The organism is Bacillus sp. NPDC094106, assembly GCF_044764345.1.
GTDB lineage: Bacteria > Bacillota > Bacilli > Bacillales > Bacillaceae_G > Bacillus_A.
The window spans coordinates 226,390-267,993 of sequence record NZ_JBIWHY010000005.1; the positions used below are offsets into that span (position 1 = coordinate 226,390).

A 41,604-nucleotide genomic window follows, 5' to 3' on the forward strand; every position below is an offset into this window, starting at 1 on the left:
ATTTGCTGTGAAAAAGGGGATAATCGTTCTTTCTCCTCGACCTCAATCACTTCTAATGACGATTGCATAATCGACAGTGGCGTCCGCAGTTCATGAGATGCATCACTGACAAATTCTTTCTGACGTTGAAAGGAATGCAAAATTGGAATCATCGCTTTTCCAGCCATGAAGTAACCAAGCCATAAGGATAAGATAAGGAACAAGATGGAAAGACAAGACAATACTAAGAGAAATTGATCCAAGACTTGTTGTTGAGCTGTTACATTCGTTCCTGCAATGATGGTTCCAAAATGCTTACCTTGCTCTTCAACAGAAAGACCAGCAAATAAAATGTCTTTTTTAGTACCAGTTTGGTCTACTATCATCTCCTTGCGCACTTCCACATGACGAGGCTTCCACTCTTTCATTTCATCACCTAAAGCAGCTGTTACGTACGGTAAACTGTTATCGGCATCCATGATTTGTCCATCTTTCGAAAGAATATAATAAAATGTTTGCATATCTGTATAAGGGTGTTTGTCTCTTTCATTGTCGTTATCTATATAATTTTGCTGATTTAGTAAATCGTTCTTATGTTCTGCCCATTCTTCCTTGACGAGCTGTATCACTGCCTCCCGCTGATATTTAATGATGGAAGATGATACAAGCATATATGCAATGAAAATAAAAGAAAGCAGAAAAATCATCATTAACCCCGTAAATAAAATGGTTAAACGCCGCCTTGTTTTAAAAAACATGATGCTTTACCAGTCTGTAGCCTACTCCGCGGATATTATGAATGAGACGCCCTCCTTCAGGATCCTCCACCTTTTTTCTCAATAACCGAACGAGTGCATCGAGATTATTATCTGACACATCAGTCTCAATTCCCCATATTTTATCCAATAATACATCCCGCGGTAATATTTGTTCAGGATTCGACATTAAAATGTTGAGCAGTTGATATTCTTTTGGTGATAATTGAATTTCCTGCTCTTTGCGGCAAACTTTATGATTCACACGGTCTAGTGTGAGTTCACCAACTTTCAATACATTATCTATAAAGGGGATGTTCCCTCTTCGTTCTAAGGCTCGAACTCTCGCAAATAACTCTTCAAACTGAAATGGCTTCACAATATAATCATCCGCCCCTGCATCTAGTCCTTCTACTCGGTCTACTACATCATCTTTTGCTGTTAGCATTAAAATCAGTCCCTGAAAATGATTATTCCGTAGTTGTTTGCATACATCGATTCCGCTGACCTTTGGCATCATCCAATCAAGAAGTACCAAGTCATATAGAGTAGAAGATATATAATCAAGCGCACTAGCCCCATCTGTTACCCACTCGACAGTATGCTTTTCCTTACCCAACATATGAACAATTAAACGACCAAGCTTTTTGTCATCTTCTGCTAATAAAATATACATAATTCCAACATCTTCCTTTTTACTTTTATTTTACACACAAGTAGGTAGAAAAAAGAAAGAGATTTATTATATTTCATTGAATATTCTAATTATGAATAGCGCAACTACCACTACGAAAGTAGCTGAATAAAAAATTACCATCCATAATGCACCTGTATCCGTTCCAATCATGACTCCATGAATGAAAGCGAGTAAATATCCAGGAATAGTAAGATAATGAATCGCTCGCCACCACTTCCTTCCTATTTTTTTCATGACATCTGAGGAGATAAAAAGAAACAACAGTATATACAACGCAATCGTTCCTGCTCCAGATGCGATTGTTTTGTAATTGGACGTAAATGGAATAACAATTTCACTTAGAGTATATGAAACATACTGATCAAACAACAGCATGAGCGCATGAAAAAGAGCGAAAAGTAAGCTGAACCAGCCAGCCGTTTGATGAATGATTAATAGCATCGGTCGCCCCGTTTTCGTAGCTATTTTTCCTTTATACATTAATCCAGCTACATTTGAGATGAACAATAGCAAATAGGCTGTGATCCCTGTTGACCGTATCCACTCCCACGTCGAATATAAGGTTCCCATTAAAACATCATCTTCTTCGTATACCGTTTAATCGTAGCACTAACTTTCACTTTTCCGTTTTCATCAATAATGACGGCTGCAGCGTGAGGAAAGTGCTCCAGCATCCATGGAATTCCTTCATGAAAGGAAAGAATGCATAATACTTTAGCAATCACTTCTGATTCAGCTGTACTTTTTGCAAAGACTGTTGCCTGTATAACATCACTTTCGGCCTGTAAACCGGTCTGCCCATCTAATAAATGATGACGGACGAAAGAACCTTGCTTCCATGATCGATGTTTTTTATTAGAAGTAGCCATGCACCCTTGCAAAAAATAAAATTGAGCAATATCTCTCTCTTCTTTTTCTGGATCGGCAATCCCTACGACTTTCTCCTGATTCCCCCAAACGGTGAGATCGCCTCCTGCATTGAGAATTCCGTTTACAACCCCTTCCTGCCTCATCAATCTTGCACCTCTATCAACCACCCAGCCCTTTCCAATCCCTCCTAAGTCAATTTTTTCTGAAGTTTGTTTCACGATTGTACTTGCATGATGGTCAAACTGGAAGAAATTGAAATCTCCCTTTCCTATGTCATTGTCTACAGTGCTCTCAACATCTGTTATTTGATCAAAAGATCGGTCATATCCCATTCGTTCCATTCTTCTCGCCATTAAGGGATTGAAATAATAATCCGTCATTTCAGCATAACGAACGGCTTCTTTCAGAACATCAAAAAGAATGGGGCTCACTTTAATTTTTGCACCGATCGGAGCACGATTGACCATTGCTAACTCATTAAAATTGAGAAAACGCGAACAAATAGATTCACATGCCAAAAAGCATTCTTTTAATTTTCTGCTCCAACTGCTATTCCAAGGGGCATCTCCCTTAACCTGTACTTCGGTGTTCATAGCTCGAAAGGAAAATGAATATTCACCATCCATCGTTAAGACCTCCTTGTACGAGTTTCCGCCTGCTGTTTCCTATTATTTTTACCTTTTGGAGTCAATGTGGCCGCTGTATTAGAGGTATCTATTTCCCAATTTCCTTCTTCCCAATCTAAAGTAGAAAGCCATTGTTCTCTCTCGGTCTTTTCTGTTTCTTTTAATTCCTTAATATTGGATATGGAATAGTTGTCTCTTCTCGTATTTACTGAAGGATCTTCCTTTTGATTAGTCGAATTTTCCTCTTGTACAACATTTAAGAAAACCACAAGAGAACTGATACTACCAATCCCTACTACCCATTTCAACCATTTTTGTTTAGCCATTTTGATTCACCCTTGCCTTCAGCAAAATCGTCTGATTTTCATTCCATGTTATATCCCACCCTAAAGCATTCGCTATAACACTAACCGGTACGTATATTTGGCTATTGTATGTAATAGCAGCCGTTGGCATCGGCGTTTTATACATATCTTCATACACAGCCCGTGAGCCTTCTTTAAAAATCAAATGCTTTTTCTGCTGAATAACCTCAACTGCAGAGATTCGGCGGTATTCATAAACCTCGGCTCCTAAATAAGCAGCTACTTCTTGTACGGGGACAAGTATTTGTCCCTGATAGGGCAACACCTCTAACAAACATTCTTTTTCATTCTCTTTTTGCATCCTTATTTGTTGCTGAGTCGTTATAGGACTTTGTTCGTAAGCAATACTAAGAGCAGATAATTTTGACCATGTATGCCAAACTTCTTTCTGTGTATTTACTGTTTGTTTTTCATTCTTTTCATAGCCTTCCTCCGATTCATGACCTTCCTTTTTCTTGTATTTCTCATGTTTCTCGTGTTTTTCATGGTCCTTCCCATCATGCTTATCGTCATCCGCATAGCTTCCTTGTTGAGGTGTGAATATAAAAACAAAGAGCAACAAAAACGTTAGTAATTTATTGTTCCTTTTCATATTTCTCTCTCCTCTACCTTATCGATAACTTGAATATAAAAAATGAAACTGAAAATAAAATGAAAAGCCGTTCTTCCAAATGGAAAAACGGCTTTTCGTTTCTTTTATAAAGTGAAACTTTAATCAGTGGGGGTTTTCTTCATCCCCCACCTTACTTCTTTGCTTTCACCTAATTTTGAGGTGGGAGTATTACTGCCCGCGAATAGCGGGATACATTTGAATTTGGAGACAGCTTTTTACACTAACGTTTCACTTTATACTTCTTTTAGATTCATTGTTATACAATACTGCGGTCATAATCGAAATCATTACCACAACTACAAAAGTAAACACCCTATAGTTTGATATCACAGCAGTACCTACTAGCAAAGCAGGAATACCGGCCATAATCATACCTCCAAACATGCCAAGAACAGCTCCCACACTTTGTTTCACCACTTGTGTTTCGGAAACCCAGTCGTAATAAGCAAATCGATTATTAATAAAAATACCCCATACTGCTGAAAAAAATGAATATGTGATGGGAGTTATTATGATTAAAATGGAAGTCCAAATATCCGGCTTTAAACCTATTATCATCAGTATAGCGCTAATAATTGATGCCGGAATGCTTAGTGAAAGATTCATTAAAATTTTACTATCATAAATCATTTTAGGGGTAAGGGGTAGTGACTTGATAATCCATACGTTTTTCCCCTCTAACGATAATGAAACACAAGTTGTACATGTCATGGAAATCATCGCTGAAATAGCAAACGGTGCAATTTTTTGGAGAATTGTTTCAATCCCTGGATATCCGATTAATTGGCTTGGTCCTACTACAACTACTGCAAGTGAGAAAATGACTGCTATGACAACTCCCATACCAATGTTTATCACATATACTGTAGAAGAAAAGAAACGCTTTAATTCTTTTTTATATAATGCAATCAATACTGTTTCTTTCTTCATACGATTGATCTTGTAATCCGAACGCATATGATACGTAGAAATGCCTGTGTTAATTTGCTTATATTTAAGAGCGAGTATTTTCACAAAAAGATAATACCAAATAACAGATATGCCAACAAAAAGGATGAAAGCCCCTATATTCGCATCGACAATTGCTTTTTGAAAAATGGTAGCTAACGGATACACTTTAGCTAATCCCTCTGAAACAGTTGCCCCAATCCCTTCTAAATCAGTAAAGCTATATTTCGTATTTCCTTGCTTGAACATAAAGTAGCCAAAAATGATGATTGCTATAAAGCTTAAAATGGTGGTGATTCTATTTGCATATCTAAATTTAGAGGCTATCGCTGTAATACATGCTCCAAAAACTGCCGCAATTGTTGTTGGAATTAAAGATACTGTAAACAGCGTTATAAACCACATCAAGTAGAAAGAAGCTGATGGCTTCTCATATATACAATAAACAACGCCCATCGGCAGCATGATGATCATTGAAAAGACCGTATTTAATACGTACAAATACAAAAATCTACTAGCAATAATCTTATCTACACGAATCGGTAAGGACATAACAAAATCATAATCCTTAAAAGCGAAAATCTCACCATTCGCCTTAAACATCGTGAAAACTAAAACTAATATGCTGCTAATCACAAATGCATAAACCGGAATGACTTCACCTATCCCAAGTTTGATCAATCCATATGCCGCGCTTCCACAATACAGTATCAACATAACAGCCACTACTGCAATTGAGACTGAAATTAAAATTTTGTTCTGCTTCTTTTTCTTATCTTTTTCATATTTAAAAGTATTGAGGCCAAGCTGCGTTATTAGACGAATTTTTAAAAGAGCTAGCGTATTACTTCTCATCGGCAAGCACCTTCATAAAGAGCTCTTCTAATGAGTTTTCCTTTATTAAAGACTTTACTTCCCCTGAGATTGCTAGTTTCCCTTTATGAATCATCGCTATCTTATTACATAACTTTTCTGCTACATCTAATACATGAGTAGAAAAGAAAATCGCACTGCCTGATTCGCAAAGTTCCTTCATAATCCCCTTAAGTACAATAGCCGCCTTTGGATCAAGTCCAACAAAAGGTTCATCTAAAACTAATAATTTCGGATAATGCAAAACTGCTGATATAATCGCCACTTTTTGTTTCATACCGTGTGAGTAGGAAGATATTAAATCTCCCAAATATGGCGTAATCTCAAAAGCATCCCCATATTTTTGTATCCGTTCCTCTCTGTCTTTTGCAGACACTCCAAAAACATCAGCAACAAAGTTCAAATATTGAATTCCTGTTAATTGCTCATATAAATCTGGATTATCAGGAATATATGCCATTACTTTCTTACACGTAATCGGGTCTTTTTTTACTGAATGTCCATCAATAAAAATTTCGCCCTCTTCGAAATCTATAACACCTACTAGCGACTTAATCGTTGTACTTTTCCCCGCACCGTTATGTCCGATAAATCCAAAAATATCTCCTGCTTGAACAGTAAGATTCAAATCATCTACCGCTTTTTTGCCACCTTTGTATGTCTTACTAAAATTTATGATTTCTAACATATTCTCTCCCCCCAAACGATTAAAAATCGTATCGAATCAACTGAATGTATTTTAGTTGCATAATCAGTCGTTCACATTGAAACATCACTTAGAAATGAATAGGCATATCGGAATAATGATTAACGATAATACAGGAATTGACCATTTTTTTAATACTTGCTCTGTTTTCGGTATATTTTTTTGAGAATAATTGATTGTAAAATGAACGATCACATTGGTAACAAGCATAAGCAGTGGCACTCCAAAAACTACTATATTTTTACTTGCATAATGATCAGCGGCACCTGTAGCACTCCAATGAATAGGCATTTGTTCTGGCAAATCACTATATAAAGCAATTGATAATATCATTGGCACTAAACAAACTAACGAGCTTATGATACACGTTACATCCATTTTCTTTTTCATCATCTTTTCTCCATTCCATCATTATTTTTGATACTTAATAAAAAAACATTAGGATTACACCACGATAATACAGAATATTCAGACTTATATTGTTGCATTTCACTCAGTGAGGTTTTTCCTTTTCCTCACTGAGCATTATTATTAAAATATATAACTAATAACTAACTATCCAGAATACGAATACTCGCTTATATCCCCATTTCTTTTTTATAAACAAAATAAGAATACAGCATCGTTAATGCTACCGCTCCTATAATAATTCCAAGCATCAAAAATGATTTCAAAGCTGCTGGCGCAAAAATGCTTATAATCATCATAAGCCCTACTACAACAAATACTTTTCCGCTAAAACGATGTGTTTTCCGCCATACTTCTTCATTACTCAATGTCCAAGCATTCCGAATCCCAATAAAGAAATTTGGTTTACATTGTGGTAAATAGTTGCCGATTACTAAAAATAAAATACCTACAATTATATTTGGTGCACTATTCATTGGAATTTTGTAGCCTAATGCCGTTGCAAGCACAAGGATATTCACCAAAAATAAAACAAATAATATACTGTAACTTATCATTGTAAAACTCTTAGAAAATTTATCATAATTCGTTTTCCTTGGATCCACCTTTGGAATAACGATTAGTAATCCATAACTAACAATCATAATACCTAGTGTCAAAAGCATTGCATTAAACTTTGTAGCAAATCCATTTGCTTCTTCACCGCTCCAGTGAATTGCCATTGTCTCTGGTAGATGTGGCCAAGAAACCGCCCATGCTACACATGTTATAAAAATTAGTATAATTGCAAAAAGATGTTTTTTCATTTCCCCTCTCCCCCTTTATTCGTAAACGTAAACACCCAAGTTAATAAATCTTGAAAAACAGTGGTGTTTAAGGAATACACAACAAATTGCCCTTTTTTTTCATCTTGAATGAGCTCAGCGTTTTTAAGCGCATTTAAATGATGCGAAATACTCGGTTTTGTCATATTGAACTGTTCGGCAATTTCACCAGCCGTTAAATCGCCCTCTTTTAATAAGTCTAAAATCTTTCGCCTTGTTGGGTCTGCTAATGCTTTAAATGCTTGATTCAATGTCTTTCTTCCTTTCACCAATTAGACATTTAGATATTTATCTAAATGTTAAAATAAAAACTACAAATTGTCAATTATATACACAGCCCTTTTTACTTTTTCACTTTTGACCTATACTGTTTACTAGCGCTCGCTGCAACATAATGAAAAGACAGAAAACACATGGTACACTATAACTACAATTGTTTTTAGGAGGAATACATATGTATAAAATTTTAATCGTTGAAGACGATCCAAATATCTCATCTTTACTACAATCTCATATTCAAAAGTACGGTTACGATGCAGTTGTTGCCGAAAACTTTGATGATATTATGGAATCATTTAACGCGGTGAAACCACATCTTGTATTACTTGATGTCAACTTACCGAAATTCGATGGTTTCTACTGGTGCCGTCAAATTCGTCATGAATCTACTTGTCCAATTGTTTTCATTTCTGCTCGCGCGGGTGATATGGAGCAAATTATGGCGATTGAGAGCGGCGCGGATGATTATATTACAAAACCATTCCATTATGATGTTGTCATGGCGAAAATTAAAGGCCAATTACGCCGCATTTATGGTGATTATGCACCAAATATTTCAGAGCGTATTGTTGAAGTGGAAGGTTTAAAATTATTCCCTGAACGACCAGAAATCCATTTTGGCACTGAGCAAGTTCTTCTAACAAAGAAAGAAGCAATCTTAGCTGAAATGCTTGTATCTAAATTCCCACGTACAGCGAGCCGTGAAGATTTATTAGCTGCACTTTGGGATGACGAAAGCTTCGTTGAAGAAAATACACTAAACGTAAACATTACACGCCTTCGTAAGAAATTTAATGAGCTTGGTATTGAAAATGCAATTGAAACTGTACGCGGATTAGGGTATCGTTTAAACGCAACTTGGAGTGAATAAGCATGAAGTTATTTTTACGTGATCATTTTGCGTTTTTTTTATTGTATGCATTAAACTTCGGTATCATTTTTATTCTATATGATGCGGTAGATGGATTCCAAAACAACAAATTCTACTTTATTGTATTAAGTTTATATTTATTTATTTGCTTCCTCGCTTATCGTTATGTTCGTAATCGTAGAATGTACCACAGATTAAGTGAGCCACCAGAGAAAATGGAGGATGCGTTTATTGAAAGAGCAACTGCCCCTATGCCGCACGGTGTAAATGAGCTTGTTCGTACGCAATACCGTCTATTCCAAAAAGAACTGCAATCATATGAAGTAAAACAACAAGAACACCAATTGTTTATTAATCACTGGGTACATCAAATGAAAACGCCAGTTTCTATTATGCAGCTGATGGTACTAGAAATGGAAGATGAGCATCTCATTCCAAAGTTTAAGAAAGAACTAGAAAGATTAAATCAAGGACTTGATATGGCGTTATATATGGCAAGATTAAATAACTTCCATGAAGACTTCCATGTCGAGACCATTTCACTAAAGGATACTGTAACGAAAAATATTAATGGCTTAAAAGAACTCTTTATTCGTAGTGGCGTCTTCCCCGTTCTAGAAGTTCATTCCGACCTTATGGTTGCTTCTGATGCGAAGTGGCTTAAATTCATCATTTATCAATTAATGACGAATGCCGTTCGTTATTCTGGTGAGCGTGGAAAGAAAGTCTTCTTAGCTGCTTATCGTAACGGCAGAGATATTATTCTAGAAGTTCGTGATGAAGGCGTTGGGATTCCACAGGAAGATATTCGCAGAGTATTTGAACCATTTTATACAGGGAAAAATGGCCGTACATTTGGAGAATCTACTGGTATGGGACTTTATATTGTGAGTAAAATTTGTTCTTATTTAGGTCATTCCGTAAAGCTAGACTCTGAAGTAGGCAAAGGAACTAGCATTAAAATCATCTTCCATAACGCTGCAAACAACGAAGCGGATAAAGTGAAACTTTAATCAGTGGGGGTTTTCTTCATCCCCCACTGATTATTAGTTGAACCAATCGGGCATTTACGGGCAGTTTATCTCCCAACTACCTTCTTTGCTTTCGTCGAATTTTGAGTTGGGAGTATTACTGCCCGTTAATGCGGGATAACCAAGAAAAGGTGATATATGAATGAAAATAGCATATTTCAGCAAAATGTATGAGAGCTCATTCTCATACATTTTTTACAACATAACTACATCTTTCTCTTCTAGTTGGAGGTATACAGCATGACTTTTTGGCAGTTTGCATTTAAAAACGTAACGCGAAATTCCCGTGCTTATTTTGCCTACTTTTTAAGCAGTGCGTTTTCCATTGCGATTTTCTTTTCATTTGCGGTGTATTTATTTCATCCTCGGCTAAAAACTTTTAGTACAGTTGAGGGAATTACAGGGTTAATGATATTTTCGGAAGTGGTCATTGTGTGCTTTTCCTTTTTCTTTCTGTTTTATTCCATCGGCACTTTCTTAAAAGTTCGTAAAAAACAATTTGGAGTTTTAACCGTTTTAGGAATATCGAGAAAGCAATTGAAACGTCTTGTTTTTATGGAAAATATGTTGATTGGGATATTGTCCATCTTTGTTGGCATTCAACTTGGACTCGTATTCTCACAATTTTTCTTATTAGTAACAGGAAAAATCACACACGTTCCAGGATTGTATTTATATTGGCCTTCAGAAGCCATCATTTTAACAACAACAATCTTTCTTGGACTCTTTATCGTTGTTTCTTCTTTTACTCCTATGCTCATTCGTACACGAAAAGCAGTACGTCTTTTAAAAGAAGGAAAAATAACGCAAAAAGAACGAAAACCATCTATACTTATTTCTTTATTTGGTGCTCTCTGTTTGCTATCGGGATATATACTAGCCGGAAATCCAATGTTCTTTCTATCGTTAGGTCCAGACATAGCATCAATTTACATGTTTTCTAGTATTTTCGTCATTCCGTCACTTGTAGCAATTGGAACATACTTTTTCTTTTCACAAATTTGCTTCCTGCTCATTCGGATTTTGAAAACAAGACGAAAATTTTACATGAAGCGAATTAATATGTTGTGGATTTCAGATTTGGCAAGCCGTATTCGAACAAATATTAATATGCTTTTTATTGTAGCTATGCTATCTACTCTCGCTTTTACAATGATTACATTCATATACGGATTTGGGAAGTTTATAAAATTGGATGTAGCAAAAAATAATCCATTCCCATTTACCTATCTTTCATACGATGCGAATCCCATGACCACTCAACATATAGACTGGTTAGAACAGCAACTAAGCAAAGAAGGTTTTACATATAAAACGGTTAAAACCGATTTATATGCAGGGTCATTGAAAGCAGATGACGCGACTCCCTATGAAAAAGAAGTGTATATATTAAGGCAAAGTGACTATAACAAGCTTGCTACTGCTTTAAATCTCAAACACCTTTCTATAAAGGCGAATGAAACATACATACTCCCTGGATATGGATATCTAAACCTACTGGGTCCTATAGAGGAGCAGTTCGAACAAAAAAACGTTACACTTTCTCAAAATTCCTTTCCCTTACATGTAAAGGGATATGAAAATTTTAGCGTCATCCCAACTGGAATGACGTCTCAATTACTTATTTTATCTGATGATACCGTACGCTCCTTATCGAATAACATGAAACATATGACGCTTTATAATTTTCAAGTAAAAGACTGGGAAAAGGCACATGAAATCGCTGCAGAGTATCTTGATAAATTAGAAAAAGAGCGAAAAAGCATCCCATCTGAAGAACCTTTATATAGGATGTGGGAAGCGAGTGATACGCTATACCAAATTAAATTAGGTGCCGCTTCATTCTTCTTTATTGGTACTTTCCTTGGTGTCATTTTCTTCATTGGTGCCGGAAGTGTCCTTTACTTCCGTATGTATACGGACTTAACAAATGAACAAGAAAAATATATTACAATTACAAAAATTGGGTTAACAGAATCTGAAATGAAGCGATCCGCTACCATTCAGCTCGCGATCTTATTCTTCGTTCCATACATTATGGCTTCCATTCATACGATGTTTGCTACAAAAATGCTACAAGAAGTCATAAATGTATCATTATTTGCTGAAGTTACAGTTGTCCTTACGATTTTCGGAACGGTTGAAATTATCTTTTTCTTGTTAATTCGTTCCTTATATATGCAAAAGCTATCTCGGCATATTAGTCTTTAAAAAAAATATATACATCAATTAAAAAACCGACATAAAACCCCTCTTTTTAGACGGGAGAAAGCATCTGTCCATGCATAGCAGGGATTTAGATGTCGAAAAATGAAAATGGATTTATATAGAAAGGTGATTCTTTATGGAAGAAGTTTTACACATTAAAAATGTCTCTAAAGTGTATGAGGGCAAAGTCCCTCATACCGCTTTAAAAAATATTAATTTACATGTAGATAAAGGAGAATTTGTCGCAATTATGGGGCCTTCAGGAAGCGGTAAATCCACTTTCTTAAATGTAATTTCGACCATTGATTCTCCCACTGCGGGCGAAGTTTTTATTAATGGGAAACAGCCGCACACATTCCGCAGGGAAAAACTAGCCGTTTTCCGTCGCCAAGAATTAGGATTTGTCTTTCAAAACTTTAATCTACTAGATACATTAACAATTGGGGAAAATATTGTACTTCCATTAACATTAGATAATGTTCCATTAAAAGAAATGGATAAGAGATTAGATATTATTTCAAAGAAACTTGGAATTGATCACATTTTAGATAGACGAATTTTTGAGGTTTCTGGCGGTCAAGCACAGCGTACAGCCGTTGCCCGCGCTGTTGTTCATAACCCGTCTCTCTTGCTCGCTGATGAACCGACAGGGAATTTAGATTCTAAGGCAGCAATCGATGTCATGGAGCTATTTACAAAACTAAATAAAGAAGAACAAGCAACCATCTTAATGGTAACGCATGATCCATTCGCTGCTAGCTATTGCAATCGTGTTATTTTTATTAAAGATGGTGAACTTTACAATGAACTACACCGCGGATTATATCGTGAAAAATTTTACCAAGAAATATTAGATGTATTAGCACTGCTAGGGGGAAGACGCAGATGACGTTTTGGCAGTTTGCATTTAAAAACGTAACGCGAAACTCAAGGGCTTATTTTGCCTATTTTGTAAGCAGTGCGTTTTCTATTGCCATTTTCTTTTCATTTGCAGTGTATTTATTTCATCCTAAATTAAAAAACACAGGCTTAAATCACGCTCTTGACATCTTAATGACAATTTCCGAAGTTGTAATTGTAATCTTTTCATTGTTCTTTTTACTATATTCTATCGGTACTTTTTTAAAAGTACGAAAAAAACAGTTTGGGATTTTAACAGTATTAGGAATATCTCAAAAACAATTAAAACGCCTCGTATTTATGGAAAATATGTTAATTGGTGTTCTATCTATTTTTGTAGGTATTCAATTTGGACTTGTGTTTTCACAATTCTTTTTATTAGTTACTGCGAAAATTACTCATGTACCAGGCCTATATTTATATTGGCCAACAGGGGCCATCATTTTAACAATAACCATCTTTCTTGGTCTCTTTATCTTTGTATCATCTTTTACGCCTATGCTCATTCGAACAAGAAAGGCTGTACGTCTTTTAAAAGAAGGAAATATCAAACAAAAAGAAAAAAAACCATCTATACTCATTTCCTTGTTTGGTGCTCTATGCTTGCTATCCGGATATACATTAGCAGGGAATCCGAAATTTTTTATATCACTTGGTGATATTGTAGCCGTTCTATACGTTCTTTTTAGTATTTTCTTGATCCCATCACTTGTAGCAGTCGGAACGTACTTTTTCTTTTCTCAAATTAGTTTTTTACTCATTCGTATCTTAAAAAAGCGACGGAAATTTTATATGAAACGAATTAATATGCTCTGGATTTCAGATTTAGCAAGCCGCATTCGGACAAACATTAATATGCTCTTTATTGTGGCGATGTTATCCACTCTTGCATTTACAATGATTACCTTTTTGTATGGATTTGGGAAATTTACAAAATTTGATGTTGCACAGGAAAACCCATTCCCATTTACCTATCTCTCACACGATGAGAACACATTAGCTGCTGATCATCTAGACTGGTTAGAGCAGCGGCTAACCGAGGAACAATTTACATATAAAAAGTTCAAAGTAGACTTATACGAAGTATCAGGAGCAGAACAAAATTCATCTCCGTATTATGTCATCAAACAAAGCGACTATAATACACTTGCTACTGCGTTACAACGAGAAAATCTCTTTGTAAATAAGAATGAAACCTATGTATTTCTAGGACATTTAAATCAAGGTATCTTTGGTTCAATTGATGAGAATTCAAAACAAAAAACGATTACACTTACGCAAAATTCACTACAATTGCAAGTAAAAGGTTTCAAAAATTATAGCGTTACCCCATTTAGTTTAGTACCACAATTAATTGTACTATCTGATCAGGACGTATCTGCATTCCCAGCTAACACGAAACATATGACGCTGCACAATTTTCAAGTTCAGAATTGGGAAAAGGCACATGTAATCGGGGCAAAGTTTATGGAAAAAATCAGCAATGAAAGTAAAGCGTTTCAATCCGAACACCCTGCATTTCATGCTGCTGAAGCAAGCGATTCGCTCTATCAAGCAAAACTAAGTGTTGCTTCATTCTTCTTAATTGGAACGTTCCTTGGTATCATTTTCTTTATCGGTGCTGGAAGTGTCCTTTACTTCCGTATGTATACGGACTTAACAAATGAACAAGAAAAATATATTACGATTACAAAAATCGGTTTAACGGAATCCGAAATGAAGCAATCCGCTACCATTCAGCTCGCAATCTTATTCTTTGTGCCGTACATTATGGCTTCCATTCATACGATGTTTGCCACAAAAATGTTACAGGACGTCCTAGGACTATCGTTATTTGCTGAAATTACAGTAGTTCTTACGATTTTTGGGACAGTTGAAATTCTCTTTTTCTTATTAATCCGTTCACTATATATGCAAAAGCTATCGCAGCATATTAAGCTTTAAGAAATAGAAAGATGATTTTTTATGGAAGAAGTATTACACATTAAAAAATTATCGCAACACATCAAACTATGAATAAAATAGCCTTATGCGTCGTGCACAAGGCTATTTCCAATAGTTTTTGTTAGCAGCAGCCGTAACCGCCAAAGCCGCCTCCATATCCACCATATCCATAACCGCCGCCGTAACCGCAACCACCGCCGAAGCAGGCAGCACCGATGATAATCAGTAGAATGAACAATACAATTAGAAGCGCAAAGCCGCCGCCGCCAAAGCCATGATGGTCATGTCTAATATCACAATTTTCACTCATTACCCTATTCCTCCTTTAGTATCATTCGTAACAAGATCTTAATCTTGCTCTAAATGAGGGGATTCAATTTATATTATGTTTTAATGGCAAATCGGCAGCTTGTTTTTCAAAAAAACAGGCTTGTTTCCTTTAGAAGGCCACAATATAGTGAAGAAAAGGGATAGACGATAGAAAAAAGAGGATGTGAATTCGCATCCTCTTTTTTCTATCCACTCATCTCCCACATACAATACGCTGCTTCGTTATTTTTCCTAATCTTTCGCGGTCTACTTTATACCCAAATCCAACTTCTTTCGGAACAATTACCTTTCCGCCTTGCAGCGTTACCTCTGGTGAAATAATATCTCGCTCCCAGTGCCTGCTAGAAGCTGAAATATCACCTGGAATCGTAAAATTTGGAAGCGATGCTAACGCAATATTTTGCGCGCGTGAAATTCCCATCTCAACCATACCGCCGCACCAAACAGGAATACCATGTTCCTTGCAATAATCATGAATTTGAATCGACTCGGTTAATCCCCCAACTCTTCCCGGTTTAATATTCACAATCCGGCAACTACCAAGTGTAATTGCTACCCTTGCATCCTCTAAGCTATGAATACTCTCGTCTAAGCAAATCGGTGTCTCTATTTGCTTTTGCAGCTGTGCATGATCAAGAAAATCATTGTCTGCTAAAGGCTGCTCAATCATCATTAACTGAAACTCATCTAACCTCTTTAATTGCTCAGTATCCGCTAACGTATACGCTGAGTTTGCATCGGCCATTAACGGAACCTTTGGAAAGGCATTTCGAATTTCCTTCAGCAGTTCATAATCAAGGTCTGGTTTTATTTTCACTTTAAAACGACCATATCCTTCTTTTGCATACATTTCAATTCGCTTCAACATATTAGGAATGGTATCTATTCCAATTACAACGCCGACTTCAATTTCTGGTTGTGTTCCCCCAAGTAAAGTCGCTAATGATTGATTTTCACGTTTCGCATACAAATCCCATACAGCGCCTTCTATTCCCGCCTTTGCCATTCGATTCCGTTTTATATGTTGAAAAAGATTAGGAATTTCACTCGGATGCGTAATTTCTGCTTTCAATAAATCTGGCAATAAAAAATCTTGAAGCATATGAAGTGCTGTTGTTACGGTTTCTTCCGTATACCATGGCTCTGAGAAAGCAACAACTTCTCCAAAACCGATATATCCGTCCATATCTTCTAGTTCAATGACGATACTCTCACGTGTTTCATATGTTCCGTAACTTGCTGCAAAAGGAGTCACAAGCGGCATTTCCGTTACATAAAGCGTTGCCTTTTTGATTTTCATCTACATTTCCTCCAGCAAGTGCCTTAGTTCCCGTCTTAACAATTTTTTCGAAGCGTTTCGTGGTAACTCAGGTAAAAAATGCACTTCCTTTGGTACTTTATACTTTGCTAATTTTTCTTCACAAAAATGAATGATTTCTTCCTCTGTTACATAGTCTGCTCGTACAATAAACGCGGCTGGCACTTGTCCCCACCGTTCATCTATTTTTCCAACAATACCAGCTTCCGCCACTTTAGGATGCGCAAGCAGTACTTCTTCAATTTGCGCTGGATAAATGTTTTCCCCTCCCGAGATAATTAAATCACTGCGCCGATCTAATACATATAGGAACCCTTCTTCATCCAAATATCCAAGGTCTCCAGTATGCAGCCAACCGTTCTGTATTGTTTCACGCGTTGCTTCTTCACGCTTAAAGTAACCATGTGTCACATTCGGACCTTTTACAACAATTTCCCCTTCAACATGAGGTGCTGCTACCATGCCATCCTTCTCAATTCGAAGCTGACATGGGAAAAGTGGTTTACCCGCTGAACCGACTTTCGTTAACATGTAATCAGCTGATAGCGTACAAATTTGAGAAGAAGTTTCTGTCATTCCGTATGTTTGGTACACAGGGATTCCTTTTCTCACACATACTTCTAATAGAGGCTTCGGTGCTGGTCCCCCGCCTAATAGCATGCAGCGTAAAGAGTTAGGATAAGTTCCCTCTCCAAGTCTCTCTAATAAGTCTGTTAACATCTTAGAAACGACCGATATGATTGTTACCCCTCGTGTTTTTATCGCCTCATGAATGAAATCAGGATCATATTTCGGAACGAGTAAAATGCGCATACCGTACATAATATTTTTCATTAACAGAGATAACCCGCCTACATGAAACATCGGCATGCATGCTAACCAACAATCATCATCACGAAGCCCTAAGTTCAGTGATGATCCAACTGCACTCGCCCAGTGATTACCGTATGTTAAGATAACACCTTTTGGCTTTCCTGTTGTTCCTGACGTATAAATAATTGTCATCGCTTCTTCTAAAGAGAACTCCTCTTGAACAACTGCAATTTGCTTCGGTCCGTTCACTACCTCTTCAAATGCATATACTGGTACTTGCTCCGTTTCAAATTGTTGGTCCGTTACTAAGCAAATAACTTCAGCATCTTCCATTTGCCAAAGTAGCTCTTCTCTTGAAAGACGTGTATTCAGAAGTACAGCTACCGCTCCTATATAAGATAAAGCGTGAATGACTGTGATCATCTGGATACCATTTTTCATCAGAACAGCCACTTTTTGACCTTTCTTCACCTGTAAGTGTGAAAGGTGTTCACAAACAGATACCACTTTTTCATGCAGCTCTAAAAAAGAAATTGTCTCCTCTTTCGTTTCAATCGCAGTGCGCTCTGGTGTTAAAAAAGCACGTTGCATTAACCAATTGGGCATCGTCTCCATTACACATTCTCCTTTCATGAAAGAAAGAGACTTGATGTAGAATCAAGTCTCTTGTTTTTTGCTTCCGCTTTTGATTTATCTAGCTACAGCGGCTAGAACAGTCGGTCGTTTCACACCTTCCTGCGAGGCAAAAAACGCCTCTTCGTCAGGAGTTCCAACGCCCTCTTGTTCTAAACGAGCCGCTTCCGCTTTTAATCCTATCTAGCTACGCCTCCTAGCCCTTTGCGTCTAAGAACCTTCCGCACGAGAAAGTAAAAATCACTTTCTGTGCGAAAGAACCTTAGCCGTCAAGGCTGAACAGTCGGCTCCGCTTTTAATCAAGGGAAACGAGGGAATTGTCCGAAGTCTGGACGACGTTTTTCTTTGAACGCGTCGCGACCTTCTTTTGCTTCATCAGTTGTGTAATACAATAACGTCGCGTCTCCCGCTAGTTGCTGGATACCAGCTAAACCGTCTGTATCTGCATTGAATGCAGCTTTTAAGAAACGAAGTGCCATTGGGCTGTTTGCTAAGATTTCTTCTGCCCATTGTACTGTTTCTGCTTCAAGCTCTTCTAATGGTACAACTGTGTTTACTAAGCCCATATCAAGTGCTTCTTGTGCACTGTATTGACGACATAGGTACCAAATTTCACGAGCTTTCTTATGACCTACCATACGAGCTAAATAGCCAGCTCCATATCCGCCGTCAAAGCTACCTACTTTAGGACCAGTTTGTCCGAATACAGCGTTGTCAGCCGCAATTGTTAAGTCACATACGATATGAAGTACGTGTCCTCCACCAATTGCATAACCTGCTACCATTGCGATAACTGGTTTAGGGATTGCACGAATTAAACGTTGTAAGTCTAGTACGTTTAAGCGTGGGATTTGGTCCTCACCTACATATCCGCCATGACCGCGAACTTTTTGGTCACCGCCAGAACAGAATGCACGTCCACCTTCACCAGTTAAAATGATAACGCCAACATTTGCATCATCACGTGCGTGTGCAAAAGCATCGATTAATTCCATTACCGTTTTAGGACGGAATGCATTATGTACTTCAGGGCGGTTAATCGAAATCTTTGCGATACCATTGTATGTAGAATAAATAATATCTTCGTAATTGCCTTCTTTTACCCATTCAATAGCCATTACTCTTACCTCCTTTTTATTGTGCTAATGTTTGCCCACTAGCCACTCTATAAGTTCTACTCTCTTCAAGTAAGAAAAAAGTATCACTGCATAGTTTTTAGAAATCCCTTTACTATTGTATCAAACTTTTGCGGTTGTTCCACATGAATTGCATGGCCAGCCCCATCAATTTTGACAAATTTCGCGTGAGGGATGCCTTTTTGTATGTTTTTTAAGATGTGAAAGAACTTTTGGTCGCTCTCTCCGTTTATTAACAAGACAGGCATTTTCAGCTCTTCAAGCCGATTCCACCATGATGGCTGCGCTCCTGTCCCCATGCCTCTGAGACTATTTGCGAGTCCTCTTGGGCTATTGGCAAGTCTCTCTTTTCGCACTGCTTCTTGTACTTCTCGTGGCAACTTTTTTTGCGTTGCAAATAGCGGGATATTTTCCCAACGGTTTACAAAGGATTCCATTCCTTCTAATTCAATTCGATCTGCAAGCTGTTCATCTTTTTCACGGCGTTCTTTCCGGTCCGCCTCTTGCTTCAGTCCGGCTGTACAATTTTCTAACAGCAAAGAACACACACGGTTTGGATACAAACATGCCATTGTAATCGCAAGCCTTCCGCCCATTGAGTATCCAAGTATATGCGCCTTTTCAATACGCAAATGATCAAGTAGCATCGTCATTTGGAGTGCTACATTTTGAATATTATAATGCGCAAGTTCCTTAGGACTTTCCGTCTTCCCATGTCCAACAAGGTCGACTGCAATCACTTGAAACTGTTTGCTCCATGAAGGAATAAACGTACGCCACGTCTCCATACTACCCGTAAAACCATGAAGAAGTAGAAGCGGCTCTCCGCTTCCGACCACTTCATATTCATACGTCACACCTTGCAGCGCTACTTTCATTCCACTTCACCTTGTACGAATGTTGTAACGGTGTTTGATGTCTTTGCCCATAATTCACGATGCAGCTGCAAGTTCTCTTCTCGATTTGTACAAATTTCCACAACGTGTAGGCCTTTTTCCGTTGTTCCTTTTTGTACTTCTTCACGAAATGCTTCCCAGCCATTTACACGGGCAAATGAACCTCCATACATTTTAACAACGTGTTCATAATCCAATCCAAGCGGTGTTCCGAATAATGATTCGAAATGTTCCTTTGATTCATATTGCGGTAAGAATGAGAAAATACCGCCACCGTCATTATTCACAACAACAATTGTTATGTTTAAATCATGTAATTTTGCTGCTAAGAGCCCATTTAAATCGTGATAAAATGATAAATCACCAATTACTAATACAAGTGGATCACAAACTGTACTTGCTCCTAATGCCGTTGAAATAATCCCGTCAATACCATTCACACCACGGTTCGCCATGATATGGACCTTTTTATCTGTTGTAAAGAAAAACGTATCTGTATCACGAATTGGCATACTGTTGCTAATAAATAACGTTGCGTCTTCTGGCAATACATGCATCATGTCTGTAATTACTTTTCCTTCAAATGCTGTTTCATATGTTTCAATTTCACGAAGATGTGCTTTCGTTTTATCATTTATATATTTCCACATCTTACACCAATCATTCTGTTCTCGCTTTTGCATATTCCCTATCAGTTCTTTACAAAAATCGATATCACTTGCACATACAACTTCAGTTGCTGCAAGAGCTGGATCTCTCCATTTTCCAGATTCATCTACAACGATATGAACAGCCGTCTTTTGTTTCTTTATATACTGCGTTAAAGCTTTTGATACAGGCATACCGCCGAAACGAATCATAACATCCGGCTTCCATGTATCCTTTAACAATTCATTTCGTAAAAATGTATCGTAACAATCAATTACCATTGTTTTATCATGTTGCCCAGAGCGAAGGTTTGAAAGTGGATCTGCTAAAATGGGATATCCTGTTTTCTCAGCAAACTGCGTAATCACTTCCGCAAGATCTTGATGACTATCATCTCCACAAACAATAAGCCCCTTTTCCATACTTGAAAGGCGCTCTATAAGAGAACTTCCGTATTCACTCGTCATTGTCATGTTTCCTTGATAGACTGCCCCTGTATATTCACCACGACCCTTTTCCCATAAATTCTCTAAAGAGAAATCAGGAATGAGCGGCTCCCGAAGCGGAAAGTTAATATGGATAGGACCCTTTGGCGCAAAACATGCACTTGCCACAGCACGCCCTGCTGTCATACGAGCATAATGATACATTGACTCTGAAGCCTCTGGAAGTGCCATCTCCATAAACTGTTTCACAAAAGAACCATATAAATTCAATTGATTCATCGCCTGCGGTGCGCCCACATCTCTTAGCTCATGCGGTCTATCCGCTGTTAATACAAGCATCGGCACTCGTGAATGAAATGCTTCACAAATGGCTGGATAATAGTTCGCTGCCGCTGTTCCTGATGTACACAAAATCGCTACAGGACGCTTCTTCGCTTTCGCAATACCAAGCGCGAAAAAAGCAGCTGATCGCTCATCTACATGCAAATACGTTTTTATTTGTTCATGCTGCTCCATTAGCAAGGCTAACGGCGTTGACCGTGACCCTGGACTAATGACAACATCATATACATTTAGACGCGCTAGTTCGTCCACAAACGCGCCTAAATAATATGATAATGCTTCTATATGATTATTCATTTCATTAATTCCTCCAAAGCACCAAGCATCGGTCTAAACTTCAAACTTGTTTCTTCATATTCAAGTTGCGGCACTGAATCAATTACAATTCCGCACCCCGCAAATAAGGATGCCTTCTCATCTCTTAATAATCCACATCGCAGTGCTACCGCAAATTCACCGTTCCCTTTGTCATCTATCCAGCCGATCGGTGCTCCGTACAACCCTCTATCTAATAATTCAACATCACGAATCAGCTTCATTGCTTCAAGACGAGGTGTCCCGCCAAGAGCTGGCGTTGGATGCAGTTCTTCTACCATTGTCAAAAGAGATGCATCACCTTTCGCTTCAACCGGTGTATACAAATGCAGTAAATTTTTCGTTGTTAATAAGTCTGGATGCTGCGGAATATTAACAGACTCACAATGCTCATTTAATACGTCCCGAATCATGTTTACTACATAGCCGTGCTCTGCTAAATTCTTTTCATCATGAAGAAGCATCGCGCCATTTTGTTTACTTTCTTCTATAGAATTACCATGACCAATCGAACCAGCAAGGCACATCGATGTAAATTTCTCGCCTTCTTTTCGAATCAATCTCTCAGGTGTCGCTCCTAAGAAACACGCTCCTTTATAATCAAAAGAAAATACGTAGCAATCTGGTTGTCCAATACGAAGCGCTTCTAAAACCCGAGCAGAATCAATCTCTTGATCCATCACTAACTTTAGCTCTCTTGCTAATACAACTTTCTGTACGCTTCCTTTTCTCATTTCATCCTGCACTTTTACAATTGCATTCATCCAGCCCTTTGGATCAACTTCTATCTTAGAAGTAACCGCCAATCTCGCATCCACAAGCGGGCGCTCACTCTCTTGTAAAATCCTTTTTTCTAAAGAGACAATCTCTTCATAAATCTTCTCTGCAGAATCTTCAGCTGTAACAAATGTATTCATCGTTAGCCATGCTTTTTCATTTTTTACTGTTAATAGAAAAGCTGGTAACGACAATGTTGTATCTTTAAATTCTTTCCAAAGACCCGTTTGTTCTTTTTCTGGATCGAATGAAAAACCGCCAAATAAAAGTGGGCCAGTCCCAAATTCATACTCTTCTCTTTGAACAATTGCCTTCTCCTGCACTTTACTCCACTCCGCGCGAGCATTTTGAAAGCGCTTGTCAGAAGAATTTGCTATAGTAAAAACAGAACCAATTCCAGCAAATATGACATGCTGAGCCGGGTCTGTAAAATAACATCTATGTTCGGATGCAACCCTTCTTCCTGCTGCATAAAAAAGGAGCGGATCCACCCAATCTATTTGTTTTACAAAACTAACCAATGTTTTTTCATCAGTCGCATGTTCAATAGCTGTAATCAATACTTCTTGTAAATCTTTTTGTTTCGTCTGAATCACAAAGTCTCCCCCCTATGGGCGAAAAATAGTCATAAATACGCTTGATTTTAAGATACACCTCAAACGAAAGCCCTGTCAACGTTTAGCATTTCTGAGAAATTCACCTTCTCTTCCTAGAAAATAAACATTGACACTAAAAGATGCTTTTCCTACACTTAATTGTGTACATTACGTGACAAAGGAGGATTCAACATGGAAATGAAAGTCGAAACGAATTCCTCTCCTATGCCGCCAAAGCTAAGTAAACAAACGGGTTGGCGCATTTGGTGGAGTTTATTACGTCCTCATACATTAACAGCCGCTTTTGTTCCTGTTTTTATCGGAACAGCTTATGCAATGCAAGTAGGGGGTATTAATCAAATACATTTCCCTCTTTTCTTTATCATGCTTCTTGCTTGTCTTCTCATTCAAGCAGCAACAAACATGTTTAATGAATACTTTGATTATAAAAGAGGGTTAGATCATGAAGGTTCAGTTGGAATTGGCGGTGCAATCGTCCGTGACGGAATTCGGCCAAAAACTGTACTGAATTTAGCATTTGGATTTTTCGGTATCGCCATGCTATTAGGCGTTTATATTTGTATGAACTCTAGCTGGTGGCTTGCTGCAATCGGTCTTGTTTGTATGGCTGTTGCCTACCTTTATACAGGCGGCCCACTTCCAATTGCCTATACGCCTTTTGGAGAATTAACAGCAGGGTTGTTTATGGGTATTATTATTATTGGTATTTCATTTTTCATTCAAACTGGAACGGTAACATCGGAAGTTGTCTTACTCTCCATTCCTAACGCAATTTTAATCGGGGCTATTTTACTTTCTAATAATATTCGTGACTTAGATGGAGACAAAGAAAACGGTCGTAACACATTAGCAATTATCGTTGGACGTGAGAATGCAGTTGGTGTCCTTGCTTCTATGTTTATCGTTTCCTATATTTGGACGATTGCATTAATCATTGTCGGAATCGTATCGCCATGGATGCTTATCGTTTTCCTAAGTGCACCGAAAGCATTTAAAGCAACAAAAGGATTTATCGGAAAAAGCATCCCGATGGAAATGGTACCTGCGATGATCGCGACAGCAAAAACAAATACAATCTTTGGATTTTTAATGGGAATTGGTTTATTACTTGGATATTTCCTATAAAAAAGGGACTGCCTAGGCAGTCCCTTTTTTATAGCCGTTTTTTCAAATATATCGATCGCTCAACGATTTACGACATAATAGATTCCCTCTAGTTCCTTTTCATAACGTGAAACTTTCATCAGTGGAATTTTATGGTTATATAAATCCATTTTCATTTTTCGACATCTAAATCCCTACTATGCAGAATAAAAAGTAACTTACACTCGTTTGTTCTTTCTGTTTTTACTTCGCATGGGGCAGAAACAGGCCCTGACCGCTTCTATGCATGGCCAGATGCTCTCTCCTACCTAAAAAGAGGGGGTTTTTAATTGATGTATATATAGTTGAACGAATCAGGCTTTTACAGGCAGCTTATCTCCCACTTCATTTCTTTGTTCTTCACTACATTTTGAAGTCAAAGTACTACCGCCCGCAAATAGCGGGATAATTCCCACAATCCAGCCCATACTACATAAAGAAACCGAATTGTAGGAAGGTGGATACTACTATGTTAACTCCACAACAAATCAATCATTTTAAATCCATATTAGAACAGCAACAGCAAGAACTTGAACAAACGCTGCAAAATCATGAGAGTGAAAATCGTGCTTCTGAACGGGAATCTGTTGGGGAATTATCTGCTTATGATAACCACCCTGGTGATATGGCTACCGAATTATACGAACGAGAAAAAGATTTCGGGCTAATTGAATTATGGAATAAACAGCTGCAAGATACAAAGCACGCCCTGGAAAAAATTGAAGCTGGCACATACGGTATTTGTGAAGTGTCCGGTGAAGAAATTCCACTGGAAAGATTGGAAGCAATGCCAACTGCAACAACTTGTATTGAACATACAACGAATAAATTAAATCTAGAAGCACGTCCCGTTGAAGAAGAACTACTAGAGGGATTTGGCAAATATGATATAGACAGTGCTGTTGGATACGATGCTGAGGATGCTTGGCAAGACGTCGCTTTATACGGAACATCAGAAACACCAGCGGATTTAGAACGCCGCGATTCTAAAAACTTTAATGAGATGTATGTCGATGCTGAAGAGCCACGTGGTTACGTAGAAGACTTTGAGAACTTCATCGGAACGGATATGTATGGAAAGAATCCGCAGGTGTATGCGACAGAAGCACATGAAGAATATGAGCAAATGCTGGACGATTTTGAAAAACGTGCCTTTAATGGAGAGTTATCTTCTGATGAATCTGGTTCGAAGGCATAAAAAAACATCCATCGGTGAGGGCTTCATCCTCCACTAATTATTAGGCTTTTACAGGCAATTTATCTTCCAGCTTACTTCTTTGCTTTCACCGAATTTTGAGGTGGGAGTATTATGGTTAATGCAGAATAAAAAAAGCATTCCGAAATTCGGAATGCTTTTTTTCGCTAGCTAATTAGTTTTTTGTAACGTTAGCAGCTTGTGGTCCACGGTTACCTTCAACGATTTCGAAAGAAACTTCTTGACCTTCTTCTAAAGTTTTGAAGCCTTCGCCTTGGATCGCTGAGAAGTGAACGAATACATCGTCTCCACCTTCAACTTCGATGAAACCGAAACCTTTTTCGCCGTTAAACCATTTAACTTTACCTGTTTGCATGTCATGTACCTCCTAAATAAAATGAAACTATGAATCCACATGAAAAGGTGGATATAAAGGACATGAATGCATTACAAGCTTAAGGCCTTGAATTCAACGTGCTTTATTTCCGTACCACATTATGTAGCTCATTAGTGATTCCACTATATCACGCTATATCAAAAACGTCAAATGCGAACACTGTCACTTCATCATCTTTCATAATTTTTATTTTTAAGATCTAACGAGTCTTTTATAAGTACAAATAAAAATCCAATTGTACATAGAAACTCTAACCAATTGAATGTGTGATCTTTTAGCAATTCAGCAATAAAGTCAATGCCATTCGTAACAAATAATATGCCAAAAATGCATATGCTAACTTTCAATATTTTTAAACTTTCCATACTGTTCACCTCAAATTCCAAACAAACATCATATTGTTATTTAAATATCATAATGAGAAATATATGTGTATATAGCTTTTCACCACGCTATATTTTGTGATTACATTTTCTTTCGACCAAATGTATCGACCCATACTCCAGCAATAGGAGATATTAGTAGTTGAACAAATGCAAATGTAGCAATTAAATATTCCATAATATCAGTACCTAATTGTAATGTCTTCATATAAGATGGCATTATGGGAACAACAAAACCAATGCCTAAAAATACGATAAATAAATTGAATATTACTAAAGCTAAAGAAAAATTTTTTCTGTTATCTGCAATCGTAAAAAACTTTGTATTGTACTAATAAGTAGTATAAACATTCAAGTTACTTTAATGTCAATACAGTAATTGAACTACCCCCACCTTCACTTCGTTTAGAGGAAGGGGTCTTCTCGGTTAAAATAATAAAGAATATAAGTCTTCTGATGTTGGAGCGATAAATTCATAAGAAAACGTCGTCTTTTCTCAGCTAACTTGTTTAGAAAGAATGGCGTTTTATCATTTGGGGCAGGATACTTTTTTAAGTTAATGGACATGTATATTCATCCCTATTTATTATTTTTATTTGAAAATTAACAAAACGATAGTTTTCTAATTCCTTTAATTTCTGTACAATAATACTAGTATCTATTACATATGAGGTGAAATAATGAAAGCACATGAAATTGAGTATAAATTATACGGGGATGATATGCAGTTCGTTGAAATCGAATTAGATCCAGAAGAAAGCGTGATTGCAGAAGCTGGAGCCATGATGATGATGGAAGACCATATCGAAATGGAAACAATTTTCGGTGATGGAGCTAGTCAATCTAGCGGCCTTTTCGGTAAATTAATGGGTGCTGGTAAGCGTCTTGTTACAGGTGAAAGCATGTTTATGACTGTATTTACAAACACAGGTCATGGCAAACGTCACGTATCATTTGCTGCACCGTACCCTGGAAAAATCGTTCCAGTTGATTTAACAGAATATCAAGGTAAAGTAGTTTGTCAAAAAGATGCATTTCTTTGCGCTGCAAAAGGTGTTTCTATCGGAATTGAATTCACGAAAAAAATAGGCAGCGGCTTCTTTGGCGGTGAAGGCTTCATTATGCAAAAACTTGAAGGTGATGGACTTGCTTTCATGCACGCAGGCGGCACAGTATATAAACGTGAACTTAAGCCTGGTGAAAGACTTCGCATTGATACAGGGTGTCTTGTTGCGATGACGAAAGATATTAACTATGATATTCAATTCGTAGGTAACGTAAAAACTGCGTTATTTGGTGGTGAAGGCTTATTCTTCGCAACATTAGAAGGTCCAGGAACAGTTTGGATCCAATCTTTAACACTTAGCCGTTTAGCAGCGCGTATTACAAGCCCAGCAGCTCAAAGCAGCGGTGAAGGCAGTGTTTTAGGAGGGCTTGGTCGCCTTCTAGATGGTAAAGAGTAAAATCGATCAAGGCAAATCGCTACGTCATCATACGTAGCGATTTTTTTCATTTATCCCGCTATTTGTGGGCAGTAATACTCCCACCTCAAAATTCAGCGAAAACATTGTCCAGCTCTAGCAGCTAGAATCTCCGGTCGTTTCCGCTTTTCTAAAGAAGTAAGGTAGGAGATAAACTGCCCGTAAAAGCCCGATTGGTGAGGGCTAATAATCAGTGGGGGATGAAGAAAACCCCCACTGATTAAAGTTCACTTTATCTTTTTCTATTTTAGAACTGTACATACCGTTCTGAATCATATAATACTCCATTGCCTCATTTATCTCACTTTGTTTTAAAGCTACTCAAAGAATGATTCCCCCTTTTAACTCATATATTGAACTATACTTTTTTCTTGAGGAGGGCTTCCTAGATGCGTGCTCCTTTGTCCTTTGACAAAGATACTGCCATATTGTTAGCTTCTTGCTGCGAGTTAACATATGAACAATATAAACAAAATGGAGTTTTCCAAATACCTGATGGATTTCAATATGTACAAGGCTTTCAAGGAAAAGCAATTCAAACAACAGAATGGTTTGGCTTCATCTTAGAATCTGACGATACCATCATTGTCGCCTTTCGCGGAACACAAACAGATCCAGATTGGATTATCGATTCACTTGTAAATCAAAAACCGTATCCATACGCCTTAAATAGCGGGAACGTTCATAACGGCTTTCTCTCTATCTATGAGTCTTGCCGCGATACAATTATGGATATACTTGTCTCTTTACCATCTCATAAAAAGCTCCTTGCTACAGGGCATAGTTTAGGAGGGGCACTTGCTACACTGCACATATTAGATGCACGCGTTAACACTGCGTTTGCACAATACGGTCTCTATAGCTTCGCTTCTCCAAAGGTTGGAGATATCGCTTTTCGAAACTACTATAAACTCCAAGTAGCCAGTAGCTTTCGCTTCGTTAATTTATTTGATGTCGTTCCGCTTCTTCCCCCGCGTAAAGTACATTTTAATGAACAAGACTGGGAATATACACACGTTCATCACAACATGACATTTACAAAAAATACAAAATCCATTACCAACAATCATTCTATTACAACATATAAGGCATGTCTGACTTCTCATTTTTGAAACGGAAACATTTGGAAATGGCATACTAGTATACTATAATATTTTTTGTAACTATATATACATCAATTAAAAAACGACATAAAACCCCTCTTTTTAGGTGGGAGAGAGCATCTGACCATACATGCTAAAATACTTCTTTACACTTTTTCTTGTTATAGTTTTTGCAGTTACAGGTTTCTGTACATTCTCATACTTTGCTACAGAGGAATATGATGGAACTGGTATGTTATATTTAGTGAATCCTTATATCTCCATAGCGAACTAATCAAAAACAGCTTGGAAAGTTTCCAAGCTGTTTTTACTTTGCATACTATTTCATTCCATTTATTTAAACTATTTTTTTAGATAATACATATACATCAATTAAAAAGCCGACATAAAACCCCTTTTTTTAGGTGGGAGAGAGCATCTGGCCATGCATGGAATCGGTCAGAGCCTTTTTCTGCCACATGCGAAGTAAAAACAGAAAGAGCAAACGAGTGTAGGTTACTGTTTATTCTGCATAACAGGGATTTAGATGTCAAAAAATGAAAACAGATTTATATAGTTCGGACTTTCATCCATTTTTCTTAAAAAATATTCACAAAGGACTTCTCCGTTTTCCTATCTTATTAATCATGAAAGTTTAACTCTATCACCAATACCCCAGATCTCATTACTATATTGTAAAATCGTACGATCGCTCGCAAAATGACCTGATTGTGCAATGTTTAAAATGGACATTTCTAGCCACTTTCTTCTGTTTTCATACGCTCTTCCTACATCTTCTTGCCTTTCTGCATATGGGCTAAAATCACGAAGAACAAAGTACTCGTCATTTTGAATGACAAGAGAGTCGTAAATAACCTCAAATTCAGCTCCAGCATTTGTAAAAAAGCCATTCGTTAATTGATCAACCACTTTTTTAATGTGCATATTATGATGGTAGTAATCATTTGCATGATAGCCACCATTTTGGTAATAATGAAGCACTTCTTCTGCCGTTAAACCGAAAATGAAACAGGCATCATCGCCTACCCTGTCCTTTATTTCAATATTTGCACCGTCCAGTGTTCCAAGTGTAACCGCACCGTTCATCATAAATTTCATATTTCCTGTTCCCGATGCTTCCTTACTCGCTGTTGAGATTTGCTCACTTACATCTGCCGCGGGGAAAATATCTTCTGCTAGGGAAACCCGATAGTTTTCTAGAAAGATAACCTTCATATATTGACTTACATACGGATCATCATTTACCTTTCTAGCAAGTTCGTTTATTAACTTAATAATCTTTTTCGCGTAATAATAACCCGGCGATGCTTTCGCCCCGAAAATAAATGTACGTGGATAAAAAGAAAAGCTAGAATCCTCTTTTAAACGATTATACAAATATAAAATATGTAACACGTTTAATAGCTGCCTTTTGTAAGCATGCAATCGTTTTACTTGTACATCAAAAATGGAATTCGGGTCAACAATAATCCCCATTTTATTGTGAATGCGCTCTGTCAAAATCTGTTTACGCTCCTGCTTTACAGCCTGCAACTTGTCAAGGAACGCCGCATCCTGTTTAAAATTTTGCAGTAATTGCAACTGAATCGGCTGCTTCTTCCACTCCGTTCCAATTGCTTCTGAGATGAGATTCGTAAGCTGCGGGTTTGCCTTCATAAGCCAGCGCCGATGGGCAATCCCATTTGTTTTATTATTAAATTTATCTGGATAAAACTCATAAAACAATCGCATTTCACGTTGTTTCAAAATTTCCGTATGAATTTTGGCGACACCATTTACGCTATAACTTCCGACGATTGCTAAATGCGCCATTTTTACAAGGTCATGCGCGATAATAGCCATGTCTTCAATTCGCTTCCACTCATACGGATACCGCTCCCAAAGTTCGTGACAAAAACGCTCATTAATCTCTTCAATAATCATATAAATGCGTGGTAATAACGGTTTAAAGATGTGAATGGGCCACTTCTCAAGCGCCTCTGATAATGTCGTATGATTCGTATAAGAAATCGTCTGAGTCGTAATATTCCATGCTTCTTCCCAAGCGAGCTTTTCCTCATCTAGTAAAATACGCATAAGCTCCGGAATTGCTAGAACCGGATGCGTATCGTTAATATGAATCGCAATTTTCTCATATAAATTACGAAGCGTTCCATTTCGCTCTCTCTGCATGCGAACAATGTTTTGTAAACTTGCCGATACAAGGAAATACTGCTGCTTTAAACGTAGTATTTTCCCTTCATCATGTGTATCATCTGGGTATAAAAATTCTGAGACCACTTCTGTATCGCGTTTATATTTCAAAACATTTTTACAGTTTTGCGGGAAAGGAACTGGCTCTGCATTCCAAAGTCTGAGTGTATTCACGGTATCTGTTTCATACCCAACAACTGGAACATCATATGGAACCGCCATGATCACTTCTGCATTCGTATGACGAAATTCGAGGCGACCATTTATTTCTATTGGCTCTACATCTCCAAAGTAGCTCACTTCTACCGCTTGATCATACCTTCTTACTTCCCATACATTTTCATGAAGGAGCCATTGTTCTGGTAGTTCTACTTGATATCCATCAACAATTTTTTGATCAAATAAGCCATGCTTATACCGAATGCCATATCCATGCCCAGGAAGATTTAAAGATGCAAGTGAATCGAGGAAACAAGCCGCTAAGCGACCTAATCCTCCGTTTCCAAGACCTGCATCCGCTTCACTTTCTTCTAGTTCCTTTAATGAAATACCAAGCTCAGAAAGCCCTTGTTCACATACATCACGAATTCCTAAATTGAGCATGTTACTTCCAAGTAAACGCCCAAGTAAAAATTCAATTGATAAGTAATACATTTGCTTTTGATTTCCAGCTCGGTACCTTTCATTCGTTGCAATCCAATCCTGATTTATATACTCACGTACCATATGACCAAGTGTATTATACTGATCTCGACTTGTAGAATCTTTGAAACTTTTCCCATACATCGTTTCTAGTTTTTCTAAAAAAGCTGCTTTAAAGCTTTCCACATGAGTAAACATTTTTTCACCACCTAAGAGCGTTTCAGCAAACTGCTATATAGATCCTTATATGCAAGCGCGGACGTTTTCCAGCTGTAATCTGCTGTCATCGCTTGTTTTACAAGCTGATTCCATACTGGCTGATTATGATAATAATGAAGTGCACGACGAATCGTATGTAACATGTCATGCGCATTAAAATTTGTAAAGGTGAAGCCATTTCCAGATTCGGTCTCCTCATTATAAGACTGCACCGTATCATTCAATCCTCCTGTTTCTCTTACGATTGGGATTGCGCCGTATGCTAATGCAATGAGTTGTCCGAGTCCGCATGGTTCAAACAATGATGGCATTAAAAATAAATCACTGCCCGCATATACTTGATGCGCCAACTCTTCATTAAATCCAATGTATACCTTTACTTTTTCTGGATATTCATATGCCATCCACTCAAAAAATTGCTCATACTCAGAATCCCCTGATCCTAAAATGATGCATTGTACATCCTCTTCCATGATTTCACGGAAGACAGCGCGTACTAAATCAAGACCTTTTTGCTTTGTTAATCGCGTTACCATCGAAATAATTGGTGTATCTTCTTTTTCCGGCAAACCAAAATAACGCTGTAAGGCACGTTTATTATCTTGTTTTTCATATAATGACTCCGCATCATACTGAGCAGTAATATACGGGTCTGTTAGCGGGTTATATACGCTCGTATCAATCCCATTTACAATGCCGCTCAGCTTATCATTATATTTACGTAATAAGCCATCTAGTTTTTCGCCAAAAAATTCATATTGAATTTCTTCTTTATACGTCGGACTGACCGCTGTAATACGATCTGAAGCGATGATACCGCCTTTCATAAAATTAACATTTCCATAGAACTCAAGCTGTTCGCTATGGAAATATTCATCACCAAGCTCAAGTAAATCATGCATAACCTCGCGTGGAAATACACCTTGGAACTGCAAATTATGAATGGTATAAACCGTTTTAATATGTTTATATAACGGGTTGTCCCCATACTTTTCACGCAGTAAGAAATTCGCCATTGCGGTATGCCAATCATGGCTGTGTAGAATATCCACTTCAAAATCAAGATGTGGGATACATTCTAATACAGCTCTCGAAAAGAAAGAAAAGCGTTCTCCATCATCATAATGACCATAAAGCGAATCTCTTTTAAAATAGTATTCGTTGTCGATTAAATAATACGTAATCCCGTCCTGCTCACCTTTCAAAATTCCGCAGTACTGATTTCGCCAACCGAGCTGAACATTGATTACTTTATGAAGCGTACATGCTTCTCGTAAATGTGCAGGGATAAGACTATAGTTCGGAAGTATAATGCGAACGTTTACTCCTAATTTCTTCAACTCTTTTGGAAGTGCACCTGCTACATCTGCTAAACCTCCGGATTTAATAAACGGTACGCATTCTGATACTGCAAATAAAATATTCACGTGTTGTTCCACTGCCTGAAAAGCGTATACGCCGATAGCCGCCCTTCTAACAGCTTCCTCCCTTCGAGTTTTTGATTCGTTATATATATCCATTTTGATTTTCCAACATATAAGTCACGGCTATGAAGAACAAAAAGTGACCTGCGCTCGTTCTCTCTCTTTGTTTTAACTTGGCGTGGGGCAGGAAGAGGGTCTAACCGCTTCTATGCATGGCTGGATGCTCTTTCCCACCTAAAAAGAAAGGGTTTATGTTGGTTCTTCAATTTGTATTTATATATTTATGAGCAGATGAATCCCTATCAAATAGGGATTCATCTTTTAGAACATTTGAGAATAACTATTGATTGTGTGATTTTGGACACTACCTTTTTCCACAACGTACGGATTGTCAGGTGTTCCTGTTAAAATCACACCATCCTCAATTTTAACATCCTTATCAATAATAACGCCGTCTAGTATACAATTATCTCCAATTTGGCTCTTTTGCATAATAATACTGTTTCGAATGACAGAACCTTTTCCAACCTTTACAGAGCGAAATACAACACTGTTGTCTACTTGTCCTGCAATCATACTACCGTTTGCAATCATTGTATTTGTCACCCTAGCACCTTTCATATAGCGCGTTGGTGGTTCATCTTTTACTTTTGTAAAAATAGGGGCTTCCTTCGTAAATAATTGTTTCCAAATTGAAGGCTGCAAAATTTCTAAGCTATGTTTATAGTAGCTTTCAATTGAATCGATTACCGCTACATATCCCGTATGTTCATATGTAGTAATACATAGCGATTCTCCTCGTTTCTCCTTGACTACATCAAATAAACTATAGTGTTCCATATCTTTATATGTTTCAAATAAATCTAATAATAATTGTTTCTTAAGTACATAAGTTTGCAGTGAAACACCTTTATGACATACCTCAGTGACATCTGCTTTCGTATGTATATGTCTCTCTAACACCTTTTGAAAATTTAAGGCGGTAACAAGATGGCTATTTGTAATGACTACATACTCCTCTCTGCTGCGCAGGAAATAATCAGCATGTCTCCGGAAATGAGCAAAGGAACCAAACTCATCTTGATCACATTGGCAATTCGGAGGAAATAAAAATAAACCGTCACGTTTTCTATCCAAATCCCATTGTTTCCCTGATCCGAGATGATCCATCAAGGAGCGATTTTTATGACTTGTAAAAATCGCTACACTATGAATATGGGAATGAACCATATTAGAAAGCATGAAATCAATGAGACGATACCGTCCTCCAAATGGCAGTGCCGCCAGTGAACGGTGCCCAGTTACTTTCTTTAAGGAAGGAAAACTCCCTGTTGCATTAATAATTCCTAACATTGTTTCTCCCATTCATCTCATCCCCTTTGTCTATTTTCCCTCTGCAATTAATACGATGTCATCCGTATTTTTCTCTGACCGAATAACCATGTCATCTTCAATTACCATACCTGATCCAACAATCGCTTTTTCAATCACAACATTTTTACCAATGTGAGCTCCCGGCATAACGACTGAATCTATTACCTTACTTCCTTCTCCTACTGTTACACCTTGGAATAAAACGGAATGCTTCACTTCCCCTTCAATAACACATCCCTCATTTATTAATGATTCCTCCACTTTTGCCGCTTCAGAAATAAACTGTGGTGGCTCATTTGGATTGACAGAATAAACGCGCCATTCATGATCATTTAACCGCAGCAAAGACTCATCACGAAGCAAATCCATATTTGCTTCCCATAGGCTCTTGACCGTTCCAACATCTTTCCAATACCCTTGGAATGGATAAGCAATTAATTTCTTTCCTTCATCTAATAAAAGCGGGAGGACATCTTTTCCAAAATCATTACTAGACTCTGGATTTCGCGCATCCATCTCTAAATATTCTTTTAAAATTTCCCAATTAAAAATATAAATTCCCATTGAAGCTAAATTACTTTTTGGAAACTGTGGCTTCTCTTCAAATTCAATAATTTCCATCTCTTCATTCGTATTCATAATACCAAATCGACTTGCTTCTTCCCAAGGTACTTCAATAACCGAAATCGAAACATCTGCTTCTTTTTCAATATGGAAATCTAGCATTTTACTGTAATTCATTTTATAAATGTGATCTCCTGACAAAATCAGAACATATTCTGGATCATACTGCCGTAAAAAGTTTAAATTTTGATAAATTGCACTTGCTGTTCCCGTATACCATTTTACCCCAGAGGACTCTGCATAAGGAGGCAGCACGGTTACTCCCCCGTTCACACGGTCTAAATCCCACGCATTCCCAATCCCAATATAATTATGGAGCTCTAATGGTTGATATTGCGTTAAAATCCCCACTGTTTCAATCCCAGAATTCGAGCAGTTGCTTAATGTAAAATCAATGATTCGATACTTACCGCCAAAAGGAACAGCTGGCTTTGCTAAATTTTTTGTTAAAGCACTCAAACGACTACCTTTTCCCCCTGCTAGTAACATTGCTACGCACGTCTGCTTTTGAACCATCTTGTTTTTTACTCCCCTTTCTCGTCTTCACTGGCCGTAAAATGGACACGCCAAATGGTGGAATTGTGATTTCTACATGAGCAGACTGATTATGATATGGCTCTAAAATCGTTTTTAGACGCTTTTTATTTACCTGTCCTGAACCGCCATACATTGCTGCATCACTATTTAAAATCTCGTTATAATACGTGAACTCTGGTACACCTACTTTATAATTTTCATACACCGCATTAGTAAAATTACATACCACGACAAGGATATCTTCTTCCTTATCTCCTTTCCGAATAAATGAGAAAATACTTTGTTCTTTATTATTAGCATCAATCCACTGAAATCCCTCTTGCGAATGATCAAGCTGCCAAAGTGGTTTAGAGCGCTTATACAATGCTATGAGCTCTTTAAAATAATCATGCATATAACGATGCATTTCAAAGTCATGTAGATTCCAATCTAAATCCTCAAGATCTTTCCACTCATCAAATTGACCAAACTCACCGCCCATAAAGAGCAGCTTCTTGCCTGGATGCGTAAAGAAATATCCATATAATAAACGCAGCTGTGCAAACTTTTCCCAGTAGTCTCCTGGCATTTTATTTAACAATGATTTTTTCCCATGAACAACTTCATCGTGAGATAGTGGCAATATAAAGTTTTCGGAATAAGCATACAGCAAAGAAAATGTCATTTTCTCATGAATATATTTCCTGTATTCTGGTGCGCACTCCATATATTTCAATACATCATTCATCCAGCCCATATTCCACTTATAATTAAATCCTAGTCCGCCCTCATACGTTGGGGTTGTTACAAGCGGCCAAGCTGTCGAATCTTCTGCAGTCATGAGAAATTCTGCATCTTCTGCAAATACTGCCTCATTTAACTCTCGCAAAAAGGAAACTGCATATTCATTACTTTGCTGCTTTCCTTCCTTCTCCCAATACAACATATTAGCAACCGCATCAACGCGAAAACCGTCAATATGGTAATGCTTCATCCAAAACAGTGCATTTGAAATTAAAAAGTTTCGAACTTCCTGCTTTCCCAAATCAAAGTTCACTGTTCCCCAAACGCGATTTTCCCGTACATCCAAATCTTTATATTCATAGGTCGGCGCTCCATCAAATAAATACAAACCGTGAGCATCTTTGCAAAAATGCCCCGGTACCCAATCTAAAATGACACCGATTCCACATTTATGACATTCATCGACAAAATACATAAAATCATGAGGCGTACCAAATCGGCTTGTGACCGCATAATATCCAGTTCCCTGATATCCCCAGGAACGATCATACGGATGTTCAACAAGCGGCATAATTTCAATATGAGTAAATTGATGCTCCACCACATATGGAATAAGCCCATCTGCCATCTCTCGATACGAGTACAGAGAGCCGTCTTCTTTCTTCTTCCATGAACCAAAATGTAATTCATAAACAGCCATTGCTTCCTTATAAATCGGCTTCCGCTTCTTCTTCCGAAACCAATTCTGATCATTCCATTCATATCCTCTTATATCAAAAATAGCCGATGCCGTATTTGGTCTTACTTCTGCATATATACCGTAAGGATCTGCTTTCAAAAGGATCTCACCATCTAAAGTCTCAATCGCATACTTATATATTTCTTGCTCCTCTAACTGTGGGATAAACAACGACCAAATACCCTCTTCTGTCATTTTTCGCATCTTATGTTGCCCATTATTCCAATTATTGAAATCTCCAACAACACTTATATTTTTTGCATGAGGAGCCCATACAGTAAAACGTACGCCTTGTCTCTCTCTCTCTCTTACAAGGTGTGCTCCAAATATGTTATAGCTCTCATAACATCCTTCTGTATGAAATTCAGACAATCTTTCTTCTATGCAATTTGTTACACCCAATATGTTCACCTCACTAAGATGACAGAATTTTTAATACCTTTAAACTTTCGCTAAATAACTGAAATATCCTTGTGACATTTTAAATAAATATACGTTTTTTCACGGAAATCAAAGGTAATATTTAAAATTTTGATAAAATATATCGAATTTTGACGAATATTCGTTGAAAACGGTTTATTTTCACATAATAAAAAACCACTCTATGTTTGAATAGAGTGGTTTTCCTATAAACAATCCTTCTCCAAGAAAAGGGGGTGTATATTTGGGGATATACAAGGGAACTGGAAAAGGAATTTATATGAAATTATATAAAGATTCAGAAGCTGGAAGCAGTTTCCCGCCTCTGAATGATTTATCAGTTATCTTATAGTACTGGTGCCATTGTTTCTTTTAATACTTTTACAGAGTGAGCGAATTTCGCTTTTTCTTCTTCATTTAACTCAAGCTCAACGATTTCACGTACACCTTCGCGGTTAATAACAGCTGGAACACCTACATAAGCATCTTTCTCACCGTATTGACCTTCAAGGTATGCAGATACAGTTAGTACACTGTTCTCATTGTTTAAGATTGCTTTTGTTACACGAAGTAGTGACATACCGATACCGTAGTAAGTTGCACCTTTACGCTCGATAATGTGGTAAGCAGCATCGCGTACATTGATAAAGATTTTATCTAAATCTTCTTTGTTATACTGTTCGTTATTCGCTAAAATTGTTTCTAGCTTTTGTACACCTACAGTAGCGTGGCTCCATACTGGAAGTTCAGTATCACCGTGTTCACCAATGATGTATGCATGAACGTTACGTGGATCTACATCTAGGTAGTCACCTAACATATAGCGGAAACGAGCAGAGTCTAAAGTTGTACCAGAACCGATTACGCGTTCTTTTGGTAATCCAGATTCTTTCCAAGTTACATAAGTTAAAATATCAACTGGGTTAGTTGCGATTAAGAAAATCCCATCAAATCCGCTGTCCATAATACCGCGTACGATTTGTTTAAAGATTTTTGTGTTTTTCTCAACTAAATCTAAACGAGTTTCACCTGGCTTTTGTGGTAATCCAGCAGTAATAACAACAAGATCTGCATCTTTACAATCTGCATAACTACCTTTCCAAACCTTTGTTGGTGCTGGAGCAAATGGTACTGCATGGCTTAAGTCCATTGCTTCTCCTTCTGCTTTTGCTTCGTTTACATCGACAAGTACAAATTCCTCAGCTACACCTTGGTTAATCATTGAGTAAGCATAACTACAACCTACAGCACCTGTTCCTACTAATACTACACGATTGATACCTTTTTTCATGGTAATTCCCCTCTCTATTGTTCACATTTATTATTATTATTGTTGTTGTTTAAGTAATTAATTAAAATACTAATTTAATGTTGTTTAACTTCCTTACATCCATATTGTAGCATAAGTTATTGTGAATTCATTCACAAATTATGACCTATTTGTGAACTTTTTCACAGATAGTATAAAGTTATAATGGCGGGGGTGGAATCAATCTCAATGGAAGCCTTTTCTTTAGATTGTGAATAAAAATAATGTGATTTCAGTATTTCATTTTATCAATAAGCTATATTATATAATAAAAATTCCAGTATTTACAAAGAAACTACTCTTATATATACATCAATTAAAAAAACGACATAAAACCACTCTTTTTGGGTGGGAGAGAGCATCTGGCCATGCATAGGAGCGGTCAGGGCCTTTTTCTTCCACATGCGAAGTAAAAACAGAAAGAGCAAACGAGTAGAGGTTATTTTTTGTTCTACATAGCAGGGATTTAGATGTCGAAAAATTAAAATGGACTTATATAGTATGAAATTAGACTGAATAGTCGGTTTATATTTTATTATAGGAGTGGATCATATGAAAGATCACATCATAACTTTACAAGACGAGTGCAAGTTGACCTATCTTGAATATGGTAAAACAAATGGACTACCAGTCATGCTATTCCACGGTACACCCGGTTCAAGAATTTGGTCATTAACAGATGATATCGTAGCAAAACGATTAGGCATACGACTTATTTCAATAGATAGACCTGGCTACGGGCTCTCTGATCCAAAACAAAATCGAACAGTTCTGGATTGGGCAGAAGATGTAAATGATTTAGCAGATCAACTAAAGCTCCAAACTTTTTTCTATTTTACAAACAATTATTCATGATGCAAATGGGACAAACGAATCGGATATATCATTTCATACTTCCATTTGATCCATTAACATAAAAATTAATACAGCCAAAATATTTATATAAATAGGCTCTGTTAAAGTAAATTGTTGATAAACGATATGTAAAAAACCACCCAAACTATTAGGTGGTTTTTTCTTTGGCTCTTTTCACAAATATTGTTGTTTTATCGGAATAATTATCGTACTATTCCACCGTTGTATCTCAATTCATATACCTTTTCATCACCTATAAGGATGATTTCTTGCCCGTAAAAACAATCAAGAGTTCCTTCATACTCATTCTTGAAAATATATGTACCTGATTCATAGTAATTTGGACCACGATAGATAGAATTTGTATCAACTAACCTTAACGCTTGGCGAAGGAAACTATAAATTGGACCAATGATATCCCAATCTGCGTTTTGGATGGTGACGCCACCTGAATAGGCCATTGACCAGATTGGACGATTCTCAAACTCCACCGTTTCTTGTCCGATAAAAAAAGCTGAACCATAATAAATATCCCGATAAGAATAATCACCACTACAGTATTCAAGTTGTTTTGAACCGTTTAATAACGGTTCAACCGATGCATCATCTCCCTGGGATGCATATGTATTTCTTTTAGCTTCTACAAGGAATTGGGTGAGCAATTCATGATTGATTGACATAATACTCCTCCATCACATACAAAAAAGAGATAGCGGATTATGCTATCTCTTTTAATATGACCCGTACGGGATTCGAACCCGTGTTACCGCCGTGAAAGGGCGGTGTCTTAACCACTTGACCAACGGGCCAATTTCTGGCAGAGAAGAAGGGATTCGAACCCTCGCACCGCGTTAGCGATCTACTCCCTTAGCAGGGGAGCCCCTTGAGCCACTTGGGTACTTCTCTATAATGGCTCCGCAGGTAGGACTCGAACCTACGACCGATCGGTTAACAGCCGATAGCTCTACCACTGAGCTACTGCGGAATAATGGTGGGCCTAAATGGACTCGAACCATCGACCTCACGCTTATCAGGCGTGCGCTCTAACCAGCTGAGCTATAGGCCCCTAATAGAAAAAGCGGGTGAAGAGAATCGAACTCTCGACCAGAGCTTGGAAGGCTCTTGTTTTACCACTAAACTACACCCGCATAAAATTGTAAATGGTGAGCCATGAAGGACTCGAACCTTCGACCCTCTGATTAAAAGTCAGATGCTCTACCAACTGAGCTAATGGCTCATTTTGAAAGTGGTGCCGGCTAGAGGACTTGAACCCCCAACCTACTGATTACAAGTCAGTTGCTCTACCAATTGAGCTAAGCCGGCTTGCTATTTCAAAATGGTGGCTCGGGACGGAATCGAACCGCCGACACGAGGATTTTCAGTCCTCTGCTCTACCGACTGAGCTACCGAGCCTTTATGTAATGGCGGTCCCGACCGGGGTCGAACCGGCGATCTCCTGCGTGACAGGCAGGCATGTTAACCACTACACCACGGGACCATTTGGTTGCGGGGACAGGATTTGAACCTGCGACCTTCGGGTTATGAGCCCGACGAGCTACCAGACTGCTCCACCCCGCGACGATATAATATTATTTTAAAAATGGAGGAGGTAGAGGGATTCGAACCCCCGCGCGACTCTCGCCGCCTGTCGGTTTTCAAGACCGATCCCTTCAGC

At 37.8% G+C, this 41,604-nt stretch carries 36 protein-coding genes, 10 tRNA genes and 1 pseudogene (1 of these 47 only partly in view); 10 read left to right on the top strand and 37 right to left on the bottom strand.

Annotation, left to right across the window (positions count from 1 at the left end; translation table 11 throughout):
- The 11 genes from ACIQ7L_RS09615 to ACIQ7L_RS09665 form a co-directional block, all read right to left on the bottom strand.
- Positions 1 to 686, bottom strand: partial view of a sensor histidine kinase gene (locus ACIQ7L_RS09615; RefSeq protein WP_400568554.1) — the 5' portion only. The gene continues 556 nt to the left of window position 1, outside the view; 686 of the gene's 1,242 nt are visible here — the first part of the coding sequence; it begins with the start codon at positions 684 to 686; its stop codon lies beyond the left edge, outside the window.
- A 40-nt stretch (positions 687 to 726) separates the two neighbouring features.
- Positions 727 to 1,410: a response regulator transcription factor gene (locus tag ACIQ7L_RS09620; RefSeq protein ID WP_400568556.1), complete on the bottom strand. Its 684-nt coding sequence runs from the start codon at positions 1,408 to 1,410 to the stop codon at positions 727 to 729.
- A 66-nt stretch (positions 1,411 to 1,476) separates the two neighbouring features.
- Positions 1,477 to 2,001: a ferric reductase-like transmembrane domain-containing protein gene (locus tag ACIQ7L_RS09625; protein WP_400568558.1), complete on the bottom strand. Its 525-nt coding sequence runs from the start codon at positions 1,999 to 2,001 to the stop codon at positions 1,477 to 1,479.
- Positions 2,001 to 2,927 (bottom strand): FAD:protein FMN transferase, encoded by a 927-nt coding sequence (locus ACIQ7L_RS09630; protein ID WP_400568560.1) that lies wholly within the window; start codon positions 2,925 to 2,927, stop codon positions 2,001 to 2,003. Before ACIQ7L_RS09630 ends, ACIQ7L_RS09625 begins: the two co-directional genes overlap by 1 nt.
- A gap of 2 nt (positions 2,928 to 2,929) precedes the next feature.
- Positions 2,930 to 3,253 (bottom strand): hypothetical protein, encoded by a 324-nt coding sequence (locus ACIQ7L_RS09635; protein ID WP_400568562.1) that lies wholly within the window; start codon positions 3,251 to 3,253, stop codon positions 2,930 to 2,932.
- On the bottom strand, positions 3,246 to 3,884 hold the full coding sequence (locus ACIQ7L_RS09640; protein WP_400568564.1) for a copper amine oxidase N-terminal domain-containing protein: 639 nt from the start codon (positions 3,882 to 3,884) through the stop codon (positions 3,246 to 3,248). Before ACIQ7L_RS09640 ends, ACIQ7L_RS09635 begins: the two co-directional genes overlap by 8 nt.
- Positions 3,885 to 4,133: 249 nt before the next feature.
- Complete coding sequence (locus tag ACIQ7L_RS09645) at positions 4,134 to 5,708, bottom strand: ABC transporter permease (protein WP_400568565.1); 1,575 nt, start codon at positions 5,706 to 5,708, stop codon at positions 4,134 to 4,136.
- A complete protein-coding gene (locus tag ACIQ7L_RS09650) occupies positions 5,698 to 6,414 on the bottom strand; it encodes an ABC transporter ATP-binding protein (protein WP_400568567.1) in 717 nt (238 codons plus the stop codon). Before ACIQ7L_RS09650 ends, ACIQ7L_RS09645 begins: the two co-directional genes overlap by 11 nt.
- A gap of 84 nt (positions 6,415 to 6,498) precedes the next feature.
- Positions 6,499 to 6,822, bottom strand: coding sequence for a DUF1648 domain-containing protein (locus ACIQ7L_RS09655; protein WP_400568569.1), 324 nt, complete (start codon positions 6,820 to 6,822; stop codon positions 6,499 to 6,501).
- Positions 6,823 to 7,010: 188 nt separating this feature from the next.
- Complete coding sequence (locus tag ACIQ7L_RS09660; RefSeq protein WP_400568571.1) at positions 7,011 to 7,646, bottom strand: SdpI family protein; 636 nt, start codon at positions 7,644 to 7,646, stop codon at positions 7,011 to 7,013.
- Positions 7,643 to 7,915 (bottom strand): autorepressor SdpR family transcription factor, encoded by a 273-nt coding sequence (locus ACIQ7L_RS09665; RefSeq protein WP_001070537.1) that lies wholly within the window; start codon positions 7,913 to 7,915, stop codon positions 7,643 to 7,645. The genes ACIQ7L_RS09660 and ACIQ7L_RS09665 overlap by 4 nt, the downstream gene beginning before the upstream one ends.
- Before the next feature lie 203 nt (positions 7,916 to 8,118).
- Here ACIQ7L_RS09665 and ACIQ7L_RS09670 point away from each other — a divergent pair, with 203 nt between their 5' ends.
- From ACIQ7L_RS09670 to ACIQ7L_RS09690, 5 genes are all read left to right on the top strand, one after another.
- A complete protein-coding gene (locus tag ACIQ7L_RS09670; RefSeq protein WP_400568573.1) occupies positions 8,119 to 8,814 on the top strand; it encodes a response regulator transcription factor in 696 nt (231 codons plus the stop codon).
- 2 nt (positions 8,815 to 8,816) lie between these two features.
- Complete coding sequence (locus ACIQ7L_RS09675) at positions 8,817 to 9,827, top strand: sensor histidine kinase (RefSeq protein ID WP_400568574.1); 1,011 nt, start codon at positions 8,817 to 8,819, stop codon at positions 9,825 to 9,827.
- Between the two features lie 258 nt (positions 9,828 to 10,085).
- Positions 10,086 to 12,056, top strand: a complete 1,971-nt coding sequence (locus tag ACIQ7L_RS09680; RefSeq protein ID WP_400568576.1) for an FtsX-like permease family protein — start codon at positions 10,086 to 10,088, stop codon at positions 12,054 to 12,056.
- A gap of 133 nt (positions 12,057 to 12,189) precedes the next feature.
- The gene (locus ACIQ7L_RS09685) at positions 12,190 to 12,942 is read left to right on the top strand and encodes an ABC transporter ATP-binding protein (RefSeq protein WP_400568578.1); all 753 of its coding nucleotides are present in this window, start codon (positions 12,190 to 12,192) and stop codon (positions 12,940 to 12,942) included.
- Positions 12,939 to 14,897 carry an FtsX-like permease family protein gene (locus ACIQ7L_RS09690; protein ID WP_400568580.1) on the top strand — a complete coding sequence of 653 codons (1,959 nt, stop codon included), beginning with the start codon at positions 12,939 to 12,941 and terminating at the stop codon, positions 14,895 to 14,897. Before ACIQ7L_RS09685 ends, ACIQ7L_RS09690 begins: the two co-directional genes overlap by 4 nt.
- A 187-nt stretch (positions 14,898 to 15,084) precedes the next feature.
- On the opposite strand, the pseudogene ACIQ7L_RS09695 reads toward ACIQ7L_RS09690, so the two are convergent.
- The 7 genes and pseudogenes from ACIQ7L_RS09695 to ACIQ7L_RS09725 form a co-directional block, all read right to left on the bottom strand.
- Positions 15,085 to 15,207, bottom strand: a pseudogene (locus ACIQ7L_RS09695) (YjcZ family sporulation protein); the annotation flags it as partial.
- A 213-nt stretch (positions 15,208 to 15,420) separates the two neighbouring features.
- Positions 15,421 to 16,527, bottom strand: coding sequence for an o-succinylbenzoate synthase (gene menC / locus ACIQ7L_RS09700; RefSeq protein ID WP_400568582.1), 1,107 nt, complete (start codon positions 16,525 to 16,527; stop codon positions 15,421 to 15,423).
- Positions 16,528 to 17,973 (bottom strand): o-succinylbenzoate--CoA ligase, encoded by a 1,446-nt coding sequence (locus tag ACIQ7L_RS09705; RefSeq protein WP_400568584.1) that lies wholly within the window; start codon positions 17,971 to 17,973, stop codon positions 16,528 to 16,530.
- A gap of 317 nt (positions 17,974 to 18,290) precedes the next feature.
- The gene (menB, locus tag ACIQ7L_RS09710) at positions 18,291 to 19,109 is read right to left on the bottom strand and encodes a 1,4-dihydroxy-2-naphthoyl-CoA synthase (protein WP_098338513.1); all 819 of its coding nucleotides are present in this window, start codon (positions 19,107 to 19,109) and stop codon (positions 18,291 to 18,293) included.
- Between the two features lie 83 nt (positions 19,110 to 19,192).
- Positions 19,193 to 20,005, bottom strand: a complete 813-nt coding sequence (gene menH, locus ACIQ7L_RS09715) for a 2-succinyl-6-hydroxy-2,4-cyclohexadiene-1-carboxylate synthase (protein WP_400568585.1) — start codon at positions 20,003 to 20,005, stop codon at positions 19,193 to 19,195.
- Positions 20,002 to 21,756: a 2-succinyl-5-enolpyruvyl-6-hydroxy-3-cyclohexene-1-carboxylic-acid synthase gene (menD, locus tag ACIQ7L_RS09720; protein WP_400568587.1), complete on the bottom strand. Its 1,755-nt coding sequence runs from the start codon at positions 21,754 to 21,756 to the stop codon at positions 20,002 to 20,004. Before menD ends, menH begins: the two co-directional genes overlap by 4 nt.
- Positions 21,753 to 23,147, bottom strand: a complete 1,395-nt coding sequence (locus tag ACIQ7L_RS09725) for an isochorismate synthase (protein WP_400568589.1) — start codon at positions 23,145 to 23,147, stop codon at positions 21,753 to 21,755. Before ACIQ7L_RS09725 ends, menD begins: the two co-directional genes overlap by 4 nt.
- A gap of 192 nt (positions 23,148 to 23,339) precedes the next feature.
- On the opposite strand from ACIQ7L_RS09725, the gene ACIQ7L_RS09730 reads away from it, so the two are divergent.
- Together ACIQ7L_RS09730 and ACIQ7L_RS09735 are read left to right on the top strand one after the other, a co-directional pair.
- Positions 23,340 to 24,293 (top strand): 1,4-dihydroxy-2-naphthoate polyprenyltransferase, encoded by a 954-nt coding sequence (locus ACIQ7L_RS09730; RefSeq protein ID WP_400568591.1) that lies wholly within the window; start codon positions 23,340 to 23,342, stop codon positions 24,291 to 24,293.
- Positions 24,294 to 24,780: 487 nt separating this feature from the next.
- Positions 24,781 to 25,509, top strand: a complete 729-nt coding sequence (locus ACIQ7L_RS09735; RefSeq protein ID WP_400568593.1) for a TraR/DksA C4-type zinc finger protein — start codon at positions 24,781 to 24,783, stop codon at positions 25,507 to 25,509.
- Between the two features lie 172 nt (positions 25,510 to 25,681).
- Here the strand turns inward: ACIQ7L_RS09735 and cspD are convergent, their stop codons facing one another.
- The gene (gene cspD / locus ACIQ7L_RS09740; protein ID WP_001193050.1) at positions 25,682 to 25,882 is read right to left on the bottom strand and encodes a cold-shock protein CspD; all 201 of its coding nucleotides are present in this window, start codon (positions 25,880 to 25,882) and stop codon (positions 25,682 to 25,684) included.
- 486 nt (positions 25,883 to 26,368) lie between these two features.
- On the bottom strand, positions 26,369 to 26,596 hold the full coding sequence (locus ACIQ7L_RS09745) for an MFS transporter (protein WP_400568625.1): 228 nt from the start codon (positions 26,594 to 26,596) through the stop codon (positions 26,369 to 26,371).
- Positions 26,597 to 26,966: 370 nt separating this feature from the next.
- Between ACIQ7L_RS09745 and ACIQ7L_RS09750 the strand changes: the two genes are divergently transcribed.
- A complete protein-coding gene (locus ACIQ7L_RS09750) occupies positions 26,967 to 27,749 on the top strand; it encodes a TIGR00266 family protein (protein ID WP_400568596.1) in 783 nt (260 codons plus the stop codon).
- A 407-nt stretch (positions 27,750 to 28,156) separates the two neighbouring features.
- The gene (locus ACIQ7L_RS09755; RefSeq protein ID WP_400568598.1) at positions 28,157 to 28,879 is read left to right on the top strand and encodes a lipase family protein; all 723 of its coding nucleotides are present in this window, start codon (positions 28,157 to 28,159) and stop codon (positions 28,877 to 28,879) included.
- A gap of 615 nt (positions 28,880 to 29,494) precedes the next feature.
- Here ACIQ7L_RS09755 and ACIQ7L_RS09760 read toward each other — a convergent pair.
- The 6 genes from ACIQ7L_RS09760 to ACIQ7L_RS09785 all read right to left on the bottom strand — a co-directional run bounded on the left by ACIQ7L_RS09760 (position 29,495) and on the right by ACIQ7L_RS09785 (position 39,056).
- Positions 29,495 to 31,903, bottom strand: coding sequence for a glycogen/starch/alpha-glucan phosphorylase (locus ACIQ7L_RS09760; protein WP_400568600.1), 2,409 nt, complete (start codon positions 31,901 to 31,903; stop codon positions 29,495 to 29,497).
- A gap of 11 nt (positions 31,904 to 31,914) precedes the next feature.
- Positions 31,915 to 33,351, bottom strand: coding sequence for a glycogen synthase GlgA (glgA, locus tag ACIQ7L_RS09765; RefSeq protein ID WP_400568627.1), 1,437 nt, complete (start codon positions 33,349 to 33,351; stop codon positions 31,915 to 31,917).
- 318 nt (positions 33,352 to 33,669) lie between these two features.
- Complete coding sequence (locus ACIQ7L_RS09770; RefSeq protein WP_400568602.1) at positions 33,670 to 34,713, bottom strand: GlgC family sugar phosphate nucleotidyltransferase; 1,044 nt, start codon at positions 34,711 to 34,713, stop codon at positions 33,670 to 33,672.
- An 18-nt stretch (positions 34,714 to 34,731) separates the two neighbouring features.
- The gene (locus tag ACIQ7L_RS09775; protein WP_400568604.1) at positions 34,732 to 35,862 is read right to left on the bottom strand and encodes a glucose-1-phosphate adenylyltransferase; all 1,131 of its coding nucleotides are present in this window, start codon (positions 35,860 to 35,862) and stop codon (positions 34,732 to 34,734) included.
- Entirely contained in the window at positions 35,810 to 37,747 is a 1,938-nt protein-coding gene (gene glgB, locus ACIQ7L_RS09780; RefSeq protein WP_400568605.1) for a 1,4-alpha-glucan branching protein GlgB, read from the bottom strand. The genes ACIQ7L_RS09775 and glgB overlap by 53 nt, the downstream gene beginning before the upstream one ends.
- Positions 37,748 to 38,111: 364 nt before the next feature.
- On the bottom strand, positions 38,112 to 39,056 hold the full coding sequence (locus tag ACIQ7L_RS09785; RefSeq protein WP_097898977.1) for an L-lactate dehydrogenase: 945 nt from the start codon (positions 39,054 to 39,056) through the stop codon (positions 38,112 to 38,114).
- Between the two features lie 609 nt (positions 39,057 to 39,665).
- Here ACIQ7L_RS09785 and ACIQ7L_RS09790 point away from each other — a divergent pair.
- Entirely contained in the window at positions 39,666 to 39,929 is a 264-nt protein-coding gene (locus ACIQ7L_RS09790) for an alpha/beta fold hydrolase (protein WP_400568607.1), read from the top strand.
- A 203-nt stretch (positions 39,930 to 40,132) separates the two neighbouring features.
- Here ACIQ7L_RS09790 and ACIQ7L_RS09795 read toward each other — a convergent pair whose 3' ends face one another.
- From ACIQ7L_RS09795 to ACIQ7L_RS09845, 11 genes are all read right to left on the bottom strand, one after another.
- A complete protein-coding gene (locus tag ACIQ7L_RS09795; protein ID WP_400568609.1) occupies positions 40,133 to 40,609 on the bottom strand; it encodes a DUF5680 domain-containing protein in 477 nt (158 codons plus the stop codon).
- Between the two features lie 57 nt (positions 40,610 to 40,666).
- Positions 40,667 to 40,738 (bottom strand) — tRNA-Glu (locus tag ACIQ7L_RS09800).
- Between the two features lie 6 nt (positions 40,739 to 40,744).
- Positions 40,745 to 40,835, bottom strand: a tRNA-Ser gene (locus ACIQ7L_RS09805).
- A gap of 4 nt (positions 40,836 to 40,839) precedes the next feature.
- Positions 40,840 to 40,914: transfer RNA gene (locus tag ACIQ7L_RS09810), tRNA-Asn, on the bottom strand.
- Between the two features lie 4 nt (positions 40,915 to 40,918).
- Positions 40,919 to 40,995 (bottom strand) — tRNA-Ile (locus ACIQ7L_RS09815).
- Positions 40,996 to 41,006: 11 nt separating this feature from the next.
- Positions 41,007 to 41,077, bottom strand: a tRNA-Gly gene (locus ACIQ7L_RS09820).
- Positions 41,078 to 41,090: 13 nt separating this feature from the next.
- Positions 41,091 to 41,166: transfer RNA gene (locus ACIQ7L_RS09825), tRNA-Lys, on the bottom strand.
- Between the two features lie 10 nt (positions 41,167 to 41,176).
- Positions 41,177 to 41,252, bottom strand: a tRNA-Thr gene (locus ACIQ7L_RS09830).
- A gap of 14 nt (positions 41,253 to 41,266) precedes the next feature.
- A tRNA-Phe gene (locus ACIQ7L_RS09835) sits at positions 41,267 to 41,342 on the bottom strand.
- Positions 41,343 to 41,351: 9 nt separating this feature from the next.
- Positions 41,352 to 41,427: transfer RNA gene (locus ACIQ7L_RS09840), tRNA-Asp, on the bottom strand.
- 3 nt (positions 41,428 to 41,430) lie between these two features.
- Positions 41,431 to 41,507 (bottom strand) — tRNA-Met (locus ACIQ7L_RS09845).
- Positions 41,508 to 41,604: the final 97 nt, after the last annotated feature.

Coding starts and splice junctions, on each gene's coding strand:
- ACIQ7L_RS09620 (WP_400568556.1), bottom strand. CDS start 1,410: ATGTATATTTTATTAGCAGAAGATGACAAAAAGCTTGGTCGTTTAATT.
- ACIQ7L_RS09625 (WP_400568558.1), bottom strand. CDS start 2,001: ATGGGAACCTTATATTCGACGTGGGAGTGGATACGGTCAACAGGGATC.
- ACIQ7L_RS09630 (WP_400568560.1), bottom strand. CDS start 2,927: ATGGATGGTGAATATTCATTTTCCTTTCGAGCTATGAACACCGAAGTA.
- ACIQ7L_RS09635 (WP_400568562.1), bottom strand. CDS start 3,253: ATGGCTAAACAAAAATGGTTGAAATGGGTAGTAGGGATTGGTAGTATC.
- ACIQ7L_RS09640 (WP_400568564.1), bottom strand. CDS start 3,884: ATGAAAAGGAACAATAAATTACTAACGTTTTTGTTGCTCTTTGTTTTT.
- ACIQ7L_RS09645 (WP_400568565.1), bottom strand. CDS start 5,708: ATGAGAAGTAATACGCTAGCTCTTTTAAAAATTCGTCTAATAACGCAG.
- ACIQ7L_RS09650 (WP_400568567.1), bottom strand. CDS start 6,414: ATGTTAGAAATCATAAATTTTAGTAAGACATACAAAGGTGGCAAAAAA.
- ACIQ7L_RS09655 (WP_400568569.1), bottom strand. CDS start 6,822: ATGAAAAAGAAAATGGATGTAACGTGTATCATAAGCTCGTTAGTTTGT.
- ACIQ7L_RS09660 (WP_400568571.1), bottom strand. CDS start 7,646: ATGAAAAAACATCTTTTTGCAATTATACTAATTTTTATAACATGTGTA.
- ACIQ7L_RS09670 (WP_400568573.1), top strand. CDS start 8,119: ATGTATAAAATTTTAATCGTTGAAGACGATCCAAATATCTCATCTTTA.
- ACIQ7L_RS09675 (WP_400568574.1), top strand. CDS start 8,817: ATGAAGTTATTTTTACGTGATCATTTTGCGTTTTTTTTATTGTATGCA.
- ACIQ7L_RS09680 (WP_400568576.1), top strand. CDS start 10,086: ATGACTTTTTGGCAGTTTGCATTTAAAAACGTAACGCGAAATTCCCGT.
- ACIQ7L_RS09685 (WP_400568578.1), top strand. CDS start 12,190: ATGGAAGAAGTTTTACACATTAAAAATGTCTCTAAAGTGTATGAGGGC.
- ACIQ7L_RS09690 (WP_400568580.1), top strand. CDS start 12,939: ATGACGTTTTGGCAGTTTGCATTTAAAAACGTAACGCGAAACTCAAGG.
- menC (WP_400568582.1), bottom strand. CDS start 16,527: ATGAAAATCAAAAAGGCAACGCTTTATGTAACGGAAATGCCGCTTGTG.
- ACIQ7L_RS09705 (WP_400568584.1), bottom strand. CDS start 17,973: ATGGAGACGATGCCCAATTGGTTAATGCAACGTGCTTTTTTAACACCA.
- menB (WP_098338513.1), bottom strand. CDS start 19,109: ATGGCTATTGAATGGGTAAAAGAAGGCAATTACGAAGATATTATTTAT.
- menH (WP_400568585.1), bottom strand. CDS start 20,005: ATGAAAGTAGCGCTGCAAGGTGTGACGTATGAATATGAAGTGGTCGGA.
- menD (WP_400568587.1), bottom strand. CDS start 21,756: ATGAATAATCATATAGAAGCATTATCATATTATTTAGGCGCGTTTGTG.
- ACIQ7L_RS09730 (WP_400568591.1), top strand. CDS start 23,340: ATGGAAATGAAAGTCGAAACGAATTCCTCTCCTATGCCGCCAAAGCTA.
- ACIQ7L_RS09735 (WP_400568593.1), top strand. CDS start 24,781: ATGTTAACTCCACAACAAATCAATCATTTTAAATCCATATTAGAACAG.
- cspD (WP_001193050.1), bottom strand. CDS start 25,882: ATGCAAACAGGTAAAGTTAAATGGTTTAACGGCGAAAAAGGTTTCGGT.
- ACIQ7L_RS09750 (WP_400568596.1), top strand. CDS start 26,967: ATGAAAGCACATGAAATTGAGTATAAATTATACGGGGATGATATGCAG.
- ACIQ7L_RS09755 (WP_400568598.1), top strand. CDS start 28,157: ATGCGTGCTCCTTTGTCCTTTGACAAAGATACTGCCATATTGTTAGCT.
- ACIQ7L_RS09760 (WP_400568600.1), bottom strand. CDS start 31,903: ATGTTTACTCATGTGGAAAGCTTTAAAGCAGCTTTTTTAGAAAAACTA.
- ACIQ7L_RS09770 (WP_400568602.1), bottom strand. CDS start 34,713: ATGGGAGAAACAATGTTAGGAATTATTAATGCAACAGGGAGTTTTCCT.
- ACIQ7L_RS09775 (WP_400568604.1), bottom strand. CDS start 35,862: ATGGTTCAAAAGCAGACGTGCGTAGCAATGTTACTAGCAGGGGGAAAA.
- ACIQ7L_RS09785 (WP_097898977.1), bottom strand. CDS start 39,056: ATGAAAAAAGGTATCAATCGTGTAGTATTAGTAGGAACAGGTGCTGTA.
- ACIQ7L_RS09795 (WP_400568609.1), bottom strand. CDS start 40,609: ATGTCAATCAATCATGAATTGCTCACCCAATTCCTTGTAGAAGCTAAA.